This window comes from Pseudomonas sp. NFPP28, assembly GCF_900115535.1.
Lineage (GTDB): Bacteria > Pseudomonadota > Gammaproteobacteria > Pseudomonadales > Pseudomonadaceae > Aquipseudomonas > Aquipseudomonas extremorientalis.
Genome location: NZ_FOWT01000002.1, coordinates 622797 through 677401 on the forward strand (window position 1 = coordinate 622797; position 54605 = coordinate 677401).

The 54605-nt window shown below is 60.6% G+C and carries 61 protein-coding genes and 3 pseudogenes (2 of these 64 cut by a window edge); 27 read left to right on the forward strand and 37 right to left on the reverse strand.

All coding sequences use genetic code 11. The features are described from left to right. A protein-coding gene (locus BM110_RS08360; protein ID WP_092250494.1) for a GNAT family N-acetyltransferase crosses the window boundary here: on the reverse strand, window positions 1-215 show its 5' portion. 250 nt of this gene lie to the left of the window's left edge; only the first 215 of its 465 coding nucleotides appear in the window; it begins with the start codon at window positions 213-215; its stop codon lies off the left edge, out of view. A 17-nt stretch (window positions 216-232) separates the two neighbouring features. Then, a complete protein-coding gene (locus tag BM110_RS08365; RefSeq protein WP_256575370.1) occupies window positions 233-772 on the reverse strand; it encodes a hypothetical protein in 540 nt (179 codons plus the stop codon). 146 nt (window positions 773-918) lie between these two features. Between BM110_RS08365 and BM110_RS08370 the strand changes: the two genes are divergently transcribed. Next, a complete protein-coding gene (locus BM110_RS08370) occupies window positions 919-1353 on the forward strand; it encodes a DUF6678 family protein (protein ID WP_170856129.1) in 435 nt (144 codons plus the stop codon). A 217-nt stretch (window positions 1354-1570) separates the two neighbouring features. Here the strand turns inward: BM110_RS08370 and BM110_RS08375 are convergent, their stop codons facing one another. The 3 genes from BM110_RS08375 to BM110_RS08385 form a co-directional block, all read right to left on the reverse strand. Next, the gene (locus tag BM110_RS08375) at window positions 1571-2488 is read right to left on the reverse strand and encodes an alpha/beta hydrolase fold domain-containing protein (protein ID WP_093513105.1); all 918 of its coding nucleotides are present in this window, start codon (window positions 2486-2488) and stop codon (window positions 1571-1573) included. Then, entirely contained in the window at window positions 2488-2928 is a 441-nt protein-coding gene (locus BM110_RS08380) for a tryptophan-rich sensory protein TspO (protein WP_093513107.1), read from the reverse strand. Before BM110_RS08380 ends, BM110_RS08375 begins: the two co-directional genes overlap by 1 nt. Window positions 2929-2992: 64 nt before the next feature. Then, the gene (locus BM110_RS08385) at window positions 2993-3553 is read right to left on the reverse strand and encodes a nucleotidyltransferase family protein (protein ID WP_092250294.1); all 561 of its coding nucleotides are present in this window, start codon (window positions 3551-3553) and stop codon (window positions 2993-2995) included. A 131-nt stretch (window positions 3554-3684) separates the two neighbouring features. Between BM110_RS08385 and BM110_RS08390 the strand changes: the two genes are divergently transcribed. Further along, window positions 3685-4290, forward strand: a complete 606-nt coding sequence (locus BM110_RS08390) for a hypothetical protein (RefSeq protein ID WP_093124745.1) — start codon at window positions 3685-3687, stop codon at window positions 4288-4290. Window positions 4291-4292: 2 nt separating this feature from the next. Here BM110_RS08390 and BM110_RS08395 read toward each other — a convergent pair whose 3' ends face one another. Continuing rightward, window positions 4293-4526 (reverse strand): hypothetical protein, encoded by a 234-nt coding sequence (locus BM110_RS08395; RefSeq protein WP_058425621.1) that lies wholly within the window; start codon window positions 4524-4526, stop codon window positions 4293-4295. A 193-nt stretch (window positions 4527-4719) separates the two neighbouring features. On the opposite strand from BM110_RS08395, the gene BM110_RS08400 reads away from it, so the two are divergent. The 4 genes from BM110_RS08400 to BM110_RS29755 all read left to right on the forward strand — a co-directional run bounded on the left by BM110_RS08400 (window position 4720) and on the right by BM110_RS29755 (window position 7225). Then, the gene (locus BM110_RS08400) at window positions 4720-5151 is read left to right on the forward strand and encodes a YeeE/YedE family protein (protein ID WP_092250288.1); all 432 of its coding nucleotides are present in this window, start codon (window positions 4720-4722) and stop codon (window positions 5149-5151) included. Between the two features lie 2 nt (window positions 5152-5153). Continuing rightward, window positions 5154-5579 (forward strand): DUF6691 family protein, encoded by a 426-nt coding sequence (locus BM110_RS08405; protein WP_092250286.1) that lies wholly within the window; start codon window positions 5154-5156, stop codon window positions 5577-5579. A gap of 85 nt (window positions 5580-5664) precedes the next feature. Beyond that, on the forward strand, window positions 5665-6654 hold the full coding sequence (locus BM110_RS08410) for a zinc-dependent alcohol dehydrogenase family protein (protein WP_093513110.1): 990 nt from the start codon (window positions 5665-5667) through the stop codon (window positions 6652-6654). Between the two features lie 340 nt (window positions 6655-6994). Beyond that, window positions 6995-7225, forward strand: a complete 231-nt coding sequence (locus tag BM110_RS29755) for a DUF6124 family protein (protein WP_093513112.1) — start codon at window positions 6995-6997, stop codon at window positions 7223-7225. A gap of 185 nt (window positions 7226-7410) precedes the next feature. Here the strand turns inward: BM110_RS29755 and BM110_RS08420 are convergent, their stop codons facing one another. Continuing rightward, window positions 7411-7812, reverse strand: coding sequence for a hypothetical protein (locus tag BM110_RS08420; protein ID WP_093513114.1), 402 nt, complete (start codon window positions 7810-7812; stop codon window positions 7411-7413). 430 nt (window positions 7813-8242) lie between these two features. Here BM110_RS08420 and BM110_RS08425 point away from each other — a divergent pair, with 430 nt between their 5' ends. Beyond that, the gene (locus tag BM110_RS08425; RefSeq protein WP_139220314.1) at window positions 8243-8668 is read left to right on the forward strand and encodes a hypothetical protein; all 426 of its coding nucleotides are present in this window, start codon (window positions 8243-8245) and stop codon (window positions 8666-8668) included. A 47-nt stretch (window positions 8669-8715) separates the two neighbouring features. Further along, window positions 8716-9396, forward strand: a complete 681-nt coding sequence (locus BM110_RS08430; protein ID WP_093513119.1) for a hypothetical protein — start codon at window positions 8716-8718, stop codon at window positions 9394-9396. Window positions 9397-9699: 303 nt separating this feature from the next. Here the strand turns inward: BM110_RS08430 and BM110_RS08435 are convergent, their stop codons facing one another. The 3 genes and pseudogenes from BM110_RS08435 to BM110_RS08445 form a co-directional block, all read right to left on the reverse strand. Continuing rightward, window positions 9700-11118, reverse strand: coding sequence for an ApeA N-terminal domain 1-containing protein (locus tag BM110_RS08435; protein WP_139220315.1), 1419 nt, complete (start codon window positions 11116-11118; stop codon window positions 9700-9702). A 46-nt stretch (window positions 11119-11164) separates the two neighbouring features. After that, window positions 11165-11346 (reverse strand): annotated as a pseudogene (locus BM110_RS29760) (phage late control D family protein); the annotation flags it as partial. A gap of 421 nt (window positions 11347-11767) precedes the next feature. Further along, on the reverse strand, window positions 11768-12451 hold the full coding sequence (locus BM110_RS08445) for a hypothetical protein (RefSeq protein ID WP_175538838.1): 684 nt from the start codon (window positions 12449-12451) through the stop codon (window positions 11768-11770). A gap of 149 nt (window positions 12452-12600) precedes the next feature. Here BM110_RS08445 and BM110_RS08450 point away from each other — a divergent pair, with 149 nt between their 5' ends. After that, window positions 12601-12843, forward strand: a complete 243-nt coding sequence (locus BM110_RS08450) for a hypothetical protein (RefSeq protein ID WP_093513125.1) — start codon at window positions 12601-12603, stop codon at window positions 12841-12843. 38 nt (window positions 12844-12881) lie between these two features. After that, window positions 12882-13418: a hypothetical protein gene (locus tag BM110_RS08455; RefSeq protein ID WP_256575371.1), complete on the forward strand. Its 537-nt coding sequence runs from the start codon at window positions 12882-12884 to the stop codon at window positions 13416-13418. Window positions 13419-13432: 14 nt separating this feature from the next. On the opposite strand, the gene BM110_RS08460 is transcribed toward BM110_RS08455, so the two are convergent. Continuing rightward, window positions 13433-14041, reverse strand: a complete 609-nt coding sequence (locus BM110_RS08460) for a LysE family translocator (protein ID WP_071490142.1) — start codon at window positions 14039-14041, stop codon at window positions 13433-13435. Window positions 14042-14152: 111 nt separating this feature from the next. Between BM110_RS08460 and BM110_RS08465 the strand changes: the two genes are divergently transcribed. From BM110_RS08465 to BM110_RS08475, 3 genes are all read left to right on the forward strand, one after another. Then, window positions 14153-15016 carry a LysR family transcriptional regulator gene (locus tag BM110_RS08465; protein WP_093513129.1) on the forward strand — a complete coding sequence of 288 codons (864 nt, stop codon included), beginning with the start codon at window positions 14153-14155 and terminating at the stop codon, window positions 15014-15016. Window positions 15017-15113: 97 nt separating this feature from the next. Next, the gene (locus tag BM110_RS08470; RefSeq protein ID WP_092250713.1) at window positions 15114-15476 is read left to right on the forward strand and encodes a hypothetical protein; all 363 of its coding nucleotides are present in this window, start codon (window positions 15114-15116) and stop codon (window positions 15474-15476) included. Between the two features lie 69 nt (window positions 15477-15545). Then, on the forward strand, window positions 15546-16793 hold the full coding sequence (locus BM110_RS08475; protein ID WP_093513131.1) for a hypothetical protein: 1248 nt from the start codon (window positions 15546-15548) through the stop codon (window positions 16791-16793). Between the two features lie 141 nt (window positions 16794-16934). Here BM110_RS08475 and BM110_RS08480 read toward each other — a convergent pair whose 3' ends face one another. Further along, on the reverse strand, window positions 16935-17660 hold the full coding sequence (locus BM110_RS08480; protein WP_093513133.1) for a BPL-N domain-containing protein: 726 nt from the start codon (window positions 17658-17660) through the stop codon (window positions 16935-16937). Window positions 17661-17785: 125 nt separating this feature from the next. Between BM110_RS08480 and BM110_RS08485 the strand changes: the two genes are divergently transcribed. After that, window positions 17786-18412, forward strand: a complete 627-nt coding sequence (locus BM110_RS08485; RefSeq protein WP_092250704.1) for a LysE family translocator — start codon at window positions 17786-17788, stop codon at window positions 18410-18412. Here the strand turns inward: BM110_RS08485 and BM110_RS08490 are convergent, their stop codons facing one another. Then, window positions 18413-19039 carry a glutathione S-transferase family protein gene (locus tag BM110_RS08490; RefSeq protein WP_093513135.1) on the reverse strand — a complete coding sequence of 209 codons (627 nt, stop codon included), beginning with the start codon at window positions 19037-19039 and terminating at the stop codon, window positions 18413-18415. A 131-nt stretch (window positions 19040-19170) separates the two neighbouring features. Here BM110_RS08490 and BM110_RS08495 point away from each other — a divergent pair, with 131 nt between their 5' ends. Continuing rightward, window positions 19171-19626, forward strand: coding sequence for a VOC family protein (locus tag BM110_RS08495; protein ID WP_092250698.1), 456 nt, complete (start codon window positions 19171-19173; stop codon window positions 19624-19626). Here BM110_RS08495 and BM110_RS08500 read toward each other — a convergent pair. Beyond that, the gene (locus BM110_RS08500; RefSeq protein ID WP_093513137.1) at window positions 19604-20230 is read right to left on the reverse strand and encodes a TetR/AcrR family transcriptional regulator; all 627 of its coding nucleotides are present in this window, start codon (window positions 20228-20230) and stop codon (window positions 19604-19606) included. The two genes, BM110_RS08495 and BM110_RS08500, sit on opposite strands and share 23 nt — an antisense overlap. Before the next feature lie 134 nt (window positions 20231-20364). Between BM110_RS08500 and BM110_RS08505 the strand changes: the two genes are divergently transcribed. Further along, the gene (locus tag BM110_RS08505; RefSeq protein WP_093513138.1) at window positions 20365-20805 is read left to right on the forward strand and encodes a hotdog fold domain-containing protein; all 441 of its coding nucleotides are present in this window, start codon (window positions 20365-20367) and stop codon (window positions 20803-20805) included. A gap of 173 nt (window positions 20806-20978) precedes the next feature. On the opposite strand, the gene BM110_RS08510 is transcribed toward BM110_RS08505, so the two are convergent. The 4 genes from BM110_RS08510 to BM110_RS08525 form a co-directional block, all read right to left on the reverse strand. Beyond that, window positions 20979-23036, reverse strand: coding sequence for a methyl-accepting chemotaxis protein (locus BM110_RS08510; protein WP_093124797.1), 2058 nt, complete (start codon window positions 23034-23036; stop codon window positions 20979-20981). Between the two features lie 268 nt (window positions 23037-23304). Then, window positions 23305-23604, reverse strand: a complete 300-nt coding sequence (locus BM110_RS08515) for a DUF3144 domain-containing protein (protein ID WP_093513139.1) — start codon at window positions 23602-23604, stop codon at window positions 23305-23307. A gap of 39 nt (window positions 23605-23643) precedes the next feature. Then, window positions 23644-24339: a tRNA (adenine(22)-N(1))-methyltransferase gene (locus BM110_RS08520; RefSeq protein WP_093513140.1), complete on the reverse strand. Its 696-nt coding sequence runs from the start codon at window positions 24337-24339 to the stop codon at window positions 23644-23646. After that, entirely contained in the window at window positions 24336-25055 is a 720-nt protein-coding gene (locus tag BM110_RS08525; protein ID WP_071490160.1) for a FadR/GntR family transcriptional regulator, read from the reverse strand. Before BM110_RS08525 ends, BM110_RS08520 begins: the two co-directional genes overlap by 4 nt. Before the next feature lie 232 nt (window positions 25056-25287). Between BM110_RS08525 and BM110_RS08530 the strand changes: the two genes are divergently transcribed. Then, complete coding sequence (locus tag BM110_RS08530; RefSeq protein WP_093513174.1) at window positions 25288-26646, forward strand: MFS transporter; 1359 nt, start codon at window positions 25288-25290, stop codon at window positions 26644-26646. Window positions 26647-26665: 19 nt separating this feature from the next. Continuing rightward, window positions 26666-27991 carry a glucarate dehydratase gene (gene gudD, locus BM110_RS08535; protein ID WP_093513141.1) on the forward strand — a complete coding sequence of 442 codons (1326 nt, stop codon included), beginning with the start codon at window positions 26666-26668 and terminating at the stop codon, window positions 27989-27991. 74 nt (window positions 27992-28065) lie between these two features. Here the strand turns inward: gudD and BM110_RS08540 are convergent. Together BM110_RS08540 and BM110_RS08545 are read right to left on the reverse strand one after the other, a co-directional pair. After that, window positions 28066-28239 (reverse strand): annotated as a pseudogene (locus BM110_RS08540) (DNA-binding protein); the annotation flags it as partial. A 25-nt stretch (window positions 28240-28264) separates the two neighbouring features. Continuing rightward, entirely contained in the window at window positions 28265-29188 is a 924-nt protein-coding gene (locus BM110_RS08545; RefSeq protein WP_093513142.1) for an ABC transporter substrate-binding protein, read from the reverse strand. Between the two features lie 241 nt (window positions 29189-29429). On the opposite strand from BM110_RS08545, the gene BM110_RS08550 reads away from it, so the two are divergent. After that, on the forward strand, window positions 29430-30671 hold the full coding sequence (locus BM110_RS08550) for an acyl-CoA dehydrogenase family protein (RefSeq protein ID WP_071490164.1): 1242 nt from the start codon (window positions 29430-29432) through the stop codon (window positions 30669-30671). 122 nt (window positions 30672-30793) lie between these two features. On the opposite strand, the gene argE is transcribed toward BM110_RS08550, so the two are convergent. From argE to BM110_RS08585, 7 genes are all read right to left on the reverse strand, one after another. Beyond that, a complete protein-coding gene (gene argE, locus BM110_RS08555) occupies window positions 30794-31942 on the reverse strand; it encodes an acetylornithine deacetylase (protein WP_071490165.1) in 1149 nt (382 codons plus the stop codon). Further along, window positions 31939-32613: a DUF1028 domain-containing protein gene (locus BM110_RS08560; protein ID WP_093513143.1), complete on the reverse strand. Its 675-nt coding sequence runs from the start codon at window positions 32611-32613 to the stop codon at window positions 31939-31941. Before BM110_RS08560 ends, argE begins: the two co-directional genes overlap by 4 nt. Before the next feature lie 10 nt (window positions 32614-32623). Then, a complete protein-coding gene (locus BM110_RS08565) occupies window positions 32624-33355 on the reverse strand; it encodes a class II aldolase and adducin N-terminal domain-containing protein (RefSeq protein ID WP_092250667.1) in 732 nt (243 codons plus the stop codon). Window positions 33356-33409: 54 nt separating this feature from the next. Beyond that, window positions 33410-34240, reverse strand: coding sequence for an ABC transporter substrate-binding protein (locus tag BM110_RS08570; RefSeq protein WP_071490168.1), 831 nt, complete (start codon window positions 34238-34240; stop codon window positions 33410-33412). A 28-nt stretch (window positions 34241-34268) separates the two neighbouring features. Then, a complete protein-coding gene (locus BM110_RS08575) occupies window positions 34269-35141 on the reverse strand; it encodes a phytanoyl-CoA dioxygenase family protein (RefSeq protein ID WP_093513144.1) in 873 nt (290 codons plus the stop codon). 27 nt (window positions 35142-35168) lie between these two features. Then, window positions 35169-36686 (reverse strand): amino acid ABC transporter permease/ATP-binding protein, encoded by a 1518-nt coding sequence (locus tag BM110_RS08580; protein ID WP_093513145.1) that lies wholly within the window; start codon window positions 36684-36686, stop codon window positions 35169-35171. Between the two features lie 210 nt (window positions 36687-36896). After that, window positions 36897-37871 carry a LysR family transcriptional regulator gene (locus BM110_RS08585; RefSeq protein ID WP_093124850.1) on the reverse strand — a complete coding sequence of 325 codons (975 nt, stop codon included), beginning with the start codon at window positions 37869-37871 and terminating at the stop codon, window positions 36897-36899. Window positions 37872-38053: 182 nt separating this feature from the next. On the opposite strand from BM110_RS08585, the gene BM110_RS08590 reads away from it, so the two are divergent. From BM110_RS08590 to BM110_RS08605, 4 genes are all read left to right on the forward strand, one after another. Further along, window positions 38054-38476 carry a RidA family protein gene (locus tag BM110_RS08590; RefSeq protein WP_058425659.1) on the forward strand — a complete coding sequence of 141 codons (423 nt, stop codon included), beginning with the start codon at window positions 38054-38056 and terminating at the stop codon, window positions 38474-38476. A 25-nt stretch (window positions 38477-38501) separates the two neighbouring features. Next, window positions 38502-38948, forward strand: a complete 447-nt coding sequence (locus BM110_RS08595) for a type II 3-dehydroquinate dehydratase (protein ID WP_093513146.1) — start codon at window positions 38502-38504, stop codon at window positions 38946-38948. 20 nt (window positions 38949-38968) lie between these two features. Further along, the gene (locus BM110_RS08600) at window positions 38969-40219 is read left to right on the forward strand and encodes a flavin-containing monooxygenase (RefSeq protein ID WP_093513147.1); all 1251 of its coding nucleotides are present in this window, start codon (window positions 38969-38971) and stop codon (window positions 40217-40219) included. A 322-nt stretch (window positions 40220-40541) separates the two neighbouring features. Beyond that, complete coding sequence (locus BM110_RS08605) at window positions 40542-40865, forward strand: DUF6124 family protein (RefSeq protein WP_093513148.1); 324 nt, start codon at window positions 40542-40544, stop codon at window positions 40863-40865. 263 nt (window positions 40866-41128) lie between these two features. Here the strand turns inward: BM110_RS08605 and msrA are convergent, their stop codons facing one another. From msrA to BM110_RS29290, 3 genes are all read right to left on the reverse strand, one after another. Next, a complete protein-coding gene (gene msrA / locus BM110_RS08610) occupies window positions 41129-41635 on the reverse strand; it encodes a peptide-methionine (S)-S-oxide reductase MsrA (protein WP_093513149.1) in 507 nt (168 codons plus the stop codon). A 95-nt stretch (window positions 41636-41730) separates the two neighbouring features. Further along, the gene (locus BM110_RS08615) at window positions 41731-43074 is read right to left on the reverse strand and encodes a hypothetical protein (RefSeq protein WP_093513150.1); all 1344 of its coding nucleotides are present in this window, start codon (window positions 43072-43074) and stop codon (window positions 41731-41733) included. A gap of 99 nt (window positions 43075-43173) precedes the next feature. Continuing rightward, a complete protein-coding gene (locus tag BM110_RS29290; protein ID WP_139220317.1) occupies window positions 43174-43662 on the reverse strand; it encodes a hypothetical protein in 489 nt (162 codons plus the stop codon). 244 nt (window positions 43663-43906) lie between these two features. On the opposite strand from BM110_RS29290, the pseudogene BM110_RS08620 reads away from it, so the two are divergent. Both BM110_RS08620 and BM110_RS08625 read left to right on the forward strand, forming a co-directional pair. Continuing rightward, window positions 43907-44519 (forward strand): annotated as a pseudogene (locus BM110_RS08620) (alpha/beta hydrolase family protein). A 40-nt stretch (window positions 44520-44559) separates the two neighbouring features. Then, window positions 44560-44721: a DUF2986 domain-containing protein gene (locus BM110_RS08625; RefSeq protein ID WP_092250644.1), complete on the forward strand. Its 162-nt coding sequence runs from the start codon at window positions 44560-44562 to the stop codon at window positions 44719-44721. Window position 44722: 1 nt separating this feature from the next. On the opposite strand, the gene BM110_RS08630 is transcribed toward BM110_RS08625, so the two are convergent. Continuing rightward, window positions 44723-45934, reverse strand: a complete 1212-nt coding sequence (locus BM110_RS08630; RefSeq protein ID WP_093513151.1) for a YeeE/YedE family protein — start codon at window positions 45932-45934, stop codon at window positions 44723-44725. 123 nt (window positions 45935-46057) lie between these two features. On the opposite strand from BM110_RS08630, the gene BM110_RS08635 reads away from it, so the two are divergent. Further along, window positions 46058-46237, forward strand: coding sequence for a DUF1289 domain-containing protein (locus BM110_RS08635; protein ID WP_058425670.1), 180 nt, complete (start codon window positions 46058-46060; stop codon window positions 46235-46237). Window positions 46238-46311: 74 nt separating this feature from the next. Here the strand turns inward: BM110_RS08635 and BM110_RS08640 are convergent, their stop codons facing one another. After that, window positions 46312-47106: a DNA/RNA non-specific endonuclease gene (locus BM110_RS08640; RefSeq protein WP_092250638.1), complete on the reverse strand. Its 795-nt coding sequence runs from the start codon at window positions 47104-47106 to the stop codon at window positions 46312-46314. A 94-nt stretch (window positions 47107-47200) separates the two neighbouring features. Then, on the reverse strand, window positions 47201-48418 hold the full coding sequence (locus tag BM110_RS08645; RefSeq protein WP_093513152.1) for an MFS transporter: 1218 nt from the start codon (window positions 48416-48418) through the stop codon (window positions 47201-47203). A gap of 123 nt (window positions 48419-48541) precedes the next feature. On the opposite strand from BM110_RS08645, the gene BM110_RS08650 reads away from it, so the two are divergent. After that, window positions 48542-49246, forward strand: a complete 705-nt coding sequence (locus BM110_RS08650) for a TetR/AcrR family transcriptional regulator (RefSeq protein WP_092250632.1) — start codon at window positions 48542-48544, stop codon at window positions 49244-49246. On the opposite strand, the gene BM110_RS08655 is transcribed toward BM110_RS08650, so the two are convergent. The 4 genes from BM110_RS08655 to BM110_RS08670 form a co-directional block, all read right to left on the reverse strand. Continuing rightward, the gene (locus BM110_RS08655; RefSeq protein ID WP_093124884.1) at window positions 49149-50072 is read right to left on the reverse strand and encodes a LysR family transcriptional regulator; all 924 of its coding nucleotides are present in this window, start codon (window positions 50070-50072) and stop codon (window positions 49149-49151) included. The genes BM110_RS08650 and BM110_RS08655 overlap by 98 nt on opposite strands. Before the next feature lie 93 nt (window positions 50073-50165). Further along, window positions 50166-50819, reverse strand: a complete 654-nt coding sequence (locus tag BM110_RS08660) for an RraA family protein (protein WP_092250629.1) — start codon at window positions 50817-50819, stop codon at window positions 50166-50168. Window positions 50820-50845: 26 nt separating this feature from the next. Beyond that, window positions 50846-51901: an NAD(P)-dependent oxidoreductase gene (locus tag BM110_RS08665; RefSeq protein ID WP_092250626.1), complete on the reverse strand. Its 1056-nt coding sequence runs from the start codon at window positions 51899-51901 to the stop codon at window positions 50846-50848. A gap of 69 nt (window positions 51902-51970) precedes the next feature. Then, window positions 51971-54605 carry the 3' portion of a phosphoenolpyruvate carboxylase gene (locus BM110_RS08670; RefSeq protein WP_256575373.1) on the reverse strand. 32 nt of this gene lie beyond the right edge of the window, so 2635 of the gene's 2667 nt are visible here — the last part of the coding sequence; its start codon lies off the right edge, out of view; the stop codon is at window positions 51971-51973.

Sequence of the window (54605 nt, forward strand, 5' to 3'; positions counted from 1 at the left end):
TAATCCAGCTGAGGGAAACGCCCGTCATAGGGCAGATAGCCGATGGCCGCAACAATTTCGCCACCGTTGCGAGCGATCAAAAAGCGGCCTTCGCCCTGAAGATAAATCGACGCAAAGCACGCGAGGTCAGCCGGCATGCCGGCATCATGAAATTTGGGAAACAGCTCGGCACGCGCCTGCAGCACAAATGCCAGCACCTCAGGCACATCCCCCATTGCAACCGGCCGGATGATCACTGGCGCAACTCACACACCGCATTGCCCTTCATGCCCGACGCATGCACGCTCACATGGCGCACCGTAAAACCGGGCTTCACCACCAGCTTCTTCTCTTCCCAGGTGCCGCCGTTTTCAGCCTGGTAACCGATGGCGCCATCGGCTTGCCAGGTCAGGCGCAGGGTGTACATGCCGTTATGATCGAGTGTTTGATGAATCGGCGTGTCGATGATCGGCTTGGCCTTGTTGAACGTACGCAGGTTGAAAATCCGCTGGTCCGTACCGGCTGGCGAATAGCTGGAGAGAAATAACGTATCGTCTTCGGCAGCATCCTCGGCGGCCGCCAGGATCACCGATGGCACCCACTTCTCGCCACGGTCCTGGGTGTCAGTGACGACCTTGCAGGTCAACTGGCCCTTGCCGGTGACGTTCTGGCGCCAGCCCGTTTCGTAGAAGCCGTAGGGCACGTCGAAGCGCAGGGTCTTCTCGGTGACTTGCTCGCAGCCGGCCAGCAGGTAGAGCGCTGATAAAGCGATGAGTCCTTGAAGAAACTTCACGTGCTGTCCTTGGCTTGAATAGGTGGGGCCGGGAGATTACCTGGGCAGTCAGAAAAAGTGGATAGATTTAGCGGGCTGCCGTGTCGTGATATACCTGCGCCCGTCATTGATTTCAAACCCGATGGGTTAAAGGAGATGAGCTGAAAATGACTGAACTACCCATGGCTGACGCGCGCCAGAATGATAAAAACCGCAAGATCATCCAGACCGCTATCAAAGAACGAAACCTGGCAGGCGCGGCAAATAACACCAAGTGGAACGAACTGATTGCACACATGCGCCAGCGCTCGGGGTGGGTACCGTCTTATCGCTCAAAATCCATCACAGGCCATATCTCAGGATGGGATGTGGAATGGTTTTACCACCTACCTTTCCCTTTTGCGTATGTCGAATGGCTCGACATCGGCTTGTGGCAAGAAGCGCCTTCGTTAGGCGTATTACTGCCACGAACGTATATTGACCATACCGAGGAAATCTCTCAGGTTATCTCGCAGATAGGCTTCGAATTTGAAGTGAAGGCCGACGTACTGAGAATTTGGGGATACCTTCCAAAATCTTTCGATGACTTTCCGCCGGCATAACGTACAGCGGCGGATCCTGCGGCCACGCCCGAACTAACGCCTTGCGACTGCTGGCCCTGCTTCAGCCACCATCACTGTAGTGAGCGGGCTTGCCCCGCGCTGGGTGGCGAAGCCGCCCCAAACCCAGGCGACTCGGTGTGTCAGGGGTATCGTTGCGCCCCTGGCGCGGGGCAAGCCCGCTCACTACAAGTTACAGTCGGCATGGCGGTTTGAATGATCAGCTCTCCAGTCGGGCACTGATCCACTGGCGGCTATAAGCAAGCACGCTCCCCCCCATCACCACCGGAAAATGAATAAACCCATGCGCCGCCTCCGGCAGCAGATACGCCTCTGCCCGCGGCCACCGCTCAGCGATCAACAGCGTGTCATCCTTCAATGGGTCCAACTCCCCCACAAACATCAACGCCGGCGGCAGGCCCTCGAAGTCGCCATACAACGGCGATAACGGCGGCTGCCGACGCTCATCATCGCTCAGGCCCGGTGTCAGCATGCTCAGCGCTTCGACCATGCCAGGACCGTCCAGCAGCAATGTTTGCGGCCCCGCCGCACGTACGCTCGGGGTGCCGGTCAGGTCGTACACGCCGTAATACAACACCGCCCCGCGCACGCGCTGGAGCAGTTGCGGCCATTGCTTCAACGCCAGCAATGTCGCCGCCGCCAAGTGCCCGCCGGCCGATTCGCCGACCACGAACACCGGCAGGCCGACAAATTCATCGGCCGTGAGCAACCAACGCGCCGCCGCCAGGCAGTCGTCCATCAGCCCTTGCACCGGCGTGTCGACCGCTAGCCGATAATCCACCGACACCACCGCCACCTCGCAGGCGTTGACCATGCCCAGGTTGAGGTCGTCATCCATCTGCGCATTGCCGATCACCCAACCGCCACCGTGGATATCCAGCACCACGCCCTTGGGCTTGCCGCTCGGCCGCAGGATGCGCACCGGTACGGAGTCGACCAGTTTGCATTCAGCAGCCGGCGCTTTCTTAAGCATTTGGCTGGTGCGCAACAGCGCCTGGATCAGGCGCGGTGTGACGCGATTGCGGATTTTGAAGCGCGGCATCCAGGCGAGCTTCTGGTTGAAGCGGCGCATCTCGGCCAGTTCCGGGCCACTGGCGGGCCAGGTTCTGTGGGCCATCAGCGGTTATTCCGCAGGATCGAAAAGTTCAGCGCCGCTGCCACGCACAGCCACGCCAGGTAGGGGAACAGGATCAAGCCGGTGATCAAATCCAGTTGCACCGCCAGTACCACCATGGTCGCCACGGTCAGCCACAGCACCGCAATAATCACCATCCCGGCCAGGAGGCGATGGGCGCCGAAGAACACCGGCGTCCACAGCGTGTTCAACGCAATCTGCGCCGCCCACAGGGCCAACACCATTTGGCTGCCCGGGATAAGGCTGAGGCGGTAACCGGCCCAGGCCAGCAATAGGTAGATGATCGTCCACGCCACCGGAAACAACCAGTTGGGCGGAGTGAAGCTGGGTTTGACCAGGGATTCGTACCAGGCGCCGGGTTTGAAGATGATGCCGGTACTGGCAGCGGCGGCGCAGGCGAGCAGGAAGATGAAGAAGGTCATGGGCGGTCCTTGGCTGGGTATTTCAACTTTGACGCGTAGGACGCGGGTAAAAGTTCACTGCGATTCAAGGCATCACGATGTTCAACCAAGGCCAGCGCGCCTGATAACTGCGGGCCTTCTGCACAAACAACGCCCGCTCAGGATGCAGTGGGTTGATGCGCAACACGCCCTGCTCCACATCTTCCAAGCCATAAGGCGCATACACCTCGCCCGTGGCAATCTCCAGGCCGATGCACGTGCCCGCCACCAGGTAACGGTCAATCCCCTGCCTGGCCGTGTGCAACTGCGGGTAAGGCCGGCCAAAGCGCTCGCCGTACCACAGATGCACCCGCGCCTGGTTCTTCACCTCGACGTTGACGCCCAGGTCCTGGAACAACCGCTCGGCCGCACGGATCACTGCGTCTTCAGCCTCGTAGGACAGGTCGGTATCGAAGTAGAAAACGTCGTAGTCCTTTACGCCATGGGCCGCCGGCAAATTCGACTGATGATTCCACACCGCCTGGAACAGGCAGCCCGCCGTGAGAAAGCACTGGTCCACACCCAGGTCGGGCAGGCGCGCGGTGATTTCGGCGTTGATGGGGTTGGCCATGGCCAGGTTGAGCAAGGTTTCGACAGTCAATGTCATGGGCTCTCCGTTATCCGTGACGCGCTCGAACGGCAGAGGTTACACCACGGTGTGGAGGGTTTCGTGACAGCAGGATTTCTATACACTTTGCCGCGGGCTAAAAACCGGCCCCAATCGTCAAGGATAAAACGATGCGAATCACCACCATGGCCCTCGTTGCCACCAGCAGCCTGTTGCTAACCGCCTGCAGCGAGAGCCCTTCCGACACCGACATTCAAGCCGCCCTGCAACCCCGCCTGGAAGGGGCTTCCTGCATCAGCGCGCCGATGTTCAAAGACTTCCCCGTAACCCTGGGCGACAGCTTCACCCGCAGCGTGTCCAAGGGCAACGCACCGGCCTTCGATGCGCTGGTCGATGCAGGCCTGTTGGCCAAGAGCGACCAGACCTATACCCTCACCGAACCAGGTAAAGCCGCCCACGTGCCCCAGGCCTCCGGGTTCTGCTACGCCCAAGGCTATGAGATCGCCAGGGTCCAGAGCACCGAGGTCAACACTGACCAGATGGGACCGGCCGTGGAAAAATCCTGGCAGGTGACCGTGGACATCCGCCAGAAGCCCGTCGCCCCGTGGGCGAAAAACCCGGCGATTGAGAAACTCACGCGCCACCCGGAAAACCTCTCCGAAGCGCCAAAGACCTACCACGTGACCGTCGGCCGGGTGAAGGGTGAACCAGGGTTGCAGTTGATCGACCCGCGCTTTTCGATCTCACGCGGGATCAGCGTCAGCCAGGGCTTCTGATCTCAGCCCTTCAACTCACTAGCCCGATGCGCCGCCGCGTCGTCGTAAACCACATACAACGACTCGGCGACCTGGCTCTTGATGGCCTTGGTGGACTCAAGGCCCAGTACAAAACCCTCGGCCTTGCCGCCGGCGCGGTTGAGTTCCTCAGGGGTGGCGGCGCCGGTGATGGCGTCGAACAGCTTGGTGGCGTGGGGGCCGACGCCCTTGGGCAGGCTGATCTGGTCGATGGACATGGGCGATACCTTAAAAGAGAGAATTCGGTAGCGCGTGGAACCACTGCCGGGGTGGCATGGTAGACCGGCTGGCACAGAAAGGCGCGGCTTTTGCGCATATCGCGCTCACCGGGCGGCCTTTTTCATGACACTGCCCCACAACACCGTGATAGCGCTAAGCTGGATCCCCCACCCGCCCCGCAGGCCCAGCACCATGACGCTCTCCCCCGACTTCACCCCCTGGGCCTCCCTGCTCGGCGGCGCACTGATCGGCCTCAGCGCCGGCCTGTTCATCCTGCTCAACGGGCGCATCGCCGGTATCAGCGGCCTGCTCGGCAGCCTGATGGCCAAACACGCTGAAGGCCGCGCCGAAAAAGCCCTGTTCCTGCTAGGCCTGCTCGCCTCGCCCTGGCTGTGGGCACTGTTCGGCACCTTGCCCGGCGCGTCGATCCAGGCCGGTGGTGCCGCGCTGGTGCTGGCGGGGCTGCTGGTGGGCCTCGGCACACGCTACGGCGCCGGCTGCACCAGTGGGCACGGGATCTGCGGGCTGTCACGCCTGTCGCTGCGCTCGCTGGTGGCGGTGGCGTGCTTCATGGGCAGCGGGTTTGCCACTGTCTACCTCATCCGCCATCTGATCGGGGCCTGAGCATGCGCAAACTGACCGCCTTGATCGCCGGCCTGCTCTTCGGCCTGGGGCTGTACCTCAGCGGCATGACCAACCCGGCCAAAGTGCTCGGGTTTCTCGACCTGGCCGGCGAATGGGACCCGTCCCTGGCGCTGGTCATGCTCGGCGCGCTCGCCGTCAGCAGCGTGTTCTTCTTTTTCGCCAGGCAGCGCCGCACCGCGTTGCTGGGCGCGCCGATGCAGATGCCGACCAAGCGCACCCTCGACCGGCGGCTGGTGCTGGGCAGTGTGATATTCGGTGTCGGCTGGGGGATCGCCGGGCTATGCCCCGGCCCGGCGCTGGCGTTGTTGCTGACCGGGCAATGGCAGGTGGGGGTGTTCGTGCTGGCGATGGCGCTGGGGATGTGGCTGTTTGAGCGGATTGAGGCGCGCAGGTTGGCCAAGGCTTGAGGCACGGGCAGGCGTTTGTGCTTTATCTCCACCCGCCTGCGGCCTACATTGAACGCCTTATCGATCAACCCCGAGGTCAGCCCCCATGGCACGCATCGTCCGGATTCACGCCTACGGCGACGCCAGCGTCTTGAAACTCGAAGACGTCGACGTCCCCGCCCCCGCCGCCGATGAAGTCCAAATCGACGTCAAAGCCTTCGGCCTCAATCGTGCCGAAGTGATGTTCCGCAACCACGCCTACCTGCAGGAAGCCGAATTCCCCAGCCGCCTGGGCTACGAAGCGGCCGGTGTGGTGATCGCCGTCGGCGCCGATGTCACCGACCTGCAGATGGGCGACGCCGTCAGCGTCATCCCACCGCTGGACATCGCCCGCTGGGGCACCTACGGCGAAGTCGCCAACGTGCCCGCCCACCTCACCGTCAAACACCCGCAAACCCTCAGCTTCGTGCAAGCCGCCGCGTGCTGGATGCAATACGTCACCGCCTGGGGCGCCCTGGTGGAACAGGCCAAACTGACCCAGGGCGACACCGTGCTGGTCACCGCTGCCTCCAGCAGCGTCGCCCTCGCCGCCTTCCAGATCGCCCGCAGCGTCGGCGCCACCGCCATCGGCGTGACCCGCAGCCGTGCAAAAAAACAGGCGCTGCTGGATGCCGGCGCAACACACGTCATCGTCAGCGACGAAGAAAACCTGGTGGAACGCGTGATGCAACTCACCCACGACCAAGGCGCCCGCGTGGTGTTCGACCCCATCGGCGGGCCGGGCTTCGAAGCCCTCACCCAGAGCATGGCCCGAGGCGGCATCTTGCTGGAGTACGGCGCGCTGAGCGCGGAGCCGACGCCGTTTCCGTTGTTTACCGTGTTGGGCAAATGTTTGACGCTCAAAGGGTATCTGTACGCCGAAATCGTCGCCGACCCGGCGGCATTGGCGCGGGCCAAGGCGTTCATTCTGGACGGGCTGGCGTCGGGCGCGTTGACGCCGGTGATTGCGAAGACATTTGCGTTGGATGAGGTGCAGGAGGCGCATCGGTTTTTGGAGGCGAACCAGCAGGTGGGCAAGGTGGTGGTGACGGTGTGAGGGCGGTGTCCTAGGACATTTCCCAAAGCAGGGCAGTGGCTTGCCCGATTGCCTACGCCTGCGTCAGAATCCGCCGGCTTGTGCGCTGGGGTGGTCGAAACTAAGGTGGCGCGGTCGCTGAATTTCTCGGTGATCGGGTTTAGTAGCCCACGATTTAACCTAACAAGTGCATGAGCTTCATCTATCAGGCGTCCCAGCCTGTGCTTGATGGTGGCTGTGCGCAGGGCGCCCTCGGGCGCGCCGGTTTTGTTAGGTTCCACCGGTCTACTAACCTGCGTACAGCTGCCGCCTTTTCGTTTAGTAGCGATGGGGTGGTGGCATCAAAGTAAGGAACTTAACGATGGTTAATGATTCGACCACACTGTTCACTGTCGCTCCCGCCGCTAGTAACGAAGCTCTCATGATCAATAGCTACGAGACCTTTAGCTCGGTTAGCACTCTTCTGCTTGAGCTATCAGATGACCTCAGTGGTAAGCAACGTGACATTGCACTGGCGATTCACCAATTGAGCGAGCTGGGAGTACTCATGACGGCAAGACTCCTTGATCACGAAGCACCTTGCTCTCGCTGAATAACAGAAACCCCAGTCACTCGCTGACTGCTCGCCGAATCGTCGTAGGGGTAGCTACGATTCGGCGACTTTGTTTTCTCCCAAGAAATCGATGAACTCTGGAGCAGGGCTAAGCCTTCGGCTTTACCTATGTAGTTTAGGTCTGCTTTCGGCCAATAGCAGCCCTTTGGAGGCTCAAGTCGCACCTACTTCGAAAGCCCATTTGCGCCGTCGTCGATCTCACACAAAATCCGCTCGAGCTCAGGCCGCGACCACTTATCCCAAGGAAATACATCCCGGTCATCACCGGTGTGCCAATACTCGCCTGCATCAAATGCCTGGTAGATAGAGAATGCTGGCTGGGGCATATCCGCGTGCATGGACAAGTCGATGATGTCGCTAATGAAAGTATTCATCACCTCATCACAGTAATGAAAATCGCGGGTGCCTGTAATAAACAGTTTTGCTACGGAGATCGCCAACCGATTCAAAAGATTGCGACGGTCCATCTGTAGGTGCTCACACATCTCACCTAAGTCGGTGTTTGGGGCACTTTCAGTAACCGCAAGTACGTAATTAAGGTTGGCGTCACTCAGACCTTCGTTCATGGGATGAAGGTACTCTTCAATTCAATAGCACGATGGATTCAGGGCCAGCTTGTCAGAAACATACTGCCAGATGTGCTGCTGAGCGTCCGCCTTTTGCAATCCCCTCTTGTACGATCACCTAGCGATGTCACGTGGTATACATCGCGCGGCAGGGGCATTTGAATTGCATTTTCACCCCAGCACACCGCCGAACCGAGGCCTGCTCCGGTCCCTGTCATGGGTGATGTCTGTTTGGTATCATTGGTTGTCCGTCAATCCGGGGGCTGCCATCGCGGTTACCGTCGGTATGCGGACGATCTTTTATCATTCATTTGTTGGCAGGAGACAGACGTTGAGTGAAGGAAATGGGAGCGAAAGGGCGCCATTGTCGAAGGGAGTCATAATCACTCGGTCATCGGTTTGGGCTACGTATGAGGTGCTTCTGACGTTGATGCCTGTGCTTATTTGGATTTTCATCATCAATTTTTCGAAGCCCGATTTTGAAATTTCCCTGCAGTTTCCGGCGTTCTCTTTTTTCTGTGTTTCTATCTGGGCAGCTTGCATTAGGGAAATTCCGAGAACACTCGTCGGGGGGGATCCGGTTCAAGACAAATTTGAACGGGAGTGCTCGTTGGCCATTGCGATTCTAGGATTCGTGATTTCGCTTTTGTGTCTCGTCTTCGCTGCGCTCAGGAGCACCGGCAGCATTCCTCATATTTGGGGGGCTTTTTCTTTGGTTGTGGCGACTGCCGGAGGACTCGGTATCCTCATGCTTTTCGTGATGATCTCGATAAAAATCCAGCGCGTGGAATATGGACGCTACAACCTTCCTCCTGCGATCAAAGAAAAGCGGGCTGATTTAATTTCTGAGAAATAAAGCAGTCCACTTTTGTTCGCTGGCCCCTTGACCTTGGTGAATAATACATGGATGACGTCTACAAAATTCTTATTGCTGCAGTGGTAGGTTTCGCGCTTAATCCGGTTACAGAAAAAATCAAATTGAGCATCGCCGCACGCGACAACAAAAAGAAAATAATAAACAAACTTAATATATCTAAAGGCATACTCGCCAGCGCCATTAGCACGCTCAATAGAACATGCAGCCTACGGGAAGCATACATCAATCAGAACGACCACAATCATTCGGTATTTCTCCTTCCGTTCATAAAAACCCCTAACCTCCACGACGACTTTGAGAAGTGCTATCTATCACTAAGCAAAGAACAGAGAAAAACTATTGAAGTAGTTATTTACGGACTAGCGCATGTAGCCAAGCTTGAAAGTAAAGCCGAGAAGTTCGATGAAAGCCTAAAAGACGTTTTAAACGAAACAAAGTACACCGATATAAAAGAAATAAAGGCGGCTCACGACAGGTATTACAAACGAATTCTTGCATGTGAAAAAGCCATGCTTTATTCGCTTGTAACCATACGAAAAAATCTTGAGCTAGCGATTAATGATAAACCACAGCAAAATACCGATGCTGAAAATTTTGCCAGTACCAGCGAAGAGCTTGGGATAAGTTTCAACCTATCCTGGTGGCCACATCTTCACCCCGAGCAAAACGTCTCACCGACTGACATAACAGACGTCGACCGAATCTGACAGTGGTGGCCCAGTATGCTGAATAGCCCCAAGTTTCGTAGACACCCGACGGCCGCTTTTGGCCGTTTTCAGCCAGTCACGACAAGCAGGAAACGGCCAGAAGCAGCCCATCGCGCCAGTGCCAATTTCCCTTCTGGACGAGAACGCGGTTCAGACCATGTGTACCTTCAGCCTGAACGCTTAATGCGGCCGGATTACCGCTGCTGCGCGGTCCTATACGCGCAGGCTATGTGCCCGACGAACTGGAGCGGGGCATGCTGCGGGATATGAAGCGTCAGTGCTATACCACGCGCTGGGATGAGGTTATTCGAGTAACAGGCTGAGTTTTTGTTTAAGGTTTCCGAATTTGCAGATATTCACGATGTCTTCATCGCTGAATGATAAGCGCTTGTAAATGTTCAGTTCGAATATGGACTCTAGTTTTTGCCCTAGAATCCAAAGGTTTCGACCTTTAGCGGCCCGCTTTTCTGCAGCTGAGTCGTAATGTGTTAGATAATTTCTGGTATCTACGATTTTGCGAACAATGCTATTGATTGTAGCTTTGTCTCCGAAATGGGATTCGAAGGGTTCGATTAGTTTTTTGATTCTATTGGCTTGAGTAATCTCATTACCATGCTGTAGTCGACCAAATAGCCAATCGTGTTTTTCTGATGGGCAAGATATTAATAGTTGTAGGGTGAGCGCATGAAAGTGCTCCGGGTCCATTTGAGTTGCTGTATGTGTGCGCCGACTAAACGTCTCTAATCCTTGCATTAGTGATAAAAACTTCGAGTCTAAATATTTATGCGTTCCATTCTGAGTTGAGAAATAAAGGTTAAAAGCAGGGGACAATAATTCATAATCATCTAGCCACTTTTTAAGAATATCAGGGAAACGATCGCGAATTTGAGGGTAGGCAAAGCGTAGGCCGTGCCGTTTGACGTCTGGTTTGGATTCTGAAAAAGGGAGGCTGGGGTAGAAAAGCTTTACCTTGATAGACTCGCCGCTATCCGTCGAGCTACCTGGAACCTTGGCGTTCACTGAGTGCATGGATAGTGAACAGGCTGTGGCGAAGCAAAGCAGGTTAGTTATTTTATAAGCGATGTCTGTGAAATAACTAAAGCACTGAGGCTCTGAGGTTGAGATCTTGATGTAAGCAGATTGGGTGATCTTTGCTTCGCTGTATGTGGGGAACCCTGGGATTGTGTAAGCAAAGCAAATTGATATTTCGCAACCGGATTCACTGTATACAATAATCGGTTGTTGTGGTTCGTACATTATCATTGCAGTGTTTTCACTGCGTTCTACCTTGATGCCGCTGGTTCGAAGCCAATCATCAATGCCTTCAATGCTAAAGCTGAACTCTGAAAAGACTGTCTCTTCCTCTGCTTCATAGACGGCTCCTATGGTAACGCGACCGACCCGTATGCGAGATGTAGCGGGCGCTCCGAATGCTAAGTTTCTATTTATATAGAAGCAGTCGTCGAGAGTTACGGCACCAGCTTTTTCCAAATTCCCAATAAGTCGACCAATATGATAATCATCTAAGGTCATTAGATCTGTTTCTATTGTAGTTATTTCAAGCTCAATATCGCCACCATCACTTATAGTGAGAGTGCCCTGGAACTGTTTCTCAGGGTTATTTGGTGTAGAGAAAAATCCAGTTATTTTAAATTCGCTTTCCAGCCTCATTTGATTCCCTTCGACATAAAATTTTGATTCCTGCGATAACGTATAGGGCATCCATCAGGCTCAGCATGCTAAACCCAATACCAACCTACCTTCGGCTCTACTGATTCGTCCATTCTCGATCTATAGCCCGCTGCGCACTGTTCTTGCTGCTATAGAGATTCCGTAGCACTGCGGCTTGCTCTGGTCGCCTGCAGTGATGGATTTCTCGGTACCGGATTTAGCGTCGCGGTAGTAGGCAATAATGCCAGTGTAGTTGCCGCCAGGGTCGTCTGCCAAATCGTCATGGGTCGAGATTGACGACGAGCTAAAGATACGGACGATCTATCCCCGCAAGCGTCTTCTGGAGGCCAGTGTCAGGTGTTTCATAGATTGTATGGTCGAAGAGCTTGGAAATGCTCCAACGCCGCTCGCGAGAATCGTTACAACGAGGCAGCGCTAGCTAAAGCGAAGTGTTTCCGAAGGCGCTTTGGGCCCTGTCACAGGACGTGCACGACGCAATTGTTGAGCGGCCGCTTTTGGCCGATCGCTGCCCTTGGCGAGAGGCAGAAAACGGCTAAAAGCAGCTGCTCATAGGTGTCTAGGAGACTAGGAGACTAGGGACCATTCAATCATAGGCTGGAGATGTCTACGGTGCCGGGGGTCAGACCACGTTTTCAATAATGATGGTCTGCCCCCTATTTCTGCGTTTTCCACACAAGGTTTACAACCCAAGCCCGTACTGAAACAACGCCATATCCATCACCCGCGCCGTAGGATACGGCAGTTCCAGACGCCCCGTTTTCAACGGCAGGGGTGAAGGATTCAGTTGCTCCACCACGCCCGCCAACGCCGTCAGCCCCTTCCCGCTGGCGGTGGTGATGAACGCGCGACGTGGGAACAGATCGCGGCAGGCGGCAATGTAAAAGCGGTCCAGCGCCGGGCACTCCCCCCAGACCCCCATCAGGATTTTGGTCTTGAGGGTGTCGGTCCAGGAGACGTTGGTGGCCAAGGTCTCCATGGAGGCCAATACGCTGTCCAATAGGGCTTGGTTGTACGCCAGGTCCGGTACGCCGGGTGCGAAATTATCCAGGAACAGTTCAAACAACTCCGGGCCCTGGCCGGTAAAAAGGCGCTTGGCCAAGGCTTTCATCAGGTCCAGGTTGCTGTTCTGCAGCAGGCCCGAGGAGCCACGGAACATCCCCCAGTTCGCCAGGTAGAAGCCGATATGCAGGGCGGTGGTGTCGATCTGTTCTTCGCTGATGAGGTCAGCCCAGCGAGGGCGGGATTCGTCCCAGATGTATTCATAGAGAAACTCCCACGCCTTGAGTCGGGGGTAGTCGTTACCCGGTGAGGGCTGGATATTCTGGTAGTAGATCTGGGCATAGCGATTGACATCAAAAATCATCATCTGGCTTCCTGCGCACGGCGTTCCTGTTGATCACCTCAGCAGAGGTTATCGACAGCGAGGGCGAGATATTGAATACGCCCTCCCCCAAGCACCCGACCCACGTTTACACTGGCGCCTTTTGCGCCGCTCACACAGGGAAGCACTCGATGTCCACCGATCCGCTATGCCTGGTTTTTGTCCCCGCCCTTGTGGCTGTATTCACCGCCGCCGAGGCGAAAAAAGGCACGCCGCTGACCGAAGCCGAAGTGTGTGAAATCCGCGATGCAGCCACCTGTATCGCGCTGCCGTTCAGCACCGCGCTGGCGATGGAAACCGAGCGAGGTTATCCAGATATCGTCGCCGAAGACTGCTGGAGTGAGTGGCAACGGCTACGTGCTTCGGTTGCCTGACCCCGCTTATCGACCCCCTTACGAATGGAATCGACACCATGCTCAACTCCCCGCGCCCGTTCAAACCACTCATCTGCCTCCCCCTCCTCGCCGCCCTCACCGGCTGCGGCGCGTTGACGGATGTGCGCTCGTTCTCCACGCCCTACGCCACGCCCACCAGCGCTGAAACCGTGCGCCTGCGTGTGATGAGCGATGGCATGGTGCGCGCTGTGCCCAACTCCAATTGCATCAACTTCCGCCTGCCCGGCGCGGGGGTGATGGTGGCCAACCGAGAGGGCTACGCAGACCGCAACGGCGAAAGCCTGGGCATGGCGCCCGTGGAGCGGTATTCGGATGGCACGGTGATGAGCGAACTGCGGGTGCCGGCCGGGCAGCCCATCGCGTTTCACTACATCGGCAATCGTTGCTACAACATGTTCACTTTCGTGCCTGAGGCGGGGGTGGACTATGAACTGGATGCAGCGGGTCGCTATAAGTGCGGGGTGACGCTCAAGCGCATGTTGGTCGGCAAGATTGAGGGCACTCGGGTGCCGTTGGGTGAGAGCAAGTTGTGCAATTGGGGCGATAACTTCTGAGCCATGTCTCGCCCTCAGCTATGCAACGGCAACGCCACCCCGAACAACACAAAGAACCCACCACAGACTTTATTGAACCGCCGCCCGGTGCGAGCCAACCATGGCCGCACCCGGTGCGCGGCGCTGGCCACCAGGTATTCGACCACGAACTCCACCACGGCGTAGGTCAGCGCGATGATGGCGGTCTGCGTGATGATGTTTCTGTGGGGGTCGAGGAAGGGTGGGATAAACGCGGTAAACAGCAGCAGCGCCTTGGGGTTGGAGAGGGCCGAGACCAACCCTTGGCGGAACAGCGACCAGCGTCGCAGGCTGGAAGTGGCCGCTGTTTCCAGGCTGACGGGGGCGGCGCGCCACAGTCCGTAGCCCAGCCAGATCAGGTAGAGCCCGCCGGCAATCTTCAAGGCCGTAAACGCGGTGGCCGAGGCCTGGATCAGTGCGCCCAGGCCCAGCGCGCACAGCGCAAGCACCAAGGCAAAGCCAAGCACGCCGCCGCTGATGGTGAACAGGGTTCTGCGACTGCCGTGCAGCGCGCCATGGGTCAGCGCCAGCAACGCATTCGGCCCTGGCACCACGGATATCCCGCAGCAGGTGATCAGGTAGAGCAACCAGGTCTCGAAGGGCATGATCAAGTCCGCAATGGGTGATTTTGACTGCTATCTTGCAAATGAACAACGACCGTGAAAAGCGCATAATTCACTTCGCAGCCATTCGATTAACGAATAAAGGTAACCGCCATGTCTTCCAGCGATTTGCAGATCGATTGGCTCAAGTGCTTCGTCGCCGTGGTGGATGCCGGTTCGTTGTCGGGGGCGGCCCATGAGGTGAACCGCTCGCAGTCCGCCGTCAGCATGCAGATGAAAAAACTCGAGGCTGCCCTGGGCCGGCCCTTGCTCAACCGTGGCCCGCGGCACCTGCAACTGACCGATGACGGCCAGACACTGCTGGGCTATGCCCGTCGCATGCTTGCCCTGCACGCCGAGACCCAGGCAGCGTTTCACGGCGAGGCGTTGACCGGGCGCATCCGCCTGGGGGTGGCCGAGGACTATGCAGCCAGGTACCTCACGCCGCTGCTCAAACGTTTTGCGCCGCGTTATGCGGGGGTGGACATCGAGCTGACCTGTGAACAGTCGACCGCCCTGATCCCGCGTTTGCGCAGCGGCGACCTTGATCTTGCGCTGGTGTCCAGGGACTCGCCGCACACAGGGACGTTTCTGTTCAAGGAGCCGATGGTGTGGGTCGGCTCCGCGCAATTCGAGCTGTGGCGCCGCGACCCGGTGCCTATCGCCGTCTACGAAAGCGAAAGCCTCGCGCGCCGGTATGCGGTGAATTCACTGGCGCAACAGGGCCGCCAGTTCAAGGTGGTGTACAACAGCTCCAGCCTGGCCGGCCAGCTCGCCGCCGTGGAAGGGGGGCTGGCGATAGCGGCGATTACTCAGTGCACCGTGAATCCATCGTTGCAGGTCTTGAGCAGCGAACACGGCCTGGGCGCTATCGAACCGATGGAGGTATCGATTCTACGTAGCCGGGCTTCGCGCGGGTCCGAGGCGGTCAGCAGCCTGCATGGGTTTATCATCAGTGCGCTTAGAGCTCAGGCGTAGCCCTGGCGCGTCGCGCTATCTGGACACCGCGGTGATCCCATAGCAGCCTCGCTGAAGCTCGACAGCTCCTACAATTGATCTGCATTCGGAGCTATACATGGCCCTGTCCAAACGTGAAACCGTTGGTATCGAACGCCAACTGGTCGCTGCACTGACTGACGCCTGCGAAACGGCGAAGGCTGAAATCCCGGGGTTTGAATGGCTGACCCACACGGTCAACTACGCCGACTTCCCTCAAAGCCTGCGCATCACCTGGGTCTTCGACACCCGCGCCAATAAAGACAACGCGGTGGCGACCGGGTTGGACGCACGCATCCGCGAACTCACAGCCGCGGCCCTGCACGACGCCGACATCCCACCCGTGCCGTTGCCGCGCTGCGTTCAACTTGACTCCGAAGAAGCCTGCCAAACCCAGCACGGCGGCAATTGGCGTTTGCGCCTGACCCGCTCAGCCAACTAGAGCCTGGCGCCCAACTGCTGGATAATGCCTCGCCCTGCTCTCCGCCCGCTGAAAAGGAAATCCCGCCCCATGAAGTTGCCGCTTTCCGCTGCCCTGCTCGCGTCTGCCCTGCTGTCGCCTTCGATGGCCCACGCCGAAGACGCCGCCCTGGTCGACACCCTCAAGGCCTTCACCCGCTGCGACGCGAGTTTTTTCAGCAGCCTGAACACCCACCGTGACGCCTGGCAGGCCTACGCGCCGCTCAAGCAAGAGAAGGACTTCAGCTGGATCGCGGTGCGCGATCGCACCGACCCCAAGGCCACCGCAGTGCCGGTGAGCGCGCCGGCCATCGCCGGTTTGAAGTTGCTGTCCTACAACGATGAGGTCAGCGATCTCGGCCCGTTGGGCCTGTATTACTTCTGGGGTTTCACGGTGGACGGCAACATTGATGAGGTCGCGCAGCGCTTTTCCGCACTGCTGGACCAACCCGCTGCGCTGCAAAAAGGCGAAGGGCAATACACGCGCAGCGAGCTGAAGGTGGGCAACAGCTGGCAGGCGATCAAGCCGATGCCGGGCAAGGCGCCAGGGCTGCGCCATGTGGAGCGGGTGCTGATCGTGGAGCCGGAGGGCACGCACTCCCGCGTGAGCTGTTCGGTGCAGGGCGGTGTGACTCCCGGCCTGGTCGCGCTGCTGCGGCCGGACATCGCGCCGGTCGATTACCCGCGCACAGTGGCCGACACCAATCTCGCCGATGTGCCGGTGCCGCCCACTGTGCTACAGGGCCTCGATGCGCCGTTGTTGCAGCCCAGGTTCAAGACGTTGAGCTACACCTACCTGTCGAGGAATGCCGCGGGCAAGGACGCGCCGATCACCATCCGGTTCAAGGCCGAGGGCGGTTTGCTGGTCAAGAATGAGGCCTACGGCAGCGCCTTCAATGTGGACCGACTGATGTTGGCGGACCTGATCCAGCTGAAATCGAAAATGAACGGTGTAGGCGAAGGCCAGGTGCTGCAGACCCGCGAGGCCGAGGTAAAACTGCCGACCAGTTGGGCACCGGGCCAGACCCTGAGTGCGCACCTGAAGATGGCCAATGTGCCGGTCAAGCCCACTGACAAACCGACCGAGACCACCTTGACCTGCAAGGTCGGCGAGCGCTTCCCGGCGCGCCAGGTGTTTGCATCGTTGACAGGCGATGCCATCCGGCTGGCGTGCGAGCAGGACGGCTACACATCGTCGCGCGCATTTATCGAGGACCTGGGGGTGGCCCTGACGCTGGAGTCGACGTCGAGCCAGACCCACTATGTGAATGAAATCCAGACGCTGGATGTGGTGCGCTGATTAGGCGCTCCACGCCACGCAAGAACACACCGACGCGCCGGCTGATCGCCCATTGTGTTTTAGCCGCAGTCGTACTCAACGTGTGATGAACGGGCCTGTCCACCACAATGAGCCCGCTCACCACAAGGAATGGAGAGACGGTTAAAAGTGCCGTATGAGCGAACCAAACAGGTCGCCCCGGGGCATTTTGCTCAACGGGATGTCGGCGTTCTCGAACCACTGCGCACTGGCTTCGGGATGGGGGCCGCTCAGGATCACCACGCCCTTCTCGAAGGTATACCGCGCCGCCGCGATGTCGCCGTTGCGGTAGGTGGCGATGGCCGTGTAGGGCGCGACCTTGGGGAAGTACGGGCCGTCCTGGAAGAACACCTGATCAGGCTTGCCCTCCCAAGTGACCTGCACGGCGGCGTCGGCGCTGTCGGGCACTTCGAAACCGGGGCGACCGGCTTCGCCGTCGAGGTCCACCGGAATCAGGCCGAGGTTGCTGTCATCCGCCAGGTAGGCACCCATGCACAAGCCCAGGTAGCGCCCGCCGTTGGCCACGTAATCGCGGATCGCCTCGCTGCGCGCATCGCCCAGGCTGCGCAGGGCGCCGGGGATGTCCTGGCCGCCGCCGGGTTGCACGTAGAGGTCGTAGCGCGCCAGGGTTTGCGGGGTTATGTCGATGGGCTCGTCGGCGCCCACGAAGTCGATACGGTAGTTGGGGTTGATGCGCTGCAGGGCCTTTGCCACGTTTTCCGAACAATCATCGCAGCCTGCCGGGCCACGGTAGATGGCGACACGGGTGATAGGCGCCGAGGCTTCGGCCGGTGACGGCAGCAAAAGGGCAAAGGCAAACAACGTGGCGACGACAGCTCGCAGGTTCATGGTCAAGGACTCCTGAAGGACCACGCAAAGCCTATAGCGATTGCGCCGTTGAATCCGTTAACAGTTGTAAACGACGTTGAGTTGGGGATAACTGGCGGTCGAGCCCCGTTCCGAGAGTGCCCATCATGTTTGAACTCGCAGCCCTCATCACCTATATCGCCGTCGTGATCGGCCTGTTCCTGATCCCCGGCCCGTCGGTGTTGCTGGTGATCACCCGCACCGTGCAGGGCGGCCGCAAGGTCGGGGTCGCCACCGGCCTGGGGGTGGCGTGCGGCGACCTGCTGCATACACTGGGCGCGGCGCTGGGGTTATCGGCGATCCTGATGACCTCGGCCACCGCGTTCAACGCGGTGAAATGGGCCGGCGCGGCTTACCTGATCTACCTGGGCATCCGTGCGTTCACGGCCAAGACCGGCACACAAAAAGGGCTGACGTTGCCTACAGTCACGCCGCGCCAGGCGTTTTTCCAGGCGGTCGGTGCCGAGTTGCTCAACCCGAAAACCGCGATTTTCTTCCTGGCATTCCTGCCGCAATTCGTGCACCCGGAAGCCGGCTCATCGCTGGTGCAGTTCGCGGTGCTGGGTTTGATTTTCTCGGTGCTCAGCGCGGTGTACACCAGCCTGCTCGCCCTCGCCATCCGCCCCTTGAGCCGAGGCATCAAGGGGCTGTCCAAACTGCGGCGCTGGGAAGGAAAAATCATCGGCACGCTGTTTATGGGGCTGGGGCTGAAGGTCGCGTTGCAACAGCGTTAGTCACTTAGCAAACGCATATTCCCCACCCTGCTCCACCGCCTTGCGATAGGCAGGTCGGGCCTGGAATTTTTCTACCCACGCCGCCAGGTGCGGGTAAGCCTGCAACTTGCCCTGGGCCTTGGCGATTTCGCCGATAAAGCTCATCTGGATATCCGCACCGCTCAGCTCGTCGCCCAGCAAGTACGCTTTATCCGCCAGCGCGTCGTTCAGATAACCCAGGTAGTTGGCCACTTCCGATTCGATACGCGGATGCAACGGCGCGCCGGCTTCACCCAGGCGGCCAACATAGAGGTTGAGCATCAGCGGCAACATAGCCGAGCCTTCGGCGAAGTGCAGCCACTGCACGTAGGTGTCATAGGCGGCGCTGGTTGGGTCCGGTTGCAGGCGGCCCTGGCCGTGATGGCGGATCAAGTAGTCGATGATCGCGGCGGATTCAATCAGCACCTGGCCGCCGTCTTCGATCACCGGGGATTTGCCCAGCGGGTGGATGGCCTTGAGTTCCGGCGGCGCCAGGTTGGTTTTCGGGTCGCGCTGGTAGCGCTTGATCTCGTAAGGCAGGCCGAGTTCTTCGAGCAGCCACAGGATGCGTTGCGAACGTGAGTTGTTGAGGTGATGGACGATGATCATGGCGTGCTCCGCAGGGCGAGAGGGATGTCTTGGAAACAGACTACGCCAGCGTCCGGGAGTGCCGACAATTAAATTTCAACGCGACAAACACTCGTGGTTACCATGGGGATCGAATCCACAGGAGTTCCGCCATGGACCTGAAGTTCAGTCACGTCGACATACTGGTCGAAAACCTCGAGGAGGCCTGCGCCTATTACGCAAACATCCTCAAGGCACGCATCTCCAAGACCTTTGTGTGGGAACGCGGCGGTTTGCATGTGCGTTATGCCGTGGTGCTGATGGGGCAAGAGCGGTTCATGCTGGTGCAGCCGATTGCCGGGAATCTGCGCGAGCTGTTGGACGCCCACGGCGAAGGCATGATTTACCGTCACTGCTACACCACACCGGACATCGAGGTCGCCTATGACGAGCTGATCGCCGCCGGTGTGCAGCCCGAGAATGAAAACGGCGTGCCCCTGGCCCGCGAGAACCTGCAGTCGCCTTCCGGCGGGCGCATTATCTGGCTACCCAAGCGCTTCGGGAACTTTTCCATGGAGATCCTGGAAGAGAAGACACTCGAGGCGTTTATTGTGGAGGCGTTTGGCTGATCGACGCCCACGCCGCCTGGGCCAACAACGACGCATAGGCATTCGGGCTGTTCTTGACCCGCCCGGACAACCACGCCCGGGCGTAGTTTTCTGCCGCGCCAATGATCAGCGATAGCAAAAGCTCGGCGGGAATGTGGCTGAACGCCTCAGCGCGGCCCTCCTCGCTCATCCACTCGGTCAATTGCCGATTGCGCTGTTTGTTGCGGGTGAGCAATTCATCCTTGAACGGGCCGTTGGCCACGGCGAAACGGCTCTGGAACACAAAGCGCGCCCAGTCGGGTTGCGCGTCCACCCACTCCACATAGCTGCACACCAACGCTTGCACACCTGCCTGGGCGGTTTGCGCGTGCGTCAGGTAGTGCTCACGCAGGGCGGCCTGGTCCTCCAGCGCGGCAAAAAACAGCGCGGCGACGATGCCTTCCTTGCTGCCGAAATGGTGGTAGATGGCGCCCACGCTGGTGTCGCACCGCGCGCGGATGGTTTCGATGTTCGTGGCTTCAATACCCACCTCGTTAAAACAGGCCAGCGCCTCGCGCAGGATGCTGCGCTTGAGGTCACTGCGCCGGCCCGGGAAGGTGCGCTCGATCAGGTCAGGTGCGTGCATGAAGTCGCTCGCCAAATGTGCGGAGTCTAAAGCTACAGCAGCCGCTAGAGAAGGCATGGCTTGACACCTTTAGAATTAACAGAATATTGTTCTGCCACAGAATATTATTCTGTAACCCTATCAGGAGGAAACCCATGAGTCAGTTTCTCAGCATGTTCAACAGCGTAGGTCCAGCCGCCTTCAGCCAGATGGCCTGCCAGGTGGCGCCCTACTTCAGCACCATCAACCCTGAAATCGCCGAACTGCGCCCAGGCCACTCGGTGGTCAACGTGCCGTTTCGCAAGGAAATCACCAACCACCTGGCTTCGGTGCATGCCATTGCGTTGTGCAACGCGGCGGAATTGGCCGGTGGCACGATGACCGATGTGTCGATCCCCCAAGGCGCCAAGTGGATTCCCAAGGGCATGACCGTGGAGTACCTGGCAAAGGCCAAGTCGAACATCCGTGCGGTGGCGGATGGCAGTTGCATTGACTGGGCAACGGCTGGCGACAAGATCGTGCCGGTGGATATTTTCGATGAGGGCGGGATGAAGGTGTTTACGGCGAAGATCACCATGAATGTGAAGATCGCCTGAGGACACGGCCGCAGGAGGAGGACCTGACCCGGTGCTGAAAACAGCGCAGGACAACATGTGGGAGGGGGCTTGCTCCCGAATGCGGTGTGTCAGTCGCTGAATCTGTTGACTGGTACACCACAATCGGGGGCAAGCCCCCTCCCACATTGGATCTGGTTTGTTTGGAAGACAGCTCAGCCCAGGCGGAACCGCGCAGTGTTGTCACTCAGTGCCTGGCTGCCTTTGCTCAGGGTATCGGCTGCGCGGTTCACTGCCCGCGCACCGTCGAGCAAGCGTCCGGCGGCCTGGTCCACTTGCTGGATGTTGCCGCTCACTTCATCCGCCGTCGCCGCTTGTTCCTCGACGGCGGTGGCGATCTGCGCCAGGGTGTCGGTCACCTGCTGCACCGCCCCGGCGATCTCGCCCAGACGGGTGCCCAGCCCGGTGACGGACTCCGCATCCGCCAGCGCTTGTTCACACGCGGCGCCCATCAGGGTGACCGCCTGGCTGACCGTGGCGCGCAGGCTGTCCACGGTACCGGCGATCTGTGCGGTGGAGGCCTGGGTGCGCTGCGACAAACTGCGCACTTCATCGGCCACCACCGCAAAACCACGGCCCTGCTCGCCGGCGCGCGCGGCTTCGATGGCGGCGTTGAGGGCCAGCAGGTTGGTCTGTTCGGCGATGCCGCGAATGGTGTCGACCACCGACTGAATCTGCTGGCCCTGCTGGCTGACTTGCTCCAGGGCATCGGCGGTATCAGTCAGGCGTTGGTTGAGTTGCTGGATGCTGGCCGTGGTGCGCTGGCTGTCACGGCTGCTGTCTTCGGCAATACGCCGGGTCTGCTGGGCACTGCCCGAGGCGTGCTCGCAGCTTTTGGCGACGCCCAGGGAAGTGGCGGCCAGCTGGGTCGCGGCGGCGGCAATCTGGCTGATTTGGTGTTGCTGGTCTTCGACTTCGGTAAGGGTGCTGCCCGATTGCGAATTGAGGGTGAGCACCGCCGAGCCGAGTTGCTGCGTCTCGTGATTGACCCCCAGCAGGCTGGTGCGCAGTTGCACCACCGCCACGTTCAGCGCGGTGCTGATGGCCGCGAGTTCGTCGCGCCCTTCCACCGCCACCTCCACGCACAGGTTGCCGTCGCGCAGGGACTCGGCCAGGGTGGTGATGCCGCTGGCGCTGCGGCGGATCGAGGCTTGCAGGCACATGAACAGGTACAACGCGGCCAGGGCCAGCAGGCTGAATATGGCCGCGACGGGGACAAATTTCTGCAACGAACGGTCACGGTAGTGACCCAGGCGCGCATCCAGCGAGTCGAGGGACTGGTTACGCAGCGCGCCCAGGCTGTCGAGCATGCCGTCGACACTGGTTTCGAAGGCCGCGGTGTCAAGCTTGATGGTGCCGCCGAACACGCCGTCGTCGAGCACTTTGAGTTCGTTGTCCAGGCGTTGCAGGCTGGTGTCGTACTGGGTGGTCCAGGGTTCCAGGCCGGCATATTGCTTGGCCTTGAGCGAGGCCGCCGCCTTGACCAATTGGTCCCGCGCATCGCCGATACGGCCGCGCAGGTCACGCATCTGCAAACGGCTTTGCAAGGTGAATTGCCCCGAGGCGATGGACGACTGGCCGACACTGGCCATGCGCCCGATGCGCTCGATCAGGTCCGGTGTGTACTGGGTGGAAATCTGCATCAACAGGTAGGTTTCCAGCCACGGGTCGAGAATCAGGCCGGCGTCCAGGGTGATCTGTTCGCGCAGGGTTTGCATGGCGGTCAGGGCCGAGGTGAAACGGTCGTAACCGTCCGGCCACCAGCCCACGGTGCGCAGGGACTGGGAGTCCATGCCCTTGACCGTGGCCTGCAACGCATCGAAGCGGGCCAGCACGTCGGCGCCGGCATTCCGGGCCTTGAGTGAATCCCCCAGGGCTTGCAGGCTTTGCAGGATCAGCGGGAAGTTCGCATCGACCTTGTCCATCGCCGCCTTCGCCGCCGGGGTCGGGGCATGCAGGATATCGGCGGCTTTCCAACGCGCGGCCAGGTTGCGCTGGGCCGTCAACTGGCCGTCCAGCCCATCCAGGGCCAGCAGTTGGCGAACGCCGGATTGCTCGCTGGAAATCACGGTCAGCTTGTCGCGATAGTCCGAGCCGATCATCCACAGGCTGCCCGCCAGGGGCAGCATGAACAGGAAGAATAGAATCTGGAACTTGCGCGCAAAGCCGAACCGCCCCAGCAGGCGGATACCCGGTGATAAAAGGCTGTGCATGTGCGACCACTCCCCAAAAACGACCCAGGCGGTGCACCGCCGGGCGAAGCCTTGAAATGACTAACAGCAAAATGCCATGTCATTGATTGGGAAGGCACTAGCAAGATGTGGGCCGTTGGTAGAGAGGCCGGATACAGACGGGTTGGCACCTGATGGTGCACGCAAAGCGCCCTGAAATGGGGCAAAAGCACCCATCATTGAGCGCACATTTGTAACCACGCCACGAATCCAAGCCCCCTCCTACATTTTCACCCGCCGACAGCCTCGCTTACCCTTGCGTCCGTCCGGTCATGTACCGGCTGAAGTTATTAATGTGATCATCCAGATTATCCTCAAGCATCATCCGGTACTGGTCGCAGAAGTACTTCAACATCGCCTCCCGTGCATCGGCCATTTCCGCGCCGGACTTGAAGTTGCGCGCACTGGCCCAGGCGTTGAAGCGCGTGGTGCCAAACATCATCGAGGCGCTGACCTGGCCGAGGTTTTCGTGGGCCTTGAGCTGCGCGTTCGACAGCTCGATATGCGCGTCGGCGCGGTCGTAGAAGGTGGGGTCGATGGCGTCTGCCATGGTGGTTTTCCTTGGTCATCAGGTTTGAATGAGGGTCGATCAAGCCAGCAGCACGGTGATCCACCTGGCCTGTTGGGAAATCTCCTGCCACTTTTCCTGCGGCACCGCCTGCCGCGCCTGCTCGAAGCTGGCCAGGGTCTTGTGCTTTTGCTGCAACAGGCGCTGCCACTTGGCCAGGAACGCCGGGCTGCGCGCCTGCATTTGCAGGGGGCCGAAGTACAGCTGTTCGGCGGTGTAGGCCACCGGTCCGGTGCGCTCGGCGACGATGATCTCGTAGTAGAAACGGTTCTCGTGCAGCAGCTCTTCATGGAGGATCGCGTAGCCGTTGTCCATCAGCCACTGGCGCAGCGGTTGTTCGCCACCGTTGGGTTGCAGGATCAGGCGCTCCTGACCGCTCAGGTACTGTTTGCCGCTTTCAAGAATGTCGCGGATCGTCTCGCCGCCCATGCCGCAGACGCTGATAGCGGTGATGCCGTCATGGGGTTCGATGGCCGCCAGCCCATCGGCCAGGCGCACGGTGACCTGCTGTTCCAGGCCGTTGTCGCGCACGGTACGTTGCGCCGCATGGAATGGCGTGGTCGCCACCTCTCCCGCCACTGCCGCCGTGATCAGGCCGCGACGCAGCAACGCCACCGGCAAATAACCGTGATCGGAGCCGATATCGGCCAGCCGCGCACTCGCCGGTACGTTAGCGGCCACGCGCTCCAGGCGCAGGGATAAGCTATGTTCGTTCAACGGCCCTGCTCCCCGGAAAAACGATCGCGGCTGTTGGTCAGGTGCAGCACCATGGCGGCACGGGCGGCGTCCGGGTCCTGGCGTTTGATCGCGTTGAAGATCGCCTCGTGTTCCAGGTTCGCCAACTGGCCCAGCCTGGCGAAGTCGGCACCGCCGCGCTCATCGCCCTTGACCTGGGTGCGCGGGATCATCGCATTGCCCAAGTGCAGCATGATTTCGGTGAAGAAGGTGTTGCCGGTGGCCTCGGCGATCAGTTGGTGAAAGCGTTTGTCTTCCTCCACGCAGCTGTCGTTACTGGCCAGGGAAGCCTGGTAGTCGTCCAGCGCCTGGCGCATGTGGGCCAACTGGGCGTCGGTGCGGCGCACGGCCGCCAGCGCGACGGCTTGTACTTCAAGGCCCAGGCGCAACTCCAGCATGTTGCGCACGCTGGCCACCGTGTCCACATGCAGACGCAAACCTTGCTGGGCCTGCTGCTCCAACACAAAGGTGCCGATGCCGTGGCGGGTCTCGACCAGGCCGGACGCCTGCAACTTGGAGATAGCCTCGCGCACCACCGTTCGGCTCACGCCGTGCTCGTGCACGATGGTGGATTCCGAGGGCAGTTTTTCACCGGGTTTGAGTTGGCCGAGCAGGATGCGCTGGGTCAGCGCGTCGACCACGCCTTGGGCCAGGTTGGTGGAGCGTCTGCGGACAGAGCTTCCATTATCGATGGGCATATTACGCGTCCACAGGGTTGAGCAACCGCAAGCTTAACATCCCCACCTGGCCCTCGCGCCTACGGGGTGGTTGATGCCCAAAAAATCGCCAACTTGTATGACAACCAATTTATAAAGCGCTCTATAACCAAGAAAATCCAAGGATGTTGCAGAAAAAATAAAACAGCTTGTATGATGTCTGGCAACTCGACACGCAAACCCACATAAAAACAATCAGGGGGAGTCTGGAATGGTGACCACTTCAAGCCATGCATCTGCCACACCCGAAAATGATGCCGTCCTCACGCGCGCCGTGAGCAAGGTGAAGGGCCATGTGCTCCCACTGTTCGTGATCATGTTCATCCTCAACTACATCGACCGGGTCAATATCGGTTTTGTGCGCACGCACATGGAACACGACCTGGGCATCGGCGCAGCGGCGTATGGCTTCGGTGCCGGGTTGTTCTTCATCGGCTATGCCCTCTTCGAAGTGCCCTCCAATATGCTGCTGCAAAAGGTCGGCGCGCGTATCTGGCTGACCCGCATCATGTTCACCTGGGGCATCGTCGCCACGCTGATGGCGTTCATTCAGAACGAAACCCACTTCTACATCCTGCGCTTCTTGCTGGGCGTGGCTGAAGCCGGCTTTTTCCCGGGGGTGATCTACTACTTCACGCGCTGGTTGCCCGGTGTGGAGCGTGGTAAAGCCATTGCGATTTTCCTCAGTGGCTCGGCGGTCGCGTCACTGATTTCCGGTCCGCTTTCCGGCGCGCTGTTGCAGATCGAAGGGTTTGGCTTTCACGGCTGGCAATGGATGTTTGCCATTGAAGGCCTGGCCTCAGTGGCGCTGGGGTTCTTTGTGTGGTTCTGGCTCGACTCCAAACCCCACGACGCCAAATGGATGACCCGCGAGGAACAGGACGCACTGGTCAATGCCATCGACCAGGAACAACGCGACCGCGAAGCCCTCACCCGCGTCAAGCCGACCCTCGGCAAGCTGCTCAAGGACCGCCAGATCCTGCTGTTCTGCGCGTTGTATTTCTGCATCCAGCTGACGATCTATGCCGCCACGTTCTGGCTGCCGAGCATCATCAAGAAGATGGGCGACTTGAGTGATGTTCAGGTCGGTTTCTTCAATTCGATCCCGTGGCTGATCTCGATCATCGCCATGTATGCCTTCGCGTCGTTGTCCGGCAAGTTCAAGTTCCAGCAGGCCTGGGTCGCGGCAGCACTGCTGATTGCGGCGGCGGGGATGTTCATGTCGACCACCGGCGGGCCTATCTTCGCGTTTGTGGCGATCTGCTTTGCGGCCATCGGCTTCAAGTCGGCATCGTCACTGTTCTGGCCGATCCCCCAGGGCTACCTGGATGTGCGCATTGCCGCTGCGGTGATCGCGCTGATCAACTCCATCGGTAACCTGGGCGGCTTCGTCGCGCCGACCACCTTCGGCTTTCTGGAGCAGACCACCGGTTCGATCCAGGGTGGCCTCTATGGCCTGGCCGGCACCTCGGTGCTCGCCGCGATCCTGGTGTTTTTTGCCAGGACAGCCCCCTCTGCCGCATTGAAGCCACCGAGCGGCGTGCCCACCGCCGCCCTCGGCAAACCACTTTGAGACCCGTCAGGAACCTGCCATGAATACTCCCGTCGTTACGCACTTCCAGGTCATCCCCGTCGCCGGCCACGACAGCATGCTGCTCAATCTCAGCGGCGCCCATGGGCCATACTTCACGCGTAATATCGTCATCCTCAAGGACAGTTCGGGCAACACCGGCGTCGGCGAAGTGCCCGGCGGCGAGCGCATCCGCGAAACCCTGGAAGACGCCCGCAGCCTGGTGATCGGCCAGCCCATCGGCCAGTACCAGCGCATCCTCAACCAGATGCGCAGCGCCTTTGCTTCACGCGATGCCGCCGGTCGCGGCCTGCAGACCTTTGACCTGCGCATCACCATCCATGCCGTCACCGCCATGGAGGCAGCGCTGCTCGATTTGCTGGGCCAGTTTCTCGAAGTGCCGGTGGCGGCCTTGCTCGGCGAAGGACAGCAGCGCGATGCGGTAAAAATGCTCGGCTACCTGTTCTATGTCGGCGACCGCAACGCCACCACGCTCGCCTACCGCAACGAAGCCGACAGCGACGACGACTGGTTCCGCCTGCGCCACGAAACAGCCCTGACCAGCGACGCCGTGGTACGCCTGGCCGAAGCCGCCCAGGCCAAATACGGCTTCAACGACTTCAAGCTCAAAGGTGGCGTATTGAGCGGCGACGCCGAAATCGAAGCGGTCACCGCCCTGGCCGAACGCTTCCCGGATGCACGCATCACCCTCGACCCGAACGGCGCCTGGTCACTGAAGGAAGCCATCCGCCTGTGCCGCGACCAGCACCACGTACTCGCCTATGCCGAAGACCCCTGTGGTGCAGAAAACGGTTACTCAGGTCGTGAGGTCATGGCCGAATTCCGCCGTGCCACCGGCCTTAAGACCGCCACCAATATGATCGCCACCGACTGGCGCGAGATGGGCCACGCGATCCAGCTGCAATCGGTCGACATCCCCCTCGCCGACCCGCACTTCTGGACCCTGCAGGGCTCGGTGCGTGTTGCACAGATGTGCCATGAGTGGGGCCTCACCTGGGGCTCGCACTCCAATAACCACTTCGATATTTCCTTGGCGATGTTCACCCAGGTGGCCGCCGCAGCACCGGGCGACATCACCGCCATCGACACCCACTGGATCTGGCAGGACGGCCAGCGCCTGACCAAAGCGCCGCTGAAAATCGAAGGTGGTTACGTGAAGGTCCCAAGCAAACCAGGCCTGGGTGTGGAGATCGACCTGGACGCCGTGGCCCAGGCCCACGAAGTCTACAAAGGCATGAGCCTCGGCGCGCGGGATGACAGCGTGGCGATGCAATTCTTGATTCCGGGGTGGCGCTTCAACAACAAGCAACCCTGCCTGGTGCGATAACCCCTTCCTGCAGGAGCGAGCTTGCTCGCGAAGATCGCCAAGGATAAAGCGTCCTCTCCGGATAAACGCAATGCCTAGGTTTTCTTCGCGAGCACGCTCGCCCCTGCAATTGGCTGTACCGTCAGCTCGACGCCCAAGGCCAGCATCAGCTTCTGGATCGTCTCGTAGCGGGTCTTCGAGCCGCCTTTCAACGTTTTATAAAGACTCTCCCGGTTCACCCCAGCCGCCTCGGCCACTTTGTTCACACCTTATGAGCGCTTGTTTCCCCGATGTTTAAAGCACCCGATCAAACAACGGCGCCACGTCATACCGCTGCTTCAACATCTGTGCATCCACCAAAAAGTCCGCCGTGGCCTGGGCCTCGCTGATAATCGTCGGCGAGATCGGCAGCACCTTGATTGCATCGCGCTTGAACCACACCTTGGCGATTTCCGGCGCCGACTGGTTGGCCTTCGCCCAGGCTTCGGCGTATTCATCGACGTGGGTGTTGCTCCAGGCTCGGGCGCGAGTCAGGCGGGCAATGAAGTCTTTGATGATCGCGCTTTTCTGCGCCAGGGCCGGCTCATACGCCACGATGTAGGTCGGCGCACTCATCAGGCCCTTGGCGTTGCGGATCAGGGTGCTGCCTTCTTTTTCCTGCAACGACACGTAGGGTTCCCAGGTGCCGAAGGCGTCGATGTCGCCCTGGGTCAACGCCAGGCTGGCCTCGGCCGGCAGCAGGTATTTGAAGTTGACGCTGCTGCGCGGCACCCCCGCTTCATCCAGCGCCTTGTACGCCAGTTGCTGGCTCCATGAGCCGTTCCAGATGGCGACGGTCTTGCCTTTGAGGTCGGCCACCGAGTGAATGCCCTTGCGCGCCACAATGCCCACGCCATCAAGGCTGGTCTGGGTGCTGGCGACGACTTTTACCGGTGCGCCGTTGGCGGCCAGGCTGATCACCGGGGTGTCGCCGACGATGCCCACATCCAGCGCGCCGCTGGCCACGGCCGAGGCTACCGGGGAACCGGTGTTGAAGCGCTTGAAGTCGACTTTGTACGGCAGGTCCTCCAGCTCGCCGGACAGCTCCAGCACGATGCGGTTGGAAAAGAACTGGTCACCCACGACGAGGGTCAACGGCTCGGCGGCGCTGGCCGACGGACCATAGAGCACAAGAGAGGCCACGCCCAGCAAGGACAGCAGTGTTCGACGGTTGATCATGAAAAATCCCACAGGGTTAGAGGGTTGGTTTAACCATCTGTGGGCATGCAGTCTGGTCGCGTCAGGTAGAAGCTAACGCAATAAAAGCGCGGGGTTTAATACTGTTGGGCACTATCGATAGAACCGTCCCACAGGTCGCTAGTTGCTTTTCGTATTAAAACCTTCGCTGCCGCTGGGTTAGGGTGACGTCACCAGACCACTGGACCCCAGCACCTGAACCACTTTCAGCAAGGTCCATTGCATGTCGATTCCCGCTTTGAATATCTGGGGCGCTCCGCCCACTGCCCGCTACGAACAACTGGCCGCGCCGTTTCGCCCACTGTTTGCGCACATTCTCGCGCAGGCCGCCGAGGCGGATCAGACACGCGCCAGCCTCGCCACGGTGATCCAGCAACTGAACGCCCTGGGTTTGCCGCGCTGGCGCCTGCCGGCCAGTTATGGCGGCCAGGATGCGACCCTGGTCGAGCTGCTCACGCTGCTTGCGGAACTGTCCGCCGCCGACTCCAACATCACCCAGGCCCTGCGCGGCCACTTTGGTTTTTGCGAAGACGTGCTCAGCGCCAAGGACCTCGACTGGCGCGCCAAGTGGCTGGACCGCCTCGGCCAAGGCGCCCTGCTCTCCCCCGGCAGCACCGAAGTCGGCAACGGAGCCCGTGGCGATTTCGACACCCGCCTGCACCGCGATGCCGCCGGCGCATTGCGCATCAGCGGCAAGAAGTTCTACACCACCGGCGCGCTCTACAGCGACCTGATCAATACCATCGCGACCGGTGAAAACGGCACCGTGTATACGGTTGTCGTCGACCTGAAAGCCCCCGGCGTGAAGATCGTCGACGACTGGAACGGCTTCGGCCAACGCCTCACCGCCAGCGGCACCTGCATCTTCGATCACGCACCGGTGATGGACAACGACGCGCGCCCCACCCAACAGCGCTTCGGCCATGGACAGTCGTTCTTCCAGCTCTACCACCTCAGCACCCTCGCCGGAATCGCCCGACGCGCCGCCCTCAGCGGTGCCGAAGAACTCAGCCAGCGCGCCCGCACCTTCACCACCGGCAATGCCGACACCGCAGGCCAGGACGTGCAACTGCTACAGGTGATTGGCGAAGTCGCGAGCCAAGCCTACGCTGCTCAAGCGATTGCCCAGCAAGCGGCGCAACGCCTGGAGTACACCGCGCAGTCTGTGATTGCCCATGACCAGCCACTGCATGACGATGATCCGCAGGTTGCATTGGCCGAGCTGGAAGTGTGCCTGGCGGTGAACCCGGTGGTGGATGCGACGCTGGCCGCGACCACCGCCTTGTTCGACGCCCTGGGCGCCAGTGCCACCGCCAGCAGCAAGGCGCTGGACCGGCTGTGGCGCAACGCGCGCACCCTGGCGAACCATAACCCGCGGGTGTACAAGTCGCGGATCGTAGGCAATTACCTGGTGAATGGAGTCCTGCCGCCTGCGCAGTGGCGGGTGGGTGTGGCAAAGCACTGACAGTTAGAGGGCACAACAAAGATCAAATGTGGGAGGGGGCTTGCCCCCGATTGCGGACATCCAGTCACTGCATTGTTAGTTGACCCATCGCCATCGGGGGCAAGCCCCCTCCCACCGGTAACCTACACGCTCACAAACTTCAGCACCCGCGCCAACATCCGGTCGCAGGCCTGCAACTGCGCCAGGCTGATGAACTCGTCCGGTTTGTGGCCCTGCTCCATGCTGCCAGGCCCACACACCACCGTAGGAATACCGGCCTGGTCGAACAGACCACCCTCTGTCCCAAAGGCCACCGTGCCAAAATCCTGCGAGCCACAGAACTGCGCCACCCATTCGGCGGCCTGGCTTTCAGGCGCTGTGGCCAGCCCGGGATAGCTCGACAACTCACTGATGCTGATCGCCGATTGCGCACTCACCGCGCGCATCGCCGGCAACAGTGAGTACTCGGCGTAGTCGCGCAGTTGCTGCACCACCTGCCAGGGATCCTGGGCCGGCAGCGAGCGCACTTCAAAGTCGAAACTGCAGTCCTGCGGCACGATATTGAGCGCCTTGCCGCCACTGATCAAACCAGTCTGCACCGTAGAAAACGCCGGGTCGAAACGCGCATCCAGATGCTCTGGCGCCTTGAGCGTTTCGCCGAGCCGCACCCATTCGCTGACCAGGCGCGCCGCGTATTCAATGGCGTTCACGCCCGCCGGCGCGTACGCCGAATGGCACGCCGCGCCATGCACCTGGCAGCGCATCGCCAGCTTGCCTTTGTGGCCCAGCACCGGCTTGAGTTCGGTGGGTTCGCCAATCACACACAGCAGCGGCTTGACCGGCTGCCCGTGGAACCGCTCGATCAGCGAGCGCACGCCCAGGCAACCGACTTCCTCATCGTAGGACAGCGCGATATGCACCGGCATGCGCAACGGCGCCTGCACCAACGCCGGCACGCACGCCAGCACACAAGCGATGTAGCCCTTCATGTCCGCCGTGCCACGGCCGTACAACTTGCCGTCCTGTTCGGTCAGCTCGAACGGCGCCACGCGCCAGCGCTGCCCGTCCACCGGCACCACATCGGTATGCCCGGACAACACGATGCCGGGCACCTGCGCCGGACCAATCGTCGCAAGCAGGTTGGCCTTGCTCTTGTGCGCGTTGTACACCAGCTCACAGGCCACGCCGTGGTCTTGCAAATAGGTGCGCACGAAGTCGATCAAGGCCAGGTTGGATTCGCGGCTGGTGGTGTCGAAACGCACCAGTTGCGCCAGCAGGTCGCGGCTGTTCATCGGTCATCTCCCGGCACCGCATAACCCGGTGCGATCTGCGGGTTGAGGGCGCGGTCGATGTAATCCTGCAGTTGCCCGCGATAGGCTTGCCAGAGTTGGTCGAGGGCGCTGATCGGGTCCGCATCGGCCCAATCCACACGCAGATTGACCACTGGCCACAGCAGGTCATCGACAATCACCAGCGCCGCCGAATGCACCGGCCCCGCTTCACCACCACCTGCCACACCGGCGTGCATCGCGGCCAGCAGGCGGTCGGCCAGATGCCCCGGGGCCGCTTCGAACGCCGCCACCATGGCCTCGATTACGCCGGGGTTGGCCAACATGTTCCCTGCCACCACGCATTGCTCGCCGCTCACTGCGTGGTGAATACCCAGGGTCTGCGCACCGCTGAAATGCGCGGTGCGGCCCAGGTGATCAATCACGCTGACCTGCCGATACTCGCTGTGATCCTGACCGGCCAACGTCGCCAGTGCTTCACTCGGTGTCAGGCCCTGCTCCAGTAAATCCAGCACCTGAGGCCCCAGGCTCGGCAAGGTAATGTTCTGCGATGCCACCGCGCCCACGCCGGGACGCAGCCATGGGCAACGCGCGCCCACGGCAATGCTCGATGAGCTGATCGCAATGCCCAACTGGCCCGTCTCGGCGCAGCGGGCGACAACGGAAAACGTCATGGAGGTGTCCTCAATCGAGCACGGAAGGGTCAGCGTCGATCATCAGCTGCTTCATTTCTTCGAAATGCTGGCGCGAGAAGTCCGCGATGCCTTCCCAGCCCCGCGCGGTTTTTTCTGCCACTTCATCGGACAGCACCCGCAACGGCTGTCCGGTGGACCAGGCCGTGACGAGGATCTGGCAGGAACGTTCCAGGGTCCAGATGTCGTCGAAGGCTTCACCGATGGAACCGGCCGTGACCATCACGCCGTGGTTGCCCATCAACAAGCGCGTCTTGCCGTCGAGCAACCCGGCCAGCCGTGCGCCTTCGGCCTCGGTGTCGGCCATGCCGCCGTACAACTCGTCCACAGCCACGCGGTTGAAGTAACGCGCGGTGTTCTGGTCGATCGGCGGGATGTGCGGCCTGGCCAGGCACGCCACCGCCGTGGTGTACACCGGGTGCAGGTGCAGCACCGCACGGGTCTGTGGCAACAGCCGGTGGATCTGCCCGTGGATCGACCAGGCCGTGGCGTCCACGTGGGGGTGATCGGCACAGGCCGTGTCGTGCGCATTCAACAGCAACAGATCGCTCGCGCGGATACGCGAAAAGTGCTTCCACTTCGGGTTGAGCAGAAACTGTTTGCCATCAGCCGAAACGGCGGCACTGAAGTGGTTGGCCACCGCTTCATGCATGCCCAGGTGGGCGATGATGCGAAAGGTCGCCGCCAGGTCGATGCGCGTCTGTTCTTCGTGGGATAACGCCATGGATCGCTCTCCGCAGGGCGCGGCCGCAGGCGAATGCGGCACGCGCGTGTAGGTTTACTTCGGCATCAGTGCGGCGATGTCGGCATCGGTCGGCGCTTGGAAGTTGTACTTCTTGAGCAGGGCGGCGTACTCCGGCGTGGCGCGGTATTTTTCCAGGCCGTCGAGCAGGGCTTTTTTCACCGTGTCATTGCCTTTCTTCACGCCGAAGCCGTTGAGCACCGGGTAGATCAGGGTGTCGGACGAGATCACCACGCGGCTGCCGAGCTTGTCGATCACGCCTCGGGCCACGGCGGCATCGGTGATCTGCGCTTCGACGGCGTGGGCCAGCAGCGCCTGGGTGGTTTGCGGGTCGGTGCTGTATTCGCTGATCTGGATCGGCTTCAGGCCCTTGGCGACGCAGTATTCGGTGGACAGCTTGTTCATCTGCGCCAGCCACGAGGTGGCCCCCATGGAGCCGATCTTGTGGCCGCAGAACTCTTCCGGGGTCTTGGGCTGGAAGGCGCTGTCCTTGAGGGTGAGGATCGACTCGCCGCTTTTCAGATAAGGGATCATGTCGATCACTTTGACCCGCTCGGCGGTGATGTACATCGACGAGTTGGTCACATCGAAACGCCCGGCCTGCAGGCCAGTGATCAGGTTGGGGAAGCGTGTGTCGAGGGTCTCGACCTGGCGGCCCATGACCTTGCCCAGGCCGTCCATGAACTCGATATCAAAACCCGCCGGCTTGTTGTTATCCATGTACTCATAGGGGAAGAACGTCACGTCGGAACCGGCGATGATCTTGCCGTCCTGCTGGAACGCCGAAGCGGCCAACGAGGTCAGTGCAACGGCTGCGCCCAGCAGGCACACGGCAAGGGGACGAACACTTTTACGAAACGCTGTCATGGTGATTACCTGCAAGGGTTTAGGGGGGTTAGGCAGTGGCTGAATCTTGTCCCGCCTGTTGCACGAAGAACGACGCACCACGGGGCTTCTGCGGCAGGCGCATGTGGTTGTCGGTGGAACGCACCAAGCCACTTTCTTCACCGGCCACCAACAGGCCGGCATGTGCGCTGGGCAACGGGTTTTCGCCGAAGGGCAGCGCGTCTTCAGCGGCATAGACACTGATGAACAGCGTGCGCGGCAGTTCGGTCTCGTTTGGGCTGGAAGCATGCAAAAGCCGGGTGTGCATGAAGCACACCGAGCCGGCCGGCCCGTAGCAGGCCACCGGTTGCTGGCAGTGTTGCGCGACCACGCTGTCGTCCACCGAACCGGTGAAACGCTGGTGCTGCCAGTGCGACCACAGCGGGCCCTTGTGGCTGCCGGGGATCACGTTCAGCGGGCCGTTCTGCGGCGTCACTTCGCTGACCATCAGCAAGGCTGTGACGATGTCGTCGTTGCTGTGGGGCGTGAACAGAAAGTCCTGGTGCCACTTCACCTGCGTCGCGGTGTGGGGCAGTTTGGAGTTGATCTTGCTGTGGTGAAAACGCGTGCCCCGGGCGCCGATCAACTGCGCGCAAATCGCCGCCATGCGCGAGTGCAACGCCACGCGCTCATAAGCCGGCGAAATCTCCGTGGGCGAGCTGACCCGGCGCAGGGACGGGTGGTCGGCGCGGTGGTCGCCCTCCAGGTCAAAGCGCTCACGGCCATCGACAGTGGCGCCCCAGCCCCGGTCATGGCTGCGGCTTTCTTCCACCCATTGGTCGAAGTCGTGCTGCAACGCGGCCACTTCATCCTGCGACAGCACGCCTTCGACCACCAGGAAGCCGTCGCGCTGGAATTGTTCGATTTGCGATTGCTCGATCATTTTAGTGTTTCCTGAACGTTAAAGAGATCACGCCAGCGAGACGTCCTTGAGGAACGCCTCCACGCGTGGGTTGTGGCCGCTGCGCAGGGCGCACGGCGTGTCGTCGCAGACCACGCGGCCCTTCTCCATGAACACGATGCGGTCGGAGACCTTGAAGGCGAAGTTCATCTCGTGGGTGACGATGACCATGGTGATGCCCTCCTCGGCCAGGGCTTCGATCACCTGCAGCACTTCGTTGACCTTCTCCGGGTCCAGCGCCGAGGTAGGCTCATCGAACAGCATGATCTGCGGGCGCATCATCAAGGCGCGGGCGATGGCTACGCGTTGCTGTTGGCCGCCAGACAACTGGTGCGGGTACTTCCAGGCGTGGTCGAGCATGCCGACCTTGTGCAGCAGCGCGTAGGCCTGTTGCTTGAGTTCGGCGGTCGCGCCCAGGCGGTGGTATTTCGGCGCCATCAGCAGGTTGTCGAGCACGCTCAAGTGCGGGAACAGGTTGAAGCTCTGGAACACCATGCCGATGTGCAGGCGATGCTCGGCGTGCTCGATGTACTGGGGTTTCTGCGCGCCGACTTTGTTCAAGTGGATGAAGGGTTGGCCATTGATCCTGATCTCGCCGTTGTCCAGTTGCTCCAGACCGTTAAGCAGGCGGATCAGCGTGGTCTTGCCGGAGCCCGACGGACCGATCACCGACACCACTTCACCGGGCTGGATCTGCAGATTCACCGAGCCCAATACCTCGATATCGTTGTAGGCCTTGTGCAACCGCGTGGCCTGCAACGCCGACTCGCCATTATTGGCCGGGCGCGCCAAGGCAGTGCGCTGCTGGGTCGCCAGGGCCAGCACCGCCGCATCGGGAACACGGGACACGTTGCGCTGGTTGACGTCGAGAAAGCGCTCCAGGCGCTTGAGCAGGAAGTCGAACACCGTGACGATAAACACATAGAAGAACGCCACCGCCGCCATGGTTTCGATCACCAGGAAGTTCTGCGAATACAGGCGCTGGCCGACCATCAGGATCTCGGTCAGGGAGATCACCGACACCAGGGAGGTGAGCTTGACGATGGAGATGTATTCGTTGGCCAGCGACGGCAACGCCACCCGCAGCGCCTGGGGAATCACCACGCGCCACTGGGTGCCGAAGAACTTCAGGCCCAGCGCCCGAGCCGCCTCGCCCTGCCCTTTGGGAATCGACAGCAGGCCACCGCGATGGATCTCAGCCACGTAGGCGGTCTCGCAGATCACCAGGGCCAACAGGCCGGACCAGAACGGGTCGGCCAGCACCGCCGAGGTACCGGGCAACGCTTGCGGCAGGTTGTAGATAAAGATCAGCAGCACCAGCAACGGCAGGCTGCGAAATAGCCAGATGTAGCCGCGGGCCGGCACGCTCAGCAGGCCATGTCTGGATTGCTTGGCCAGGGCCAGCAGAAAGCCCAGGCCAATGCTCAACACCCAGGTCAAGGTGCTGAGCTTGATCACCGTCCACGTCGCGCGCCAGAACTCGGCATCGCCCAGCAAACCCAACATGTAGTTCCAGTCGAATGTCATCGTCGCTGTGCCCTGAGAAGTTGATCTACATCGATGGGTTCAGAGTCGTGGCGGGAGGCGGTTGGGGTCAATTCGTAAAAGCCGGGGCACTGGGTAGGCAGAACCTATGCAGCCTGAGAGCACCCAAAATCCAATGTGGGAGGGGGCCCCTCCCACCTTTGGTGCAGGCTTGAATCGGCCGTATTGTGCATGCCACTTACTGGTGCAAGCTCAGCTCACACCGCTCAACACCCGCACCGCATGCGGGTCAAAAAAGCTCGGCGGCGCCATGCCGGGGATGTACTGGTCGGACACAAACATGCGGCACCGCTCGGCAAACGCCGACACCACCCGCGACAGCTGGGTGTTGCTGGCGGTGGCGTAGCCCAGGCGCATCGGCCGGTGTGCACCCGCCAGGCGCAGGCGGATCACGCGCTTGCCGTCCTGGGACATGTTCGATTTGGGCCGCGCATTCGCGAAGGAATAGCCGATACCGTTGCCCACCATGGCGCGCACCGTTTCAAGGTTGGTGGAGCGCATGATGATGTTCGGTGTGGTGCCGGCCTGGATGAACAGGCTGAGGAAATAGTCACGGCTCCACGGCGTGTCGAGCAGCACCACCGGGTAGGCCTCCAGGTCTTGCATGCTCACGGCCGGTGAGTTCGCCAGCGGGTGGTACTCGCCCACCATCACGTAGGGCGGCAGTTGCGCCAGGGGTTGGAAGTCGATGTCCTGGCTGGTCACCAGGTCGTAGGTCAGGGCGATATCCAGCTCGCCGCTGCGCAGTTTTTCCAGCAGCTCTTCATGGTTGCCCTCGGCTTGAGTCAGCCGTACGCCGGGAAACGCACGGCCGAAACCGAACACCAGCTCTGGCGTGATCATCGGCGCCAGCGACTCCAGGCAGCCCACGCGCAACGGCCCGCGCACCGTGTTCAAGGACTCCGAGGCGATGGTGTAGAGGTTAGTCATCTGCTCCAGGATCAGCTTGGCTTCCTGCATCACCAGGCGCCCCACCGCCGTGAGGGAAATGCCCTGGGCGTGATGGCGGATGAACAACTGAATGCCCAGCTCCGCCTCCATATGGGTGATCGCCGCCGAGATCGACGGCGACGACACATGAATGCGCTCGGCGGCCGCACTGATGCTGCCCGCCTCTCCCGACGCGACGAAATACTCCAGTTGACGCTGAGTAATACGACTGAGCATGACGCCTGCCCCTCAACAATGACTGTACCGGTGGTGTTGCAGGGTTCGTGCCGGGTCAGGCGCAAACCGATGACCTGCACGGGCTTCGGTTTTTCCTAAGCACTACCCCGCGCAAATGCTGGTTTCGCCGCAGCCGGCGCGGTGTGAAGCTGGATCTATCCCGCTTCCCACGAGTTACCGTTATGCCGACCCACACCCGCATCCGCATGTTCAATACCCAACAGACCTACCCCAACCAGGCGCTGGACAACGACCTGTGCCAGGCCGTGCGCGCCGGCAACACCATTTACGTGCGCGGCCAGATCGGCACCGATTTCGACGGCAACCTGGTCGGCCTCGGCGACCCGCGCGCCCAGGCCGAGCAGGCGATGAAGAACGTCAAGCAACTGCTGGAAGAAGCAGGTTCGGACCTGTCGCACATCGTGAAGACCACCACCTATCTGATCGACCCGCGCTACCGCGAGCCGGTGTACCAGGAGGTGGGCAAGTGGCTCAAAGGTGTGTTCCCGATTTCCACTGGGTTGGTGATCTCCGGGCTGGGCCAGCCGGAGTGGTTGATGGAGATCGATGTGATCGCCGTGGTGCCGGACGATTGGGCCGTATGAAAGCGCTGATTGCCTGGAGTGCCCCATGACCCATCGTGTGTTTTTCCTCAACGGGCCTAACGCCAACCTGTACGGGCTGGATAAAAACGGCACCTATGGCAGCGAAAGCTTCGCCAGCATCGACGCCCGCTGCCAACGCCACGCCGCCGCCCTGGGCCTCACGCTGGACTTTCGCCAGAGCAACCATGAAGGCGTGCTGGTTGACTGGGTTCAGGAAGCACGCCTGCACGCCGACGCCCTCGTGATCAACGCCGCCGGGCTCAGCTACAACTCGGTGCCGATCCTCGATGCGCTGCTGGCGTTCGACGGCCCGATCATCGAAGCGCACATGAGCAATATCTGGCAGCGCGAAAGCTTCCGGCACCACTCCTACGTGTCCAGGGCCGCCACCGGTGTGATCGCCGGGTTGGGGGCGCTGGGTTACCAACTGGCAATCACGGCTGTGGCCGAATTGCTTGGCCAAACCGCCTAATGACTGTTCAGGAACCGCCTATGTCCGTCGAAAAAATCAACACCCTGGTCGTCGGCGCAGGCCAGGCCGGCGTCGCCATGAGCGAGCACCTGTCCTTGATGGGTGTGCCCCACCTCGTGCTGGAACGCCACCGCATTGCCGAACGCTGGCGCTCGGAACGCTGGGACTCTCTGGTCGCCAACGGGCCGGCGTGGCATGACCGCTTTCCCGGTCTCACCTTCGAAGGCATTTCGCCGGAAGCCTTCGCGCCGAAAGAGCGCATGGCCGACTACTTCGAGGCCTACGCAGATAAGTTGCAGGCCCCTGTCCGCACGGGCGTGGAAGTCCAGTCGGTGGAACGCCACGCAGGCCGCCCCGGCTTCAAGGTCACCACCTCCGCGGGCGTGATCGAAGCCGCCAACGTCGTTGCTGCCACCGGCCCGTTCCAGCGCCCGTCAATCCCGAACATCGTCCCCGCCAGCGCACCGTTGCACCAACTGCATTCCTGCGCCTACAAGAACCCCGGCCAACTCCCCGAAGGCGCCGTATTGGTGGTCGGCGCCGGTGCCTCCGGCTCGCAGATCGCCGAAGAACTGCAAAAGGCCGGCAAGACCGTGTACCTCTCGGTGGGCGAACACTACCGCCCGCCCCGCGCCTATCGTGGCCGCGACTATTGCTGGTGGCTGGGCGCGTTGGGCTTGTGGGATGAAGTCAAGATCCAGCCGAAGAAAAAGCACGTGGCGTTTGCGGTGAGTGGTTACGAAGGCGGCAAGACGGTGGACTTTCGCCGACTGGCACATCAAGGCATTCAATTGGTGGGCGTCACCCAGGACTGGGCGGAGGGCGTCATGACGTTTCAACCGGGGTTGGCCGAGAACGTGGCTGAAGGCGACCGCGCTTACTTTGACGTACTGCGCGATGCGGATGCGTATATCGAGGCCAATGGCTTGCCGTTTCCGCCGGAGCCACAGGCCTGGGAACTGTTGCCCGATCCAGAGTGTTTGGTGAACCCGATGTTGAGCCTGGACCTGGCTGAAGCGGGCGTGACCACAATCCTTTGGGCCACCGGCTTCAAGTTCGATTTCAGCTGGTTGAAGGTGGACGCGTTCGACGAGAAAGGCGAGCCGTTCCACAAACGCGGGATCTCGGCGCAGAGCGGGATTTACTTCCTGGGTTTGCCGAACCTGGTCAACCGCGCATCTTCATTTATCTATGGGGTTTGGCACGATGCGAAGTACGTGGCGGACCATATCGTGCTGCAGAACGCGTACATGGCGTACGACAAGTCCTAATCCTGCCGGGACGAAAGGCGCGAGCCTTGCCCGGTTGCCTACGCTTGCGTCAGAATCCGCCGGCTTGTGCGCTTGGGTGAGCGTCTCTAAGGTGGCTCGGTCGCTGAACACTCAGTGATCGGGTTTAGTAGCCTGAGTGACAACATAAAGTGCATGAGCCTCATCGATCAGATGTTCTTGTCTGTGCTTGATGGTGGCTGTGCGCAGGGCGCCCTCGGGCGCGCCGGCTTTGTGTGTTTCCCCGGTCTACTAACCTGCGTACAGCCGCCACCCTCTCGTTTAGTAGCGAAAAGGTGTTGGCCCTAAAACAGGTACAACACACATGTTCAAAGTCACGCCCAATCCTCCAAACGGTCCCGACCTGAAGCTCAATCATGCGGCGAATCGTGCGATTGACCATTACCTCAATCCCGGTGCCGAAGCACCACCTGCGCCACTCTTCAGCATCGCCAGCGATGCCAGCAACGAAACATTGATCGTCAACTGCTACGAAACCCTTTCCTCGGTCAGCGCCTTGCTGCTCGACCTGTCGGAGGCGTTGGCGGGTAAACAGCGGGATGTGGCGCTGGCCATTCACCAGTTGAGTGAGTTGGGGGTTTTGTTGGTGGATAAGCTGATGGAGCGCGAAGCTGATCAAGGTCTGTGAGAAACCGGCCATCTCCGGCTGATGCGTCCCATAAGGGCGAACACTGCAACTGTGGCGAGCGGGCTTGCCCCGCGTTGGGTTGCGAAGCAACCCTGGAAGGAGGAATGCGCGAAGTCAGGCCCTCTTCGACCGCGGGTTTTGGGGCTGCTTCGCAGCCCAACGCGGGGCAAGCCCGCTCGCCACAGGGGTACTTATCGTCAGTTCTACCTAAAGACCTTGAAAGGGCTGCCCCTTACAACGACTCGCGCTTGCAGGCAGTGCTTTCAGCCACGCTTGGGCAACGTCCAATTCGGCCGAATAAAGTGGCAGGTATAGCCATTGGGAATCCGCTCCAGATAATCCTGATGCTCCGGCTCCGCCTCCCAAAACGGCCCCGCCGGCTCGATCTCCGTCACCACCTTCCCCGGCCACAGCTTCGATGCATCCACGTCCGCCGCCGTATCTTCGGCCACCTCCCGCTGCTGCTCACTCAGGTAATAAATCGCCGAACGATAACTCGGCCCCAAATCATTGCCCTGCCGATTCGGCGTGCTCGGGTCATGGATCTGGAAAAAGAACTCCAGAATCTGCCGGTAGCTGATCACTGCCGGGTCAAACACGATTTCAATCGCTTCGGCATGGTTGCCATGGTTGCGGTAGGTGGCATTCGGCACATCGCCGCCGGTGTAGCCCACGCGGGTGTGCAGCACGCCGGGGTAGCGGCGCAACAGGTCCTGCATGCCCCAGAAGCAACCGCCGGCGAGGATGGCGGTTTCGGTTGAGTTGGTCATGGTCTGCCCTTGCGTTCAGTGGATACCCGCCTAGTTATGGGGCCGTGTTGGCCAATAGCAAGATTCACGGGTTTGTCATGCAGTGCGCCGGCACCTCAGGGTTTGAAGTTTTTCATCAGTTTGAACAGGTGGCCGGGCCAGACCCAGCGCGACTGGGGCGGGTCGCGAGTCTCACCGAGAGCGTCCAGAAAGGTTTTGTTGGGCGCATCACCGTCAGGTCCATTCACGTTTTGACGCGGGAGAGTTGGATCGTTTGGCGGGTCCTCCGGCTTATAGACCCGATGGGTGACTGCATCCAGCACGTAACCGGCGGCCTTGCCGTACTCAGTGAGGCTCCAGACACCGTCGATGACTTGGGAGACTGCCTTTGAGGGTGGAAGCTTGATGTCCTTGTGCGTGGTGGTGACGATATGGTCCGCAGTTTTGGCGTGTTTGAAGGTGGCGTACTCGCTGCCGAGTGGAGGTTGATCCGCGCCCTCGTCGGAGAATTTTTTCACCATTCGCTCCAGGAACGGTATGCCGCCGATGTGGGTGAACGCGCCCATGCCTGGGTTCAGGATGTGTTTCACAAAGCCAGGGTCAACACGGGTGCTGCTGAGCGCTGAACTGGTCAGTATGCGTGAGGCGATGGCCTCGTCCTCTGGCTTGTAATTAAACGTCGTCCAATACCCGTCTACGTAAAAGCCATTGGTGGCTATGTATTGGCGACCGTCGCTGGAGCGTCGATACTCGCCGAGTGCCCAGACCAAAAGATCAACGTGGCCTAAATCCGCACCTTCTGACTGTAGATATGCATACATATCCGCGACCAAGGCACGATCATCGAGGTTGAGGAAGTCGCTTGCTCTTTGAAGGGCATTCACTGAAGTGGCCGGTGGAAGGGCGACTGGGGGTTCTCTACCGCCAAACACGCGCGAAATCATGATCTCACGGCCGACGCTGGCAGCCTGCCCCGAACTAGAACCGCCTGAAGGCTCCATCGACTTGGCCGTTTGCCACGCCACCCTTCGCTCATTGACCGTGAAGGCGCCGCCGTTGTCGCGGGCGATCAGGTTGAGTTGATCTCGCCCGAGCCCCTTGAAGGGGTTGCTGTCATGACCGTTGAGGAAACCAGTCGCTTGCCGCGCACGGGCCAGGAGTTCCGGGTTATTGGCCGTTGGAAGCTCTGCGTCGTGTTGTGCCTTGTTGGCGAAATACTGTTCGTCGGTGATGAGTTCGAGGGGGTCGGCATTCGTTTGACCCGTGGGCGTTTCCGCACGCTGTGCCGCATCACTCAATTGAAGCGCCAGGATTGAGACGGTGGTGATGCCGTCATTACGCTTAGCGAGCGCATCAGTCTCGACGTTGTCAGGCGAGACTGTGGACGGAATAACAATGCCGACGGAATCATTCGTCACGCGATTGTTTGACGAGGAGGTATTAGGGCTGATAGTGATCATTAGTATTCACCTTGCGTTAGGCATGTGAATGGTCATGTAAAAGTTTCTTACCTATCCAAATACCCGCAGCCAAATTGGCTGCGGGCATCACACCGCACACTAATACCTATATTTAATAGTCACTGAATCGGCACCGGCAGGACGAGCGTACGGTGGAGTGCCGCCCCACACCTTATGAAAAATCTGAATTTTTGAGCCATTACCAAAGGACTGATTGTTAAAATCCATCAGCACACCCGACGAACTCGGAGCGATGATCTGACAGTTCTCTTCTAAACTAAATGGACGGTAGTAACACAGCCTAACCTCCTCACGAATAGTCCCGGGATAGTAGGTTGTACGCCACTGAACCTCCAGTATTTGCTTGGGATCCGCGAGTGTTCCTGAAGGAATATCCGAGGCCAGCACGTTAAAACTTGCGAATTCCACACCCGGATGAGTATTGGAATTAGATAACACCAGCATGGGACCTGGCGCCACTGTTTTAGCAATGGAGTATTCTGCCGCCAAGACCACATCCTTTGTAAAAATCGCCAACACAACACACACAACAATCCAAACCTTATTGATACTTTTCGAGCTTTTCATAATCTTCACCCTAGTTCATAAGTGAGCACCTGAGGTTCCAATCATTCCAGCAGTAGGAATCACACCACTACCCTTGCACGATTTTTCAATTCAAGTAAGGCACCCGCTTCCTAAAAACATGAAGTCCTTATCTGTAATACTTACAAGTAGGACTTTGTCAGTAACTTCCTAGTCCCGCCTCGCCTCTATTAAAAACCCCTGTTCCAAGGCATGATGCCGCCCTCACATCAAGGACGATAAAACCGTGAAAACCACCCTCACCGCGCTGCTGTTGATTGGCTTGGCGATGCCTGCATTCGCCGATACCAAGCCCATCGGCTTCAAGAACATCAGCGTCCCTGATGCGCAACGCCCGCTGCAAATGGTCGTCTGGTACCCCGCCGCGAGCGGCGAACATCCGCTGGTGGTGCTCTCCCACGGCTACGGCGGCGAAGGCCCAACTGGCCGCTGACCCGCGCGACCCACGCGTCGGCGCTGTAGTGACACTGGACCTGGGCCTGTCACGCGGCTTCACCGACGCCAGCCTGGCCGCCCTGCCGGTGCCGGCGCTGGTGATTGCGGGGGGCGTGCCAACGGAAGATATGGACCCCAACCTGGAGTCCGCCGACATGGTCAGGCGTATGCCAGAGGCCTCGACCGAGTATGTGGAGATCAGCGATGCTACGCACTTCAGCTTTATGTCGATCTGCAAGCCGGGTGGCATGGCGTTGATCGAAGAAGACTCGCCGGGCGATGGCATGATTTGCCGCGATGGCGAGGGGGCTCGGCCACGGGCGGTGATTCAGCAACAGGTGGTGGCTCTGATCACTGGTTTTTTGTGGCGGACAGCGGCACGGCGCACGGCGGCGGATTTTTAGCTGGTATCATCCCGGGCCTGTACAAACCGGGTAGACCCACATGAATCGCCAGAAAAAACTCCAGCAGCTCTTCAAGGAAAAAGCCAGGAAGGCGAATGCCAAGTTGGCGCCGAAAAAGAAGGACAAGTACATCAGCAAGGCGGACCGCGAAAAGCTGGCGGCTGAAGCGGCTCAGGCGCCAGACAGTTCGCCGCAAAGCTGAATCAGCAACCGCTCAACGCCACCTGCCGCCGCTCCCCCGCAAAGAAAAACGGCCGCAACCGCACGCCCACGCTGTTGCCGATAAACGCCGCCACCAGCCATACCCAGCCATGCAGGCTGCCCGAGGCGATGCCGCTGAAGTACGCGCCGATGTTGCAACCGTACGCCAGGCGCGAGCCGTAGCCGAGCAGCAGGCCGCCGATCACCGCCGCCACCAGCGAGCGCGCCGGGATCTTGAGGCTGGGGGCAAAGCGCCCGGCCAGGCCGGCGGCCAGCAGCGCACCGAGGACGATGCCGATGTCCATCACGCTGGTGATGTCTTCCCACACCGGCGCGGCCAGGGCCTTGGCATTGCCCGGCATCTGCCAGAACGCCCAGCTGGCCACGTCCACACCCAGGCCGCTGGCGACTTTGGCGCCCCACAGCGCGAACGCCGAGGTGATGCCCCAGGGCCGTCCCGCCAGCGCCAGGGTGGCGTAGTTGAGCAGGGCCAGGCCGATGGCGCCCCACACCAGTGGCCACGGCCCGCGCAGAAAGCGGCGCAGGCCTCGGTGCTCGCTTTTCACGCCCTCTTCCAACTGACCATGGCGACCCTTCTCCAACCGTACGGTCACCAACGCAATGATCGCGAACACCGCCAGGCTCAAGCCCAATGCCGGCACCACGCCGAAGCTCTTGACGATGGACACCGCCGGGAACGCCGGCAGCCCGAACCACCAGTCAACATGGTGCGTGGCGATCAACGAACCGCAGATAAAGAACAGCAACGTGACCAGCATGCGCGCATTGCCACCGCCGACGGTGAACAGCGTGCCCGACGCACAACCGCCGCCCAGCTGCATGCCGATGCCGAAAACAAATGCCCCGAACACCACCGACACCCCGGTCGGCGCCACCAGCCCGGTCACCGGCTGCCCAAACAGCGTGCCCGCCCCCAGCGCCGGGAAGAACAGCAGCACCGCCAGCGCCAGCATCACCATCTGCGCGCGCAAGCCAGCGCCACGGCGATCATTGATGAACACGCGCCAGGCCGAAGTGAAACCGAAGGCGGCGTGGTAGAGGGTCAAGCCCAGTGCGGCGCCAACCACCAGCAACAGCACCTGGTGCGAACCGACGCTGTTTTGCAGGAACAGGGCGCCCAGCACCAGGATGATAAAGGCCACCAGCGGCGCGACGGGTTTGCGCGCGGGGGTGAGAGGCAGAGAGGTACTCATGGGGAATCTCGGTCTGTTTGAAAGGAGTAGGCTGCGAGGGTGGCGAGTATACCCTTGTGTGTAGATAATCCCGGGATGCGTGTGGCCTGACGGCGCCCCTTTCCTCCATCAGCCGGTGAACCCGTGGCCAAAGACATCGAGAACCCCTGCGTTTCCCTCTGCCAGCTCAGCGGCGACCTCTGCGTCAGTTGCGGACGCACCAAGGATGACATCCGCAAATGGAAACGCATGAAACGCCCGGAGAAGATGGCGGCCGTACAGCGTGCGACACAGCGCCTCAAGGCGTTGAAAAAAGCCAGGTAAGGCTCCTCATGCATCTGTGGCGAGCGGGCTTGCCACACAAGCCTGCTCACCCCAATTGGCCCGCAAGATGGGGGTCAACCCCGCCCCACCGACCCCGACACCGGAAGATCACCCAGCAACTTGAGCCCGGTGCTCTTCACAAACGTCGCGTAGTCCATCGGTTTCTGGATGCGCGTCTCGGCGTTGGGCAGCACATAGGCCCAGGCGCGCTTGCTGGAGGCGTCATACACCAGCTTGAACAACCGCGTCGGCACCCAGACCTTGTTGTGGCCGATGGTGCCGTAGCCCGGGTCGAACAACGGGCCGGTGAACACATACACGTCGCCACCGGCACGCACGGCAAACTTGCGCACGTCGGCCTCGACCTTGCTCCAGACCTTGCGGTTGTTGGTGGGGTCCTGGGGCACCATGTTCGACAGCGCGAACGACTGCGCCATCGCATTGGCATTCGGTGCATCGGCGGCCGGGGATTGATGACCACGGTCCACCGCCGGGTGCTGGGCGCGGTAGTCGCTCAACTCGGCGCGACCGCCTTTGGGGATACGCGGGTCGGCGTAGAACTGGTTGGTGCGTTCCTCGCCCTTGGCGTCTTTCAACAAGGCGGCATTCAGGCGTTCGACCACCACCAGCGGGGTCTTGCTGGTTTGCGAGTAGAGCACTGCGAAATGGTCGGAACACAGCGCCAGCGGTTTCATCGCGGTTGGCACGGTGGCGGTGTTGATCGGTGCGGCGGGGAACAGGTCGGCACAACTGTCGAAGGACAGTTGCTTTTCCTGTTTGGAATACAGGTCCGGCAGGCTGCGGGCGTTGGCCCCGCAAGACAGCAAAACAAAGGCGGTCAGCCCAACGGCAAGTTTGCGTAGGTACATGCATTGAATCTTCGAAAAGGAGTGAAGCGGCTGGCTCCGGCGTACGGAGCCAAGTGGATGATATTGCGAGGATTATTGACTAGCAGATGTCAGATTAGTGCCCGACTGCTGAAGGTTTTCCCGCAGCCCGTGCACCTGGTTTGAAACCATGGGCACGGGCGCTCCAGGCAATCGCCAGCGACACACCGATCAACAGCAGCATCGCCCACGGAAACGAGGCCACGCCCCAGGTCTCCAGCAACACCCCACCGACGACACCGCTGCCGGCGATCGCGCTGTTCCAGGCCACCACATTCAGCGACAGCGCCACGTCGGCGCCATCGCCCGCCGCATCGGCCAGGGCAGTCTGCAGCAGGGTCGCGGCGCCGCCGAAACTCAGGCCCCACACGGCCACGCCGAGGTAGACCACTTCCGGCAGGTTGCCAAAAAGGCCCAGCCCAAGCGAGACGACCGCGAACACCGCCAGGCTGACGAGCACGGTCTTGCGCAACAACGACTCAACGAGCCTGGCCGTGAGCCAGATCCCTGCCAACGCGGCAACCCCGAACACCAACAGCACCAGGTCGACCCGCTCGGCCAACCCCGCCGGCGCCACGAAGGGTGCAATGTAGGTGTACAGAATGTTGTGCGCCAGCATCCAACTGATCACCACCGCCAGCACCGACCGTACGCCCGGCGTGCTCAGCACCTGGCCCAGCGACATACGTTGATGGGCGGGCTGGGGAGCGTAGTCCGGGACTTTGACCAACACCCACGCAATCAATACTAGACTCACCGCCGACATCAGGCCAAACGTGGTGCGCCATCCCACCAACCCACCCAGCCAGGTGCCGAGCGGTACACCCAACGACAGCGCAATCGGCGTGCCGACCATCGCCAACGCCAGCGCCCTGCCCTGCTGGTGCGGCGCGACCATGCGCCGGGCGTAACCGGCCAGCAGGCTCCAGGCCAACCCCGCTGCCACACCGGCGAAAAAACGCGCCACCAGGGTCACACCATAGTGGGACGACAGCGCGGTGATGGAGTTGAACAGCAGGAACCCGACGATGGTCAGCAACAGCACATTACGCCGGCGCCAGCCACGGGTCGCGATGGTCATGGGGATCACCGCCAGCACCGAGCCCAAGGCATACGCGGTGACCATCTGCCCGGCCATCGACGGGGAAATCGCCAGGCCGTCACTGATCAACGGCAACAGGCCGGCGGGCAGGGTTTCGGTGACGATGCAGATAAAGCCGGTCATGGCCAGGGCGAGCAAGGCGCCGATGGGCAGGCGGTCGGATGACGCCGATAAAGTGAGTGAAGGTGTCACGGGTAACTCCTTGAGCGAGATTTAAATACTGATCGATACAAATGTTGCGACCGGACATAGCGCGTTGTCAACGACATATGTATCGACTAGTATTTATCTCGCTTCCCCCACCGGAGATCCGCCATGGCACAAATGGGCCGCCCCCGCACCTTCGACCGCGATCACGCCGTAGACCAGGCCTTGCACCTGTTCTGGCAGCACGGCTACGACGCCACCTCACTCGCCCAACTCAAGGCTGGCCTGGGTGGCGGTATCTCCGCGCCGAGTTTTTATGCGGCGTTCGGTTCCAAAGAGGCGCTGTTCGACGAATGTGTACAGCGCTACCTGACGACCTACGCACAGGTCACCGAATGCCTGTGGGACGAAAGCCTGTCGCCGCGTCAGGCGGTTGAAACGGCGCTGCGCCAGTCGGCACGTATGCAGTGTGAAGACGGGCATCCCAAGGGCTGCATGGTGGCGCTGGGCGTGATGAGTGCGCCGAGCCCCGAGAATGCGCGGGTGGCGAATGGATTGACGCAATCGCGGCTGCGCACACGGGCGGGGATTGTGGCCTGTGTGCAGCGTGCGATACGTGCAGGGCAATTGCCAGGCACGATTGACCCGGCGGTGATGGCGACGGTATTTGACAGTTTCCTGCAGGGCATTTCGATCCTTGCGCGCGACAACGTTCCCCACGCCAGCATCGACGCGGCGATCAGCCAACTGCTGCTGACCTGGGATATTGCCGCGTCTACGGCGCCGCCGATTCGTCCCGGCATTGCATCAGGAAATCCACAAACGCCCGCACCCGATGCGGCACATAGCGACCATGGGGATACAACAAGGTAAACGGCCGTGAACGCCCACCGAACGGCTGCAGGACTTCTACCAGGCTGCCGTCAGCCAGTTCCTGCTCGACAATAAACTTGTAGGTCTGAAACAACCCCGCGCCGTGCCTGGCCAGGGTCACCCCGCCCAGCACATCGTCGGAGCAGCTGTACCCCGCCTGCCCCGCATACTCTTGCGCCTTGCCATCCACCTGAAACAGCCAGGAGATACGCCGGCCATTGCTGGGCAGTTCGTACTGGATGCATTCATGGGCGGGTAGATCTTCCAGCGTCTGTGGGATGCCGGCGCGCTCAAGATAGGACGGTGCCGCGACCACCACCAACTCGGCGTCTTCCAGCAGGCGCGCAATCAGCGATGAGTCGGGCTGGGCGCGCACACGGACCGCCAGGTCGTAGCCTTCGGCGACGAAGTCGATATTGCGGTTGCTGATGTGGATATCCACCGTCACCTGCGGGTACAGCGCACGAAACTTCGGCAGTAGCGGCAGCAGACGGTGATGGGCGTAGGTGGTGGGAATACTGATGCGCAAGAGGCCGGACGGCACTGCTTGCGCGCCCATCACCTCCTGTTGCGCTTCCACCAGTTGGGTCAGGGCCTGGCGGCATTGTTCGAAGAAGGTGCGGCCACTGTCAGTGAGGCGGATGCTGCGCGTGGTGCGCACAAACAGCCGCGAGCCCAGGCGCTCTTCCAGGCGTGAAATGCTGCGGCTCACGGCCGCCGGCGTGACACCGGCAACCTGCGCGGCGGCGGTGAAGCTGTTGGCTTCGGCGGCGAGGCAAAACAGCTCGATGCTGCCGAGCTGCAGGTCTTCGAAATGGCGTTTCACACTGGGTCCACCCGGTTACGGCTGCGGGGGATTGCAACACGTCCGCGCCCAGTGTGCCACTGCTTGCTTACGCCGTTGGCTCGATCAGGGTTGTCAGCCGCGCGGGGTTTGCAAGGCGTGGTACCCATAGTCTGCGCGCGCTTGCCGCAATGGGACACCGGCGTCGATGGCCGCACGAATCTGTTCCTCGGCCTGGTGGATTTCTTCGGCGACCGTCAGCACCTCGCTCACTGAAACCGCAGGAATGACCACTAGCCCGTCACCATCGCCCCGTAGCCAGTCATCCGGTCTAACCCGCACGCCACCCAGCGTCACCGCCTCCTGTATCGCCTCGACACGCACGCGATCCTTGCCGGTGCGCATCCAGTTGCCCCGGGAAAAGATCGGGTAATGGAGTTCCAACGCACGATCGACATCGCGGCAGATACCGTCGATCACCGTGCCGGCCAATTGTTTGCGGGCAGCCGTAGAGGTCAGCAGGTCGCCCCATACGGTGGTGTCGAGGCGTGCCTGATTGTCGATCACCACCACTTGCCCTGGGGCAAGGTCGTCGATGTAGTCGCCCACCGAGCCCCCCTCCAGGCCAACAGGTCCGTAGCGCAGGGTCCAGGCTTTGCCCGTAAGGCTGAAGGACCGGTCCAGCGGCTTGATGTCGGTACATTGACAAAGGATTTTCAGGCGATCCATGGCATCGCTGAGGTCGGTACAACTGAGGGCGTCCAGGCGTTGATGAATAGAGCGTTGCATGAGGAAGGCTTCCTTGTGTTGAGGGGTTAACCTGCGTTCGCCGCCAGGCTGAGCGCGTGGATCTTGTCGACAATCTGCCGCGAAGCCTTGCGGATCGCCGTCGTTGTGGTGCCTGCAATATGCGGTGTGAGCTGGGCATTGCCGACGCCTGCCAGTGGTGAGTGGAAGCAGTCTTTTTCCAGGGCGAAGGTATCGATGGCGGCTGCTTTTATATGCCTGGGAAACGCCGTCATGAAACTCGCCAACTGCGCTTCATCGACGATGCCGCCGCGCGCGGTATTGATCAGTATCGAACCTTGGCGCATCTGCCTGAACTGGGTCAGCCCAAACAGGCCGCGGGTCAGCGGGGTCAACGGTACGTGGATCGAGACCACGTCGGCCTCCCTCAGCAATGCTTCGAGGGTTTGCCGGCGCTCAAGGCCAAGGCTGCGCGCGACCTGGTCGGTAAAGCGTTCCGAACCGGTGGCGATGACCTTGAGACCAAGCGCTCCCGCCTTGCGTGCGACCTCTTGAGCGATGCTGCCCGTGCCGACCACCCCTAGCGTGAGTTCACCGAACTCCAGGCCTGGCGCCAAGGTGCCCTTGGACCAGCATCCCTTGTGCGTTTCAGCGTTGTAGTGGTCAAGGTCCCGGGATAAATACAACGCCTGGGCCAGGACATATTCAGCAACCGCAGCCGCGTTGGCGCCTGGAGTGTTCAGCAGGGTCACGCCACACTGCTGGGCCGCTTGCCGGTCGATATGGTTGACGCCCGTACCGGCTTGAGCGATAGCGCGCAGCGGCGTTGGCAGAGCCGGTGACGCAGCGTTGCGAATCAGTTCGCCCTCAATGGGAATATTCAGGCGCGTCTTGAACACGCTGTACCCTCCGGCCAACATCACGGCCCCCATGAAAGCCTGCCGGTCGTGACCGTTGATCTCGGTGTAGTGAATGCGCTCGCCATAGTGCTCGCGGATACCATCCTTATCAGTGAAATAGTAGAGATTCAGAGTGACGACCAGGCCCAGCGCGAGGAATCGGTCGACTTCCTCGAATAACAACGGCGGGCCGGGTGCATCGAGTATCAGGGTGGTGAATGCCATGCTTGTGATCCTCTTGAACGGCGCACAACCGCGCCGACAGCCAGGTCGCCCCGGCTGTCGGCGGGTGCTTTACCAAGTGAAGTGGCAGGCGCTGTCAGGATCGACCAAGCCTGTATCGGTACTGGCTGCCGCCAGGAACCCACTGTAAAAATCGTTCAGTGAAGAGGCCTTGATAAAGTCTGGGTTGCTTTTGGCATAGATGAGGAACAACCGATAAATGCGCAGGTTTTTCTCTTTGCGGTAGACCTCGGCCTTGAGGCTAGGCCACAGATTGAGCAGGGAGTTTTCCTTGATTTTCCACGGGTCCTGCGGCTCTACGCCGGTGGTGGCCTTGTGCACAAAACGCTTACCCGCCACCACTTCCAGATGCAGGCTGGCCAACAGTTGCTCGCCGGTACCGACAGCTTCGGTGTGCAACGCCTGCGCCAGCGACAGGATGTGCGTTTTCTCTGGAACGCTGCCCGCCAAGGTCAGCCAGGCGCACGTGAGGTCGGTTCGGGCGATGGCGTACGCCATGCCTTTGACATAGCTGCGAAAGCTGTCGTCCTCCGTAAAGGCTTCCAACAATTTCGCCGCGGGCTCATCGGCGAACTGCCCGACCCCGATCAGTTCGCTGTGCAGTCCACTGGCCAAGAGGGCGCGAGTCCAGGGAATCGCACGAATGGCATCCGGCCTGGACTCGAAGACCTTGATATTGAAGAGGCGTGACGGCGGCCGAGTGCCCTTGGCGGTGGCCCTGACCACGTCGAATCGCGCCATGTCCCGCAGCAAGGCTGGCAGCGCCGGATGCTCGAAAAAACGCGACTGGTAGCGGCGCACGACATCGGACCAACGCTGGATCCTGTCGGCGATTACCGCCTCCGAGGGCTGCGTGCGGGGCTCAGCATGCATGCGGTAGAGTTGGCTGAGAAAATTCACCGATTGATTGCGGGTCAACAAATGGCCGCGCATTTCCGCACACCCGGCCAGCATGAATCGGGTTTCCGGTCCGTCCAGGGCGCCGAACTCTTGCAGGGTATCGGCGATCACTCCATTACAACGCGCATGCTCGCCCCCCATGATCACGTGGGTAACCACCTCGATACCGTACCGAGCCGCGATCCGCTGGTGCTGGTGAGCGATAGCCATGTTCAGCTTGTGCATCCCCTTGCCACCCTGCTTGCCAGTGTCGCTGGGGCCGAAGGTGATGTATTGGCGGTTGCCCCGTGATGCCAAGTGCTGCCTGTAAACCGGGCTTTCATAAATCTCATGCACCGTGGCCAGGGTTTGCTCGGCGCCCGCCAGGTCTTCGGGTTGCAGGGCGATGTCGATGCCCTCCCGCACCTGGGCCGCCTTCATCAAAAACAGGACTTCCAGCACACTGAGGCTCGATGTGTACTCGGCGATCCCGTGGATGTTCATGCGGTCGCGATAACGGTCGATCATCTCAAAACGTTCGACCGCATTGCGGGCGTCGTACATGCGAATGTAGCCCGGGTCCTGTTCCATCAATGCGATGTAGTCCTGGCCCTTGTAGCGCAGGGCTTTCTCTTCATAAATCGCAGCGGTGCGCCGCAGGTAGGCCTGCCAGAAATCCGTGGGCGGCTGAACGCTGTCGTCCGCCAGCGCGGCATCAAGCACCGTCCGGCGCTCCCGCTCATCCAGGTCACGATAGGGGCGGGATGTGCCTGCGCCAGGATCCTGTTGCCATTGGCTGGAAACAATCTCATCGACCACGCTGCTGAACATCTCGGCGTTTTCGCGGAACTCGATCTCCACATAATGAAAACCAAAGGCCTGCACCCGCAGCAACAACGGGTCGATGCCCGCAGGCTGGGTGAAGCGGATGCTGCTCAGCGCTTCGATCAATTCGGCCGGGGCGGCAAAGGCATCGGCGTGATCCTTGTCCAGTCGGGCACGAATCTCTTCCAGGCGATGCCGTGCGCCACCGTCTTTGATCAGGCTATTGATGTCTGCGATATAACGGCTGCGCAGCGCTGATTCCAGGGCGATAACCAAGGTTTCGGTGTGCTGGTTTGTGTCGTACGGCCGCCCATCCTTGTCGCCATACAACCAGGTGAACACCGTGAGCCACTGGGTCCGGGCCGCCAGACCCAGGGCCTGATAGACATCGGGCAATGCGTCGTACACGCTGTTGGCATAGAAGATCTGCGACTCGATATCGACACCCTGGTTGCCCGACCACACGGCGTTGTACAGCGCCAACAAAATCTCTTGAGTGGCCTGGGGTTTCTTGAGCCCGTGGTCTTCCAGATGCTGGGCGAGTTTTTGCAACACCTGGACAACGGAGTGCTTGAGTTGATCGGTCTCCTTGCACAGCAGGCCCAGGCTGACGTTCACCCTGGACGACCCGGCAAAGGTCGGCGGAGACACAGGGTTATGATTGGCCTGCGAAGCAATATGGGAAGCGACGCCCCTGACAGATACTTCAAACAGCAGTTGCTTGATCAACAACAATTTCCAGAACGCCTCGACGTCTTTACTGGAACGCGACTCAAAGAAGGCCTTGCCCAAGGCGGCGGCCAATTTCGAATCTGCTTTATCCAGATAAGACAGGGTATCGATTTCGGCGTAGATCCTCAGGCAGGCTCGGGTATGCGGACTGTGAGAAACATCATCGGTGCTGGTCTTCAGTGCCTGTTCCAACGCGCGCCACAACACATCATGCACAAGCGCGGGGTGTGTATGGCTGATAGAGGAACGG

Bases quoted from the DNA above. Each gene is read 5' to 3' on its own strand.
- BM110_RS08370 (WP_170856129.1), top strand. From the start codon at position 919: ATGACTGAACTACCCATGGCTGACGCGCGCCAGAATGATAAAAACCGC.
- BM110_RS08375 (WP_093513105.1), bottom strand. From the start codon at position 2,488: ATGGCCCACAGAACCTGGCCCGCCAGTGGCCCGGAACTGGCCGAGATG.
- BM110_RS08380 (WP_093513107.1), bottom strand. From the start codon at position 2,928: ATGACCTTCTTCATCTTCCTGCTCGCCTGCGCCGCCGCTGCCAGTACC.
- BM110_RS08385 (WP_092250294.1), bottom strand. From the start codon at position 3,553: ATGACATTGACTGTCGAAACCTTGCTCAACCTGGCCATGGCCAACCCC.
- BM110_RS08390 (WP_093124745.1), top strand. From the start codon at position 3,685: ATGCGAATCACCACCATGGCCCTCGTTGCCACCAGCAGCCTGTTGCTA.
- BM110_RS08395 (WP_058425621.1), bottom strand. From the start codon at position 4,526: ATGTCCATCGACCAGATCAGCCTGCCCAAGGGCGTCGGCCCCCACGCC.
- BM110_RS08400 (WP_092250288.1), top strand. From the start codon at position 4,720: ATGACGCTCTCCCCCGACTTCACCCCCTGGGCCTCCCTGCTCGGCGGC.
- BM110_RS08405 (WP_092250286.1), top strand. From the start codon at position 5,154: ATGCGCAAACTGACCGCCTTGATCGCCGGCCTGCTCTTCGGCCTGGGG.
- BM110_RS08410 (WP_093513110.1), top strand. From the start codon at position 5,665: ATGGCACGCATCGTCCGGATTCACGCCTACGGCGACGCCAGCGTCTTG.
- BM110_RS29755 (WP_093513112.1), top strand. From the start codon at position 6,995: ATGGTTAATGATTCGACCACACTGTTCACTGTCGCTCCCGCCGCTAGT.
- BM110_RS08420 (WP_093513114.1), bottom strand. From the start codon at position 7,812: ATGAACGAAGGTCTGAGTGACGCCAACCTTAATTACGTACTTGCGGTT.
- BM110_RS08425 (WP_139220314.1), top strand. From the start codon at position 8,243: ATGCCTGTGCTTATTTGGATTTTCATCATCAATTTTTCGAAGCCCGAT.
- BM110_RS08430 (WP_093513119.1), top strand. From the start codon at position 8,716: ATGGATGACGTCTACAAAATTCTTATTGCTGCAGTGGTAGGTTTCGCG.
- BM110_RS08435 (WP_139220315.1), bottom strand. From the start codon at position 11,118: ATGCCCTATACGTTATCGCAGGAATCAAAATTTTATGTCGAAGGGAAT.
- BM110_RS08445 (WP_175538838.1), bottom strand. From the start codon at position 12,451: ATGATTTTTGATGTCAATCGCTATGCCCAGATCTACTACCAGAATATC.
- BM110_RS08450 (WP_093513125.1), top strand. From the start codon at position 12,601: ATGTCCACCGATCCGCTATGCCTGGTTTTTGTCCCCGCCCTTGTGGCT.
- BM110_RS08455 (WP_256575371.1), top strand. From the start codon at position 12,882: ATGCTCAACTCCCCGCGCCCGTTCAAACCACTCATCTGCCTCCCCCTC.
- BM110_RS08460 (WP_071490142.1), bottom strand. From the start codon at position 14,041: ATGCCCTTCGAGACCTGGTTGCTCTACCTGATCACCTGCTGCGGGATA.
- BM110_RS08465 (WP_093513129.1), top strand. From the start codon at position 14,153: ATGTCTTCCAGCGATTTGCAGATCGATTGGCTCAAGTGCTTCGTCGCC.
- BM110_RS08470 (WP_092250713.1), top strand. From the start codon at position 15,114: ATGGCCCTGTCCAAACGTGAAACCGTTGGTATCGAACGCCAACTGGTC.
- BM110_RS08475 (WP_093513131.1), top strand. From the start codon at position 15,546: ATGAAGTTGCCGCTTTCCGCTGCCCTGCTCGCGTCTGCCCTGCTGTCG.
- BM110_RS08480 (WP_093513133.1), bottom strand. From the start codon at position 17,660: ATGAACCTGCGAGCTGTCGTCGCCACGTTGTTTGCCTTTGCCCTTTTG.
- BM110_RS08485 (WP_092250704.1), top strand. From the start codon at position 17,786: ATGTTTGAACTCGCAGCCCTCATCACCTATATCGCCGTCGTGATCGGC.
- BM110_RS08490 (WP_093513135.1), bottom strand. From the start codon at position 19,039: ATGATCATCGTCCATCACCTCAACAACTCACGTTCGCAACGCATCCTG.
- BM110_RS08495 (WP_092250698.1), top strand. From the start codon at position 19,171: ATGGACCTGAAGTTCAGTCACGTCGACATACTGGTCGAAAACCTCGAG.
- BM110_RS08500 (WP_093513137.1), bottom strand. From the start codon at position 20,230: ATGCACGCACCTGACCTGATCGAGCGCACCTTCCCGGGCCGGCGCAGT.
- BM110_RS08505 (WP_093513138.1), top strand. From the start codon at position 20,365: ATGAGTCAGTTTCTCAGCATGTTCAACAGCGTAGGTCCAGCCGCCTTC.
- BM110_RS08510 (WP_093124797.1), bottom strand. From the start codon at position 23,036: ATGCACAGCCTTTTATCACCGGGTATCCGCCTGCTGGGGCGGTTCGGC.
- BM110_RS08515 (WP_093513139.1), bottom strand. From the start codon at position 23,604: ATGGCAGACGCCATCGACCCCACCTTCTACGACCGCGCCGACGCGCAT.
- BM110_RS08525 (WP_071490160.1), bottom strand. From the start codon at position 25,055: ATGCCCATCGATAATGGAAGCTCTGTCCGCAGACGCTCCACCAACCTG.
- gudD (WP_093513141.1), top strand. From the start codon at position 26,666: ATGAATACTCCCGTCGTTACGCACTTCCAGGTCATCCCCGTCGCCGGC.
- BM110_RS08545 (WP_093513142.1), bottom strand. From the start codon at position 29,188: ATGATCAACCGTCGAACACTGCTGTCCTTGCTGGGCGTGGCCTCTCTT.
- BM110_RS08550 (WP_071490164.1), top strand. From the start codon at position 29,430: ATGTCGATTCCCGCTTTGAATATCTGGGGCGCTCCGCCCACTGCCCGC.
- argE (WP_071490165.1), bottom strand. From the start codon at position 31,942: ATGAACAGCCGCGACCTGCTGGCGCAACTGGTGCGTTTCGACACCACC.
- BM110_RS08560 (WP_093513143.1), bottom strand. From the start codon at position 32,613: ATGACGTTTTCCGTTGTCGCCCGCTGCGCCGAGACGGGCCAGTTGGGC.
- BM110_RS08565 (WP_092250667.1), bottom strand. From the start codon at position 33,355: ATGGCGTTATCCCACGAAGAACAGACGCGCATCGACCTGGCGGCGACC.
- BM110_RS08570 (WP_071490168.1), bottom strand. From the start codon at position 34,240: ATGACAGCGTTTCGTAAAAGTGTTCGTCCCCTTGCCGTGTGCCTGCTG.
- BM110_RS08575 (WP_093513144.1), bottom strand. From the start codon at position 35,141: ATGATCGAGCAATCGCAAATCGAACAATTCCAGCGCGACGGCTTCCTG.
- BM110_RS08580 (WP_093513145.1), bottom strand. From the start codon at position 36,686: ATGACATTCGACTGGAACTACATGTTGGGTTTGCTGGGCGATGCCGAG.
- BM110_RS08585 (WP_093124850.1), bottom strand. From the start codon at position 37,871: ATGCTCAGTCGTATTACTCAGCGTCAACTGGAGTATTTCGTCGCGTCG.
- BM110_RS08590 (WP_058425659.1), top strand. From the start codon at position 38,054: ATGCCGACCCACACCCGCATCCGCATGTTCAATACCCAACAGACCTAC.
- BM110_RS08595 (WP_093513146.1), top strand. From the start codon at position 38,502: ATGACCCATCGTGTGTTTTTCCTCAACGGGCCTAACGCCAACCTGTAC.
- BM110_RS08600 (WP_093513147.1), top strand. From the start codon at position 38,969: ATGTCCGTCGAAAAAATCAACACCCTGGTCGTCGGCGCAGGCCAGGCC.
- BM110_RS08605 (WP_093513148.1), top strand. From the start codon at position 40,542: ATGTTCAAAGTCACGCCCAATCCTCCAAACGGTCCCGACCTGAAGCTC.
- msrA (WP_093513149.1), bottom strand. From the start codon at position 41,635: ATGACCAACTCAACCGAAACCGCCATCCTCGCCGGCGGTTGCTTCTGG.
- BM110_RS08615 (WP_093513150.1), bottom strand. From the start codon at position 43,074: ATGATCACTATCAGCCCTAATACCTCCTCGTCAAACAATCGCGTGACG.
- BM110_RS29290 (WP_139220317.1), bottom strand. From the start codon at position 43,662: ATGAAAAGCTCGAAAAGTATCAATAAGGTTTGGATTGTTGTGTGTGTT.
- BM110_RS08625 (WP_092250644.1), top strand. From the start codon at position 44,560: ATGAATCGCCAGAAAAAACTCCAGCAGCTCTTCAAGGAAAAAGCCAGG.
- BM110_RS08630 (WP_093513151.1), bottom strand. From the start codon at position 45,934: ATGAGTACCTCTCTGCCTCTCACCCCCGCGCGCAAACCCGTCGCGCCG.
- BM110_RS08640 (WP_092250638.1), bottom strand. From the start codon at position 47,106: ATGTACCTACGCAAACTTGCCGTTGGGCTGACCGCCTTTGTTTTGCTG.
- BM110_RS08650 (WP_092250632.1), top strand. From the start codon at position 48,542: ATGGCACAAATGGGCCGCCCCCGCACCTTCGACCGCGATCACGCCGTA.
- BM110_RS08660 (WP_092250629.1), bottom strand. From the start codon at position 50,819: ATGCAACGCTCTATTCATCAACGCCTGGACGCCCTCAGTTGTACCGAC.
- BM110_RS08665 (WP_092250626.1), bottom strand. From the start codon at position 51,901: ATGGCATTCACCACCCTGATACTCGATGCACCCGGCCCGCCGTTGTTA.